Origin of the sequence: Paraburkholderia gardini, from assembly GCF_907164575.1 — a bacterium.
Classification (GTDB): domain Bacteria; phylum Pseudomonadota; class Gammaproteobacteria; order Burkholderiales; family Burkholderiaceae; genus Paraburkholderia; species Paraburkholderia gardini.
In genome coordinates, this window is sequence record NZ_CAJQYY010000010.1 from 57,672 (window position 1) to 114,725 (window position 57,054).

The 57,054-nt window shown below is 63.2% G+C and carries 50 protein-coding genes and 6 tRNA genes (1 of these 56 cut by a window edge); 22 read left to right on the forward strand and 34 right to left on the reverse strand.

Annotation, left to right across the window (positions count from 1 at the left end):
- Nucleotides 1-109 precede the first annotated feature (109 nt).
- Together LPA34_RS10235 and LPA34_RS10240 are read left to right on the forward strand one after the other, a co-directional pair.
- Nucleotides 110-2,050 (forward strand): ATP-binding cassette domain-containing protein, encoded by a 1,941-nt coding sequence (locus LPA34_RS10235; RefSeq protein WP_228977619.1) that lies wholly within the window; start codon nt 110-112, stop codon nt 2,048-2,050.
- Between the two features lie 45 nt (nt 2,051-2,095).
- Nucleotides 2,096-3,151, forward strand: coding sequence for a CaiB/BaiF CoA transferase family protein (locus LPA34_RS10240; RefSeq protein WP_228977621.1), 1,056 nt, complete (start codon nt 2,096-2,098; stop codon nt 3,149-3,151).
- Nucleotides 3,152-3,197: 46 nt separating this feature from the next.
- Here LPA34_RS10240 and LPA34_RS10245 read toward each other — a convergent pair whose 3' ends face one another.
- The 3 genes from LPA34_RS10245 to alr all read right to left on the reverse strand — a co-directional run bounded on the left by LPA34_RS10245 (nt 3,198) and on the right by alr (nt 6,109).
- On the reverse strand, nt 3,198-3,464 hold the full coding sequence (locus LPA34_RS10245) for a DUF2866 domain-containing protein (protein WP_228977623.1): 267 nt from the start codon (nt 3,462-3,464) through the stop codon (nt 3,198-3,200).
- Nucleotides 3,465-3,616: 152 nt separating this feature from the next.
- Nucleotides 3,617-4,993, reverse strand: a complete 1,377-nt coding sequence (radA, locus tag LPA34_RS10250; RefSeq protein WP_228977629.1) for a DNA repair protein RadA — start codon at nt 4,991-4,993, stop codon at nt 3,617-3,619.
- A 45-nt stretch (nt 4,994-5,038) separates the two neighbouring features.
- Nucleotides 5,039-6,109, reverse strand: coding sequence for an alanine racemase (gene alr / locus LPA34_RS10255; RefSeq protein ID WP_228977631.1), 1,071 nt, complete (start codon nt 6,107-6,109; stop codon nt 5,039-5,041).
- A 218-nt stretch (nt 6,110-6,327) separates the two neighbouring features.
- On the opposite strand from alr, the gene lplT (LPA34_RS10260) reads away from it, so the two are divergent.
- Both lplT (LPA34_RS10260) and thiD read left to right on the forward strand, forming a co-directional pair.
- Entirely contained in the window at nt 6,328-7,635 is a 1,308-nt protein-coding gene (gene lplT / locus LPA34_RS10260; protein WP_228977633.1) for a lysophospholipid transporter LplT, read from the forward strand.
- 70 nt (nt 7,636-7,705) lie between these two features.
- Nucleotides 7,706-8,512 (forward strand): bifunctional hydroxymethylpyrimidine kinase/phosphomethylpyrimidine kinase, encoded by an 807-nt coding sequence (gene thiD, locus LPA34_RS10265; RefSeq protein ID WP_228977635.1) that lies wholly within the window; start codon nt 7,706-7,708, stop codon nt 8,510-8,512.
- A 97-nt stretch (nt 8,513-8,609) separates the two neighbouring features.
- Here thiD and LPA34_RS10270 read toward each other — a convergent pair whose 3' ends face one another.
- The 4 genes from LPA34_RS10270 to tsaB are packed head-to-tail and all read right to left on the reverse strand — an operon-like array spanning nt 8,610 to nt 11,800.
- The gene (locus tag LPA34_RS10270) at nt 8,610-9,608 is read right to left on the reverse strand and encodes a DUF1853 family protein (protein ID WP_228977867.1); all 999 of its coding nucleotides are present in this window, start codon (nt 9,606-9,608) and stop codon (nt 8,610-8,612) included.
- Entirely contained in the window at nt 9,608-10,507 is a 900-nt protein-coding gene (locus tag LPA34_RS10275; protein WP_228977637.1) for a uracil-DNA glycosylase, read from the reverse strand. The genes LPA34_RS10270 and LPA34_RS10275 overlap by 1 nt, the downstream gene beginning before the upstream one ends.
- Nucleotides 10,494-10,988: a ribosomal protein S18-alanine N-acetyltransferase gene (rimI, locus tag LPA34_RS10280; RefSeq protein ID WP_228977639.1), complete on the reverse strand. Its 495-nt coding sequence runs from the start codon at nt 10,986-10,988 to the stop codon at nt 10,494-10,496. The genes LPA34_RS10275 and rimI overlap by 14 nt, the downstream gene beginning before the upstream one ends.
- Entirely contained in the window at nt 10,985-11,800 is an 816-nt protein-coding gene (gene tsaB / locus LPA34_RS10285; protein ID WP_228977640.1) for a tRNA (adenosine(37)-N6)-threonylcarbamoyltransferase complex dimerization subunit type 1 TsaB, read from the reverse strand. The genes rimI and tsaB overlap by 4 nt, the downstream gene beginning before the upstream one ends.
- A 197-nt stretch (nt 11,801-11,997) precedes the next feature.
- On the opposite strand from tsaB, the gene LPA34_RS10290 reads away from it, so the two are divergent.
- The 3 genes from LPA34_RS10290 to aceA all read left to right on the forward strand — a co-directional run bounded on the left by LPA34_RS10290 (nt 11,998) and on the right by aceA (nt 16,213).
- Nucleotides 11,998-12,267, forward strand: a complete 270-nt coding sequence (locus tag LPA34_RS10290) for an acyl-CoA-binding protein (RefSeq protein WP_228977869.1) — start codon at nt 11,998-12,000, stop codon at nt 12,265-12,267.
- Nucleotides 12,268-12,859: 592 nt separating this feature from the next.
- Nucleotides 12,860-14,461, forward strand: coding sequence for a DEAD/DEAH box helicase (locus LPA34_RS10295; protein WP_228977641.1), 1,602 nt, complete (start codon nt 12,860-12,862; stop codon nt 14,459-14,461).
- A 447-nt stretch (nt 14,462-14,908) separates the two neighbouring features.
- A complete protein-coding gene (gene aceA / locus LPA34_RS10300; RefSeq protein WP_228977642.1) occupies nt 14,909-16,213 on the forward strand; it encodes an isocitrate lyase in 1,305 nt (434 codons plus the stop codon).
- A 224-nt stretch (nt 16,214-16,437) separates the two neighbouring features.
- On the opposite strand, the gene LPA34_RS10305 is transcribed toward aceA, so the two are convergent.
- On the reverse strand, nt 16,438-16,872 hold the full coding sequence (locus LPA34_RS10305; RefSeq protein WP_228977643.1) for a universal stress protein: 435 nt from the start codon (nt 16,870-16,872) through the stop codon (nt 16,438-16,440).
- A gap of 184 nt (nt 16,873-17,056) precedes the next feature.
- Entirely contained in the window at nt 17,057-17,959 is a 903-nt protein-coding gene (locus tag LPA34_RS10310) for a LysR family transcriptional regulator (RefSeq protein WP_228977644.1), read from the reverse strand.
- 151 nt (nt 17,960-18,110) lie between these two features.
- Here LPA34_RS10310 and LPA34_RS10315 point away from each other — a divergent pair, with 151 nt between their 5' ends.
- Both LPA34_RS10315 and aceB read left to right on the forward strand, forming a co-directional pair.
- Nucleotides 18,111-18,908, forward strand: coding sequence for a haloacid dehalogenase type II (locus tag LPA34_RS10315; protein WP_228977646.1), 798 nt, complete (start codon nt 18,111-18,113; stop codon nt 18,906-18,908).
- A 70-nt stretch (nt 18,909-18,978) separates the two neighbouring features.
- Nucleotides 18,979-20,583: a malate synthase A gene (gene aceB / locus LPA34_RS10320; RefSeq protein ID WP_228977648.1), complete on the forward strand. Its 1,605-nt coding sequence runs from the start codon at nt 18,979-18,981 to the stop codon at nt 20,581-20,583.
- Nucleotides 20,584-20,848: 265 nt separating this feature from the next.
- Here the strand turns inward: aceB and LPA34_RS10325 are convergent, their stop codons facing one another.
- Together LPA34_RS10325 and rraA are read right to left on the reverse strand one after the other, a co-directional pair.
- On the reverse strand, nt 20,849-21,250 hold the full coding sequence (locus LPA34_RS10325) for a gamma-glutamylcyclotransferase family protein (protein WP_228977650.1): 402 nt from the start codon (nt 21,248-21,250) through the stop codon (nt 20,849-20,851).
- A 16-nt stretch (nt 21,251-21,266) separates the two neighbouring features.
- The gene (gene rraA / locus LPA34_RS10330) at nt 21,267-21,761 is read right to left on the reverse strand and encodes a ribonuclease E activity regulator RraA (RefSeq protein WP_228977652.1); all 495 of its coding nucleotides are present in this window, start codon (nt 21,759-21,761) and stop codon (nt 21,267-21,269) included.
- 163 nt (nt 21,762-21,924) lie between these two features.
- On the opposite strand from rraA, the gene LPA34_RS10335 reads away from it, so the two are divergent.
- Nucleotides 21,925-22,818, forward strand: a complete 894-nt coding sequence (locus LPA34_RS10335) for an AraC family transcriptional regulator (protein WP_228977653.1) — start codon at nt 21,925-21,927, stop codon at nt 22,816-22,818.
- A 27-nt stretch (nt 22,819-22,845) separates the two neighbouring features.
- On the opposite strand, the gene LPA34_RS10340 is transcribed toward LPA34_RS10335, so the two are convergent.
- From LPA34_RS10340 to gltX, 7 genes are all read right to left on the reverse strand, one after another.
- Nucleotides 22,846-23,313, reverse strand: coding sequence for a GNAT family N-acetyltransferase (locus LPA34_RS10340; RefSeq protein ID WP_228977655.1), 468 nt, complete (start codon nt 23,311-23,313; stop codon nt 22,846-22,848).
- A gap of 226 nt (nt 23,314-23,539) precedes the next feature.
- Nucleotides 23,540-23,616 (reverse strand) — tRNA-Asp (locus LPA34_RS10345).
- An 81-nt stretch (nt 23,617-23,697) separates the two neighbouring features.
- Nucleotides 23,698-23,773, reverse strand: a tRNA-Glu gene (locus LPA34_RS10350).
- Nucleotides 23,774-23,833: 60 nt separating this feature from the next.
- A tRNA-Asp gene (locus LPA34_RS10355) sits at nt 23,834-23,910 on the reverse strand.
- A 77-nt stretch (nt 23,911-23,987) separates the two neighbouring features.
- Nucleotides 23,988-24,063 (reverse strand) — tRNA-Glu (locus tag LPA34_RS10360).
- Between the two features lie 141 nt (nt 24,064-24,204).
- Nucleotides 24,205-24,280 (reverse strand) — tRNA-Ala (locus LPA34_RS10365).
- Nucleotides 24,281-24,408: 128 nt separating this feature from the next.
- The gene (gltX, locus tag LPA34_RS10370) at nt 24,409-25,818 is read right to left on the reverse strand and encodes a glutamate--tRNA ligase (protein WP_228977657.1); all 1,410 of its coding nucleotides are present in this window, start codon (nt 25,816-25,818) and stop codon (nt 24,409-24,411) included.
- A gap of 421 nt (nt 25,819-26,239) precedes the next feature.
- Here gltX and LPA34_RS10375 point away from each other — a divergent pair, with 421 nt between their 5' ends.
- Nucleotides 26,240-27,265, forward strand: a complete 1,026-nt coding sequence (locus LPA34_RS10375; protein WP_411178896.1) for a patatin-like phospholipase family protein — start codon at nt 26,240-26,242, stop codon at nt 27,263-27,265.
- Nucleotides 27,266-27,404: 139 nt separating this feature from the next.
- On the opposite strand, the gene LPA34_RS10380 is transcribed toward LPA34_RS10375, so the two are convergent.
- From LPA34_RS10380 to LPA34_RS10400, 5 genes are all read right to left on the reverse strand, one after another.
- Nucleotides 27,405-28,073, reverse strand: coding sequence for a C40 family peptidase (locus tag LPA34_RS10380; RefSeq protein WP_228977662.1), 669 nt, complete (start codon nt 28,071-28,073; stop codon nt 27,405-27,407).
- A gap of 125 nt (nt 28,074-28,198) precedes the next feature.
- Entirely contained in the window at nt 28,199-29,830 is a 1,632-nt protein-coding gene (locus LPA34_RS10385; protein WP_228977663.1) for an ABC transporter ATP-binding protein, read from the reverse strand.
- Nucleotides 29,827-30,921, reverse strand: coding sequence for an ABC transporter permease (locus LPA34_RS10390; protein ID WP_228977666.1), 1,095 nt, complete (start codon nt 30,919-30,921; stop codon nt 29,827-29,829). The genes LPA34_RS10385 and LPA34_RS10390 overlap by 4 nt, the downstream gene beginning before the upstream one ends.
- Before the next feature lies 1 nt (nt 30,922).
- Complete coding sequence (locus LPA34_RS10395; protein WP_228977667.1) at nt 30,923-31,960, reverse strand: microcin C ABC transporter permease YejB; 1,038 nt, start codon at nt 31,958-31,960, stop codon at nt 30,923-30,925.
- An 84-nt stretch (nt 31,961-32,044) separates the two neighbouring features.
- Nucleotides 32,045-33,838 carry an extracellular solute-binding protein gene (locus LPA34_RS10400; protein ID WP_228977871.1) on the reverse strand — a complete coding sequence of 598 codons (1,794 nt, stop codon included), beginning with the start codon at nt 33,836-33,838 and terminating at the stop codon, nt 32,045-32,047.
- 346 nt (nt 33,839-34,184) lie between these two features.
- On the opposite strand from LPA34_RS10400, the gene fabI reads away from it, so the two are divergent.
- Nucleotides 34,185-34,976 (forward strand): enoyl-ACP reductase FabI, encoded by a 792-nt coding sequence (fabI, locus tag LPA34_RS10405; RefSeq protein WP_228977669.1) that lies wholly within the window; start codon nt 34,185-34,187, stop codon nt 34,974-34,976.
- Between the two features lie 129 nt (nt 34,977-35,105).
- On the opposite strand, the gene LPA34_RS10410 is transcribed toward fabI, so the two are convergent.
- The 8 genes from LPA34_RS10410 to cysS form a co-directional block, all read right to left on the reverse strand.
- On the reverse strand, nt 35,106-35,459 hold the full coding sequence (locus tag LPA34_RS10410) for a hypothetical protein (protein WP_228977672.1): 354 nt from the start codon (nt 35,457-35,459) through the stop codon (nt 35,106-35,108).
- Between the two features lie 341 nt (nt 35,460-35,800).
- Complete coding sequence (locus LPA34_RS10415) at nt 35,801-35,980, reverse strand: DUF2934 domain-containing protein (RefSeq protein WP_228977673.1); 180 nt, start codon at nt 35,978-35,980, stop codon at nt 35,801-35,803.
- 206 nt (nt 35,981-36,186) lie between these two features.
- Nucleotides 36,187-36,280, reverse strand: a tRNA-Ser gene (locus LPA34_RS10420).
- 216 nt (nt 36,281-36,496) lie between these two features.
- A complete protein-coding gene (locus LPA34_RS10425; protein WP_228977676.1) occupies nt 36,497-37,747 on the reverse strand; it encodes an aspartate kinase in 1,251 nt (416 codons plus the stop codon).
- A 371-nt stretch (nt 37,748-38,118) separates the two neighbouring features.
- A complete protein-coding gene (gene tilS, locus LPA34_RS10430; protein ID WP_228977678.1) occupies nt 38,119-39,546 on the reverse strand; it encodes a tRNA lysidine(34) synthetase TilS in 1,428 nt (475 codons plus the stop codon).
- A gap of 40 nt (nt 39,547-39,586) precedes the next feature.
- Nucleotides 39,587-40,558: an acetyl-CoA carboxylase carboxyltransferase subunit alpha gene (locus LPA34_RS10435; protein ID WP_090530526.1), complete on the reverse strand. Its 972-nt coding sequence runs from the start codon at nt 40,556-40,558 to the stop codon at nt 39,587-39,589.
- 112 nt (nt 40,559-40,670) lie between these two features.
- Nucleotides 40,671-41,696, reverse strand: coding sequence for an endonuclease III domain-containing protein (locus tag LPA34_RS10440; protein WP_228977680.1), 1,026 nt, complete (start codon nt 41,694-41,696; stop codon nt 40,671-40,673).
- A 47-nt stretch (nt 41,697-41,743) separates the two neighbouring features.
- The gene (cysS, locus tag LPA34_RS10445) at nt 41,744-43,153 is read right to left on the reverse strand and encodes a cysteine--tRNA ligase (protein ID WP_228977682.1); all 1,410 of its coding nucleotides are present in this window, start codon (nt 43,151-43,153) and stop codon (nt 41,744-41,746) included.
- Nucleotides 43,154-43,400: 247 nt separating this feature from the next.
- Here cysS and LPA34_RS10450 point away from each other — a divergent pair, with 247 nt between their 5' ends.
- The 4 genes from LPA34_RS10450 (at nt 43,401) to LPA34_RS10465 (ending at nt 46,280) form a co-directional block, all read left to right on the forward strand.
- The gene (locus LPA34_RS10450; RefSeq protein WP_228977688.1) at nt 43,401-44,144 is read left to right on the forward strand and encodes a tetratricopeptide repeat protein; all 744 of its coding nucleotides are present in this window, start codon (nt 43,401-43,403) and stop codon (nt 44,142-44,144) included.
- A gap of 43 nt (nt 44,145-44,187) precedes the next feature.
- Nucleotides 44,188-44,775: a peptidylprolyl isomerase gene (locus LPA34_RS10455; RefSeq protein ID WP_228977689.1), complete on the forward strand. Its 588-nt coding sequence runs from the start codon at nt 44,188-44,190 to the stop codon at nt 44,773-44,775.
- A 117-nt stretch (nt 44,776-44,892) separates the two neighbouring features.
- On the forward strand, nt 44,893-45,387 hold the full coding sequence (locus LPA34_RS10460; protein ID WP_228977691.1) for a peptidylprolyl isomerase: 495 nt from the start codon (nt 44,893-44,895) through the stop codon (nt 45,385-45,387).
- A gap of 83 nt (nt 45,388-45,470) precedes the next feature.
- The gene (locus LPA34_RS10465; protein ID WP_228977693.1) at nt 45,471-46,280 is read left to right on the forward strand and encodes a UDP-2,3-diacylglucosamine diphosphatase; all 810 of its coding nucleotides are present in this window, start codon (nt 45,471-45,473) and stop codon (nt 46,278-46,280) included.
- Between the two features lie 63 nt (nt 46,281-46,343).
- Here LPA34_RS10465 and cysE read toward each other — a convergent pair whose 3' ends face one another.
- Together cysE and LPA34_RS10475 are read right to left on the reverse strand one after the other, a co-directional pair.
- On the reverse strand, nt 46,344-47,135 hold the full coding sequence (gene cysE / locus LPA34_RS10470; protein ID WP_228977694.1) for a serine O-acetyltransferase: 792 nt from the start codon (nt 47,133-47,135) through the stop codon (nt 46,344-46,346).
- A gap of 235 nt (nt 47,136-47,370) precedes the next feature.
- Nucleotides 47,371-48,165 carry an RNA methyltransferase gene (locus LPA34_RS10475; RefSeq protein WP_228977872.1) on the reverse strand — a complete coding sequence of 265 codons (795 nt, stop codon included), beginning with the start codon at nt 48,163-48,165 and terminating at the stop codon, nt 47,371-47,373.
- A 334-nt stretch (nt 48,166-48,499) separates the two neighbouring features.
- On the opposite strand from LPA34_RS10475, the gene LPA34_RS10480 reads away from it, so the two are divergent.
- The 4 genes from LPA34_RS10480 (at nt 48,500) to LPA34_RS10495 (ending at nt 54,797) form a co-directional block, all read left to right on the forward strand.
- A complete protein-coding gene (locus LPA34_RS10480; RefSeq protein ID WP_228977696.1) occupies nt 48,500-49,303 on the forward strand; it encodes an inositol monophosphatase family protein in 804 nt (267 codons plus the stop codon).
- 122 nt (nt 49,304-49,425) lie between these two features.
- Nucleotides 49,426-50,724 carry a lysophospholipid transporter LplT gene (gene lplT / locus LPA34_RS10485; RefSeq protein WP_228977698.1) on the forward strand — a complete coding sequence of 433 codons (1,299 nt, stop codon included), beginning with the start codon at nt 49,426-49,428 and terminating at the stop codon, nt 50,722-50,724.
- 133 nt (nt 50,725-50,857) lie between these two features.
- Nucleotides 50,858-53,527: a DNA mismatch repair protein MutS gene (gene mutS / locus LPA34_RS10490; protein WP_228977704.1), complete on the forward strand. Its 2,670-nt coding sequence runs from the start codon at nt 50,858-50,860 to the stop codon at nt 53,525-53,527.
- Nucleotides 53,514-54,797, forward strand: a complete 1,284-nt coding sequence (locus LPA34_RS10495; RefSeq protein WP_228977707.1) for a hypothetical protein — start codon at nt 53,514-53,516, stop codon at nt 54,795-54,797. The genes mutS and LPA34_RS10495 overlap by 14 nt, the downstream gene beginning before the upstream one ends.
- Here LPA34_RS10495 and LPA34_RS10500 read toward each other — a convergent pair.
- Nucleotides 54,777-55,319, reverse strand: coding sequence for an FKBP-type peptidyl-prolyl cis-trans isomerase (locus tag LPA34_RS10500; protein WP_228977708.1), 543 nt, complete (start codon nt 55,317-55,319; stop codon nt 54,777-54,779). The two genes, LPA34_RS10495 and LPA34_RS10500, sit on opposite strands and share 21 nt — an antisense overlap.
- Nucleotides 55,320-55,351: 32 nt before the next feature.
- Here LPA34_RS10500 and LPA34_RS10505 point away from each other — a divergent pair, with 32 nt between their 5' ends.
- Together LPA34_RS10505 and LPA34_RS27070 are read left to right on the forward strand one after the other, a co-directional pair.
- Nucleotides 55,352-56,581 (forward strand): cupin domain-containing protein, encoded by a 1,230-nt coding sequence (locus tag LPA34_RS10505; RefSeq protein WP_228977711.1) that lies wholly within the window; start codon nt 55,352-55,354, stop codon nt 56,579-56,581.
- A gap of 229 nt (nt 56,582-56,810) precedes the next feature.
- On the forward strand, nt 56,811-57,054 hold the 5' portion of the coding sequence (locus LPA34_RS27070) for a hypothetical protein (RefSeq protein WP_407672465.1). 32 nt of this gene lie beyond the right edge of the window; only the first 244 of its 276 coding nucleotides appear in the window; the start codon lies at nt 56,811-56,813; its stop codon lies beyond the right edge, outside the window.

A 57,054-nucleotide genomic window follows, 5' to 3' on the forward strand; every position in this document is an offset into this window, starting at 1 on the left:
AAAGCGCTCAGTCTAAGCTAAATGGCCTGACGCGACATCTGGCCAGACGGCCGATGCCTCCATTTTCCCGCGCAGTCTAGAATAGCGGTTTTTCCCCGCCGGCCATCCTGTGATTCGCTTCAACCAGTTCACCCTCGCGCGCGGCACCAAGCCGCTTTTCGAACAGACCTCGTTCACCCTCAACCCCGGCGAGAAAGCCGGGCTCGTGGGTGCGAACGGCGCGGGCAAATCCACGCTCTTTGCCGTGCTGCGCGGCGAACTGCATGCGGACGGCGGCGACTTTGCGATGCCGCCCTCGTGGCAGATCGCCCACGTCGCCCAGGAAACGCCCGCCGCGGACAAAACCGCCCTCGCCTGGACGCTCGACGGCGACGCGGCGCTGCGGGCCATCGAAGCGCGCATTGCGGCCGCTTCGGCCGCCCATGACGGCGCCGCCGAGGGCGAAGCACACGCGGCGTTCGCCGACGCCGACGGTTACACCGCGCCCGCCCGTGCGGAGGCACTGCTGCTGGGCCTCGGCTTCACGCTCGAACAGACGCGCGAGCAGGTCGGCAGCTTCTCAGGCGGCTGGCGCATGCGGCTGAACCTCGCGCAGGCATTGATGTGCCGCTCCGACCTGCTGCTCCTCGACGAACCCACGAATCACCTGGACCTCGACGCGATCGTCTGGCTCGAAGACTGGCTGCACCGTTACCCTGGCACACTGATCGTGATTTCGCACGATCGCGAGTTTCTGGATTCCGTGTGCAACGTCACGCTGCATCTGGAGCAACAGCAGATCAAACGCTACGGCGGCAATTACTCGCAGTTCGAAGTCCTGCGGGCACAGCAGCTCGCGCTGCAGCAAAGCGCGTACGAGAAGCAGCAGAAAACGGTCGAGCATCTGCAGAGCTACATCAACCGCTTCAAGGCGCAGGCCACGAAGGCACGTCAGGCGCAAAGCCGGGTCAAGGCGCTCGAACGCATGGAACTGATCGCGCCCGCGCATGCGTCGTCGCCGTTCACGTTCGAGTTTCGCACGCCCGATTCGGCGCCGAATCCGATGATGGTGATGGAAGACGTCCGTTGCGGTTACCGCACCGAAGAGCACGTCGAGATTCCGATCGTCCAGCACGTGACGCTGTCGATCCAGAACGGGCAGCGCATCGGCCTGCTGGGCGCGAACGGCCAGGGCAAGTCGACGCTGATCAAGACGCTCGCCGGCACGCTTGAAGCGCTCGGCGGCCATGTGCGCGAAGGCAAGGGACTGCGCATCGGCTACTTCGCGCAGCACCAGCTGGAAACGCTGCGACCCGACGATTCGCCGCTGCAACATCTGGCCCGGCTCGCGCCCGATACACGCGAACAGGAACTGCGCGATTTTCTTGGCGGCTTCAATTTTTCCGGCGACATGGCCACCGCCGCCATCACGCCGTTTTCGGGCGGCGAGAAGGCGCGGCTCGCGCTCGCGCTGATCATCTGGCGAAAGCCCAATCTGCTGCTGCTCGACGAACCGACCAACCACCTGGATCTCGAAACCCGTCACGCGCTCACCATGGCGCTCGCGCAGTTCGAGGGCACGCTGATCCTCGTCTCGCACGACCGGCACCTGTTACGCGCGACGACCGACCAGTTCATGCTCGTTGCGAAACACCGCCTGCAGCCGTTCGACGGCGATCTGGACGATTATCGCGACTGGCTCCTGCAGCACGCCGCCGACCAGCGCGCCGCCGCCAAAGCCAGTAACGGCACGGGCGGCACTGAATCCGGCGCGGATGCGGCCGTTAACCGGAAGGAACAGCGGCGGCTCGAAGCGGAAACGCGGCAGAAGCTTTCGCATCTGAAAAAGCCGCTGCAGTCGCGCATTACGAAGATCGAAAAGGAAATGGATATGCTGAATACGGAGAAAGCGACGCTCGACGCGTTCGTCGCCGATCCGTCCAGCTATGAGCCTGAGCGCAAAGCGCAACTGACGGATGCCATCCGTCGGCAGGCGGAAGTCTCTACACGCCTCGAAACACTCGAAGCCGAATGGCTCGAAAAGCACGAGGAACTTGAACAGATCGGCTAGCGGCGCTCGAACCGGGACCGCGCCGGCATCGATGAGAGGTTGGTCTTGTCGTCTCCCCCCGCATTGAAAGGCTTGCGCGTACTCGATCTGACGCGCCTGTTACCCGGCCCCGTGGCGACGTTGCGGCTTGCCGAACTGGGCGCCGACGTTCTCAAGATCGAAGCGCCCGGCGCGGGCGACTACACGCGCACGATGATGCAAAGCACCGCCGACCGGCTCGCGGGCCGGCCCGGTGCGTTCTATCGCATCATCAATCGCGGCAAGCGCGAGACGCGTCTCGATCTGAAATCGGAAGCCGGTCGCAACGTGCTGCGCGCGCTCGCGCATGAAGCGGACGTGCTCGTCGAGAGCTTCCGGCCCGGCGTCATGGACCGGCTCGGCGTCGGCTACGACCTGTTGCGCGTGGAAAATCCGAAGCTCGTTTACTGTGCGATCACAGGCTACGGCTCCGACGGCCCGTTCTCGACCTTCGCGGGACACGATCTGAATTACATCGCGTATGCGGGTGTACTCGACCAGCTTGCCGCCCGCGACGGCACGCCGATCGTGCCGAACTTCCAGATCGCCGACCTGCTGGGCGGCGCGCTGTCCGCCGTCACGCAAATGCTCGCGGCGCTCTGGCACGTCGCGCGCGGCGGCAACGGCCGGTTTATCGACATATCGATGACCCATGCGTCGCACGCCAATAACATCATCGCGCAGGTCGCGCTCGCCGACGAAGGCGAAGGGTCGCGCGCGGGCGGCGGACTGCTGAACGGCGGCGTGCCCTGCTATAACCTGTACCGCACGCACGACGGCCGCTGGCTCGCCATTGGCGCGCTCGAACTGAAATTCTGGGAAACGTTGTGTGTGGCGCTCGACCGCCGGGAGTGGGCGGAGCGGCACTGGAGCCTCGGCCAGGCGATCGGCGGTCCGGATGCGCTCGCGTTGACGCAGGAACTGGCCGCGATCATCGCCGGCCAGACGCTGGAAGACTGGATTGCCCTGCTGGAGCCGCTCGACTGCTGCATTTCGCCCGTGCTGACGCCCGCGGAAGCGGCGCGCCATCCGCTTTTCAATCCGGCTTTTGCGATGCAGCAGGACAGCGCCGACGATCTTTGATGCCCAGACCGGGAAACCACGCGGCTAACGCTGGCACGCTGGCGCCCTATCGACGCGGCAAGGTCTGCCGTGGCTCACGCTCGTCGTCGATCAGAACGTGTTTGCGGCCTTCCACGTGATGCTCGATGGTGGCGCGCACTTCGTCGACGGTAACGTCTTCCGCCACGACGCGCCGCGAAATCTGCCCGGTCGTATCGACCCATTCGACAATACGGCAGCCGCGGCCACCCCAGGGTTGCCGGATCGGCTCCGACACGCGGCAGCCGCGCAGGTTCACGAGAGGCTCGGCCGACGATTCATGAGACTGTTTCAAGACGCGTTCCTTTTCCGCCCATGACGGACTGCTAACCGGGGCAGGATAAGGAAAACCTGTGTCCTTCGGGTTACAGACGGTGTAGAGACCTTTACCGCTGATTACCCGGCAAAAGTGCCTGATCACAAGGCACGTCCTTGACAAAAAATGATTCAGTCAAGCTCACGAACCTGGTCGATCGCCTGCTCGATCCGTTCGACGGCGATCACGCGCAAGCCGTCGATGGGCTGTTTCGGCGCATTCGCTTTCGGAATCACGGCGATCGAAAACCCCAGTTTGGCGGCTTCCTTCAGCCGGTCCTGGCCGCGCGGCGACGGCCGGATTTCGCCTGCCAGACCGACTTCGCCGAATACGAACAGGCCCTTTGGCAACGGCTTGTTGCGCAGCGACGACTGGATCGCGAGCAGCACCGCGAGATCGGCCGCCGGCTCGGTGATCTTCACGCCGCCCACCGCGTTCAGAAACACGTCCTGGTCAAAACACGCGATGCCCGCGTGCTTGTGCAGCACGGCCAGCAGCAGCGCCAGACGGTTTTGCTCGAGTCCGACCGCCAGCCGGCGCGGATTCGGCACATGTGCGGTATCCACCAGCGCCTGGATTTCGACCAGCAACGGCCGCGAGCCTTCCTGCGTGACGAGCACACACGAACCCGGCACCGTCTGCTCATGCTGCGAGAGAAACAGCGCGGAAGGGTTCGACACGCCGCGCAAGCCGCGCTCGGTCATCGCGAACACGCCAAGCTCGTTGACCGCGCCGAAGCGGTTCTTGAACGCACGCACGAGGCGAAACGACGAATGCGTGTCGCCCTCGAAATACAGCACGGTATCGACGATGTGTTCGAGCACGCGCGGGCCGGCCAGATTGCCTTCCTTCGTCACGTGCCCGACCATGATGATCGCCGTGCCCGACTGCTTGGCGACACGCGTCAGTTGCGCCGCGCACTCGCGGACCTGCGCGACGGAGCCCGGCGCCGAAGTCAGTGCATCGGAATAGATCGTCTGGATCGAATCGATGACGGCCACGTCGGGCCGCTCGGCCTCGATCGTCGCCTGGATTTTCTCCAGCTGGATTTCGGCGAGAAGCTTGAGTTCGCCCGCCTTCGATTGCGGATCGAGCAGCGAAAGCCGCTGCGCGCGCAGTGCGATCTGCGCCGCGGATTCTTCGCCGCTCACATAGAGCGCGCGTCGTTCGCTGGCGATTTCGCCGAGCGACTGCAACAGCAGCGTCGATTTGCCGATGCCCGGATCGCCACCGATCAGCACCACGCCACCCGCGACGAGGCCGCCGCCCAGCACGCGATCGAATTCGCTGACGCCGGTCGAAAACCGCGGCACATCGGAGGCTTCGATATCGGCGAGACGCTGAACCGGCGCATTTTTCGCAATCGACTGGAAGCGGTTTGCCGAAGCCGATTCCGCGATGGTTTCCACCAGCGTGTTCCACGCGCCGCACGCCGGACACTGCCCCTGCCATTTAGGCGCCTGCCCGCCGCACTCGGTGCAGGTGTACAACGTTTTCTGTTTAGCCACGCGCCTTCCTGTTACTGCGTTTTCTGCCTGTCCATATCGGAAAAGTCATTCGGCGCGCACCGGCACGCGCGGCGCGACGGCGCACATCAGTTCATAACCGATCGTGCCGCAAGCCCGCGCGACATCGTCGATCGGGAGTGCCGCCCCCCACAGTTCGACGCGCGAGCCGACACTCGCTGTCGGGCATGGCGTGAGGTCGACGGTAATCATGTCCATCGACACACGTCCGACAAGCCGTGTCAGCACACCGTCGACGATCACCGGCGTGCCTTCGGGCGCCGTGCGTGAATAGCCGTCCGCGTAACCGCAGGCAACCACGCCGACACGCATCGGCCCACGCGCGGCGAACGTCGAACCATAGCCGATTGTCTGGCCTTCCGAGACCATCTGCGTGGCGATCAGCTCGGAGGCAAGCGTCATGGCGGGCTGCAGCCCCGTGCCCTCGATCGCGGCGGTAACGCCCGACGGCGACGCGCCGTACAGGATGATGCCGGGTCGCACCCAGTCGAAGTGCGCTTCCGGATGCCACAGGGTGGCCGCGGAGTTCGCGAGGCTGCGCGCGCCGGCAATGCCTTGCGCGCCGCGCTCGAACGCTTCCATCTGATACGTGATGCCACGCTCGCCGTCCGCATCCGAAAAATGGGTCATCAGCGTGATCTGGCCGACACCCTGACAGGCACGCGCCCGTTCCCACGCAGCCCGGTAGCGTTCCGGCGTGTACCCGAGCCGGTTCATGCCGCTGTTCATCTTGAGCTGGATATTGACCGGCTTCGACAGCCGCGCCATTTCCAGCATCCGCATCTGTTCATCGGAATGCACCGCCGTGGTCAGGCTGTAGCGATCGATAACGTCAATATCCGTTGGGCGGAAGAAGCCTTCGAGCAGGAGAATCGGACCGGCCCAACCCAGTTCACGCAACTTCACGGCCTCTTCGAGGTCGAGCAGGCCGAAACCATCGGTGGCGCGCAGGCCCGGAAACACGCGCGCGAGCCCGTGTCCATATGCGTTGGCCTTGACGACGGCCCAGATGCGGGACTTCGGCGCATAACGGCGGGCAACGGCAAGATTGTTGGCGAGAGCGGAGGTATGAATGGTGGCTGAGAGCGGACGCGGCATGGGATATTTTCGTAAAGACGCTTGCGAATCAGGAGCTTACACGGCGTTTTCAGCGCGCCGGAGGCCGCCGGACGGTGCGATCGAGGATTCTGCTAGTCTGAATGCGCCTATTTTCATGATATAAAGCCGTGCGCACAACCCATTTCGAACGGCATAAGCCCGGACACTTTGCACACGGCCGGGGCGGACGGACCGCAGCGAGGACAGCATCGCATCAGATGAAAAAAGGTTTTTACACCATCATGGCCGCGCAGTTTTTTTCGTCGCTGGCTGACAATGCGCTCCTGATTGCTGCTATTGCGCTGCTGAAAGACCTTCACGCCCCAAACTGGATGACGCCGCTGCTCAAGCTGTTCTTTGTGCTGTCGTACGTCGTTCTTGCTGCCTTCGTCGGCGCTTTCGCCGATTCGCGCCCCAAAGGTCGCGTGATGTTCGTCACGAACACCATCAAGGTGCTCGGCTGCTTCACGATGCTGACCGGCGCGCACCCACTGATTGCCTACGGCATCGTGGGCTTCGGCGCCGCAGCCTACTCGCCGGCCAAGTATGGCATCCTCACCGAACTGCTGCCGCCCGACCGGCTCGTCGCCGCGAACGGCTGGATCGAAGGCACGACCGTCGGGTCGATCATCCTCGGCACGGTGCTGGGCGGTGCGCTGATCAGTCCGCACATTGCCGCGCCGATCCTCAGGCACCACATTCCCACGATAAATACACCCGCCGAAGCCGCGATGCTCGTGATCATGGTGTTCTACGTGATCGCAGCGCTCTTCAATCTGCGCATTCCCGACACCGGCGCCCGCTATCCGAAACAGGAGCGCGGCCCGATCAAGCTCGTCACCGATTTCGCCGACTGCTTTCTGGTGCTGTGGCGCGACAAGCTCGGCCAGATTTCGCTCGCGGTCACGACGCTCTTCTGGGGCGCAGGCGCGACGCTGCAGTTCATCGTGCTGAAGTGGGCGGAGGTGTCGCTAGGCATGTCGCTGTCGGAAGGTGCGATCCTGCAGGCCGTCGTGGCCGTCGGCGTGGCGGCGGGCGCGATGATCGCGGCCGGGAAGGTGCCGCTCAAGAAATCGCTTTCGGTGCTGCCGGTCGGCATCATGATGGGTATCGCCGTGATGCTGATGGCGTTCTATACGAAGTCGATGTTCCCGGCGCACTGGGGCATCTATTTCGGCCGGATGCACGTGCCGGGCTATCTGCTGATTGCGTATCTCTTCCTGATGGTCGTGGGCGCGCTCTCGGGGTTTTTCGTCGTGCCGATGAACGCGCTCCTGCAGCATCGCGGACACGTGCTGCTTTCGGCCGGCCACTCGATCGCCGTGCAGAACTTCAACGAGAACCTGTCGGTGCTCGTGATGCTGTGCCTGTACGCTGTGCTGGTATGGCTCGACGTGCCGGTGTCGGCGGTGATCGTGCTGTTCGGCAGCTTCGTCTGCGTGATGATGTGGTTCGTGATGCGGCGTCATCAGGCGAACCAGCGCGCGTTCGACTCGGTTGCGCTGATCGGCGAAGTCAGGCACTGACGGCACGCGGCACGCCAGCCGCGCGCCTGCCCCGGCCACACGCGTCCTTCTTCTTTTCCGCACGCTTCCCATGACTCAAGCAATTCCTCACGTCCTGACGATCGCCGGCTCCGATTCGGGCGGCGGCGCGGGCATCCAGGCCGACCTCAAGGCGTTTTCCGCGCTCGGCGCATATGGCGCAAGCGTCATCACCGCGCTGACCGCGCAGAACACGCGCGGCGTGACGGCGATCCATACGCCGGACCCGGCGTTCATCACGGCGCAACTCGACGCCGTGTTCGACGACATCCGGATCGACGCGGTCAAGATCGGCATGCTCGCCAACGCCGGCATCGCGCATGCGGTCGCCGAAGCGTTGCGCCGTTATCGTCCGGAGCACATCGTGCTCGACACCGTGATGATCTCGAAGAGCAATCACGCGTTGCTGGCCCCGGACGCCGTCGCGGCGGTGCGCGACGAACTGTTGCCGCTCGCCACCCTGCTCACGCCGAACCTGCCGGAAGCAGCCGCGCTGCTGGGCGAAGCCGCCGCCACCGACGAAGCCGCGATGATCCGTCAGGGCGAAGCGCTGCGCGCGCTCGGCGCGCGCGCGGTGCTGATGAAAGGCGGCCACCTCGCCTCTGCGGACAGCCCCGACTGGCTGATTCAGGAGAGCGGCACGCTGCGTCTCGGCGGCCCACGCGTGCCGGTGAAAAATACCCACGGAACGGGCTGCACGCTGTCGTCGGCGATCGCGGCGTTGATTCCACAACGAAGCGATCTGGCAAGCGCGGTCGCGGACGCGAAACTGTACCTGACCGGCGCGCTCGAACAGAGCGACCGGCTGGACGTCGGTAGTGGCGTCGGGCCGGTGCATCATTTTTATCGCTGGTGGTAAGGGCGGCTGTTGATCGTACCCACGTGACCGGGCCGGTCAGACGCGATGTCGATCATCGCCAGTTCCGGGACGCCGGTGGCGCCGCCGGCGAACACGGTCACTGACGCGCGAACGCCTGGCCGCGCCGCGGCCACTCATCAGGCACGACGAAGCCGCGCGACTGTTCGATCCACCGGCCAGCTTCATCGCGTACGAACGAAGCCACCATCGTCGGACCGGTCTGCCGTTCGATCTGATTGAGTAGCGGGGCGGCATCCACGAATATCGTTTCCGGCGATGGCTCACTTGCATCGCCCACCTCGTAACGCCGGGGTGCCAGCCATGCGAGACGCGGCAGCACCTTCCACACCGCAGCAGCCTGAGTCGCCGCCAATGCCGGCCAGTCCGCGCGGGTCGCCCACCAGCCGCGCGCGTGGGCCGGATCGATCTGCGGCGCTTCCTGCCCCGCCCCCGTTTCGTTCCCGGTCGCGCCGTAGAACAGCCAGCCCTTGATCAGCATCGCCGGCTCCCATGGGCCGCGATGCCCGAGCGTCGCGAATTCTTCGCGCGCGCTGAGCGGCAATTGATGATCAAGAAGATGCGACAGTTTCAGATCGAAGCGGTCCTGCAGATTCGGGCCGATGTAGTCCGCGAGTTGCGCGCGACCGTCGCCGGCATGCAGGTAGCACTTCACGGCCAGTTCCCAATGCAGACGCCGGCCACTGGCCGTCTCCACCAGAAAATCGCACTCGCCGAGCGTCACACCTGCACGCCGTAACGCGACGTTCGCGGCGACGAGCCGCGCGGCCGGCCCATGTTGAAGAAACCAGCTGAGCAGACACTCGGCGTAACGGCCTAACCGCGTGATCCGCGACGCGGCGATATACCGGTGCAGACTATCTGGATCGGCATCGAGCGCGTGCAGCCAGGCGACGGTTGCCGCTTCTTCGGCCGGCGTTTCAAAGAGGCGCGCGAGCATGCCAGCGGGTGGTTGCGCGCGCAACAGATCCGGGCTGAACAGCAGCCACGCGAGATCACGTACGACAGCATCGCGCAACAGGTCGAACCGCGCGCCCGGCGCTGCGGCATCCGCCACCGGCCCGGGCGCGGCGTTCATCAGCGGGGCGGCGCGCCGGCCGTCTTCTGCCACGTATCGCGAGCGAGACACAGGTCGGCCCAGGCTTTCGCCTTGTCCGGCAGACTGCGCAACAGATACGCGGGGTGATACGTGACGATGACGGGCACGCCTTCGTATTCGTGCACGCGACCGCGCAGCGACGAGATGCTGGCCTGGGTCTTCAAGAGGCTCTGCGCGGCAAAGCGGCCGAGCGCGACGATGACCTTCGGCTTCACGAGCGATACCTGGCGCTGAAGATACGGCTCGCAGCGCGCGACTTCGTCGGGCTCGGGATTGCGGTTGCCGGGCGGCCGGCACTTGATCACGTTCGCGATGTACACGTTCGTGTCGCGCGCGAGCGTCAGCGAACGCAGCATGTTGTCGAGCAGCTTGCCCGCCTGGCCGACAAACGGTTCACCGAGACGGTCCTCGTTTTCACCGGGCGCTTCGCCGATCAGCATCCAGTCGGCATTGCGATCGCCGACGCCAAAGACCGTGTTCGTCCGCTTCTCACACAGACGGCAACGCTCGCAGGCAGCGACGCGCGCACTGAGCGTATCCCAGTCGAGCGTGGCGACGCTGGTGCTGGTGTCTGCCTGCGCATCGACGACGATGCGGTTTGTCCGGGTGAGGACCGGGGGTTCGGCGGATACATCGTCGAGCCATGCCGATTCGTCCGCGCCTGCTGGCGGTTGCTGAATGCGGGTGCTCATGCCCGCTTCGCGCGGCGACGTGTCCTGTAGCGAAAGCGTCGTTCCGGCCGAACCGGAGGCTTCGGTTGTGCTGGCTGTACTGACTGCCTCGACCGATGCGGTCGTTTCGACGGACGGCCGCATGCCGCGGCGCACCCACATCGGCGCGAGGCCGAGTTCTTCCAGCGCGGATTCAGAGAACGTCATCTGCGCCCTCTCCTGCAAACGAAAAACGCATCACGATGGCGTCCTCCCGGCTGCGATGTCGCGCCGGATAATAGTTCTTGCGCCGTCCAATCGACGAAAATCCGAATTGTTCATATAGACGGATCGCGCGGTGATTTGAAGGCCGGACTTCCAGCAGCAGGCCATCGAGTTTCCCGGCGCGCGTGATGCGCACCGCTTCTCGCAGCAGCGTGAGACCCGCACCCGCGCCTTGCGAAGCAGGTGCGACGCACAGATTCAGCAGATGCATTTCGTCGACCACCGGCATCAGCACGCAATAGCCGATCAGCGCGCCCGTGACGTGACGCAGGCAGATCCCGAAATAGCCGTTGCGCAGCGAGTCCGCGAAATTGCCGCGGCTCCACGGAAACTCATACGCGAGTTTCTCGATCGCGGCGACCTCGTCCAGATCGCCTTCTGTCATCGGCGATACGTAGCGGTCGGCGAGCAGCACGCCGCTCATTGGTGGCCCTCACGCAGAACGGTCCGCGCGGCCGGTGCGGTTCCGGCCTCTTGCGCGGCCTTTGCGGCCATGCGCTCGGCAGTGGTCTGCGCAACCTTGTCGCGGATGTACTCGGGCGCGGCCTGATCCGCCGGCACCGTACGGCCCGCGCGGAACGCGCGCAGCGCGACCATCGCGACCGGCATCGCGTGCGGCACGGCTTCACGATCGATCGTGCGCGCGCGCGATGCCGCCACGAGCCGCTCGCCGAACGCCGCGGCCGCGTTGCCTGCCAGCGTAAACGGCGCGCCGGGAACCGTCATGTTGCCGGGCGCATCGAGCGACGCCGGATGGACCGTGCGCCACTCATGCTGCACGTCGTCCCATGCGTAATCCGCCCAGTAGACTTCGTCCATGCGCGCGTCGAGCGCGGCCAGCACGCGGTTCGCCGACGGATCGCGCAGCCGCGCGCTTTCAGCGCACGCGAGCAACGTGCCGACCGGCACGACCGGAATATCGAGGCCGAACGCGAGCCCCTGGGCGACGCCCGTCGCGGTACGCAGACCCGTGAACGAACCGGGGCCCGCGCCGAATGCGATGGCGTCGCAGTCGGCGAGCGCGAGACCGGCTTCGCCGAAGAGTTCGCGAATCGCCGGCAACAGGCGCGTGCTGGAGACGGGACCCGTCGCTTCATGTCGCACCCAGACGCGCAAGGAAACGGCGGCCGGATCGACGGGCAAAGCACCGGTGTCCACCTCGGGACCGGCGGACAAAAGCGCGACCGAGCAGAATTCGGTCGACGTATCAAGGGCAAGCAGGACGATTCGGGTCATGACCGCTATTGTAATGCGACGCCTCGCGTTGCCGGAGGCGAACCGCACCGGACATCTCTGGGCGTTGCCAGCGGCGACGCCATCGCCGCCCGGGCCGGGCCGCGCTGTCTGGAGGAATCGCTCCAGCCGGATGCGCGGCTGAGCTTGTTATGATCACCGGCCGACCTCGACACGCATGGAGAACAAGGATGAGCGACATGAGCAACGTTAGCGCGCTGTTCGCGCAAGCCCAGGAAGATGTGAAGCAACTGCCGGAGCGTCCGGGCAATCTGACGCTGCTGCGTCTGTACGCGCTGTTCAAGCAGGCCACCGAAGGCGACGTCCACGGCGACAAACCCGGCTTCACCGACATCGTCGGCAAATACAAGTACGACGCATGGACCGCTCTCAAGGGCACACCGCAGGACGCGGCGAAGCAGCAATATGTCGAACTGGTCGAATCGCTGAAGAGCGGCGCTTCGGCCTGACCTGACGCAAACCGTCAACGCCAGAAAAGCTGCTGGCAGTAATAAGGCATTAAAAACCCATCGGGGCGGACATGAATATGCGAGCGCCGTCGCCGGTGGTTTTCTTCTCACCGCCGCCCGCTCAGGTCAGATCCCGGCCGCGGCTTCACTGACCCGTTCGGCCGGACAGCTTCGCCACTTCGAGCCAGCCAGCCTTCCAGGGCCCCAAACGCACCCCGCTTCACCGGCCATTTATGGGATGGTGGCGCAGTGCAGCAAAACCCTATACAATACGGCTGCGCTTCACTGCTTTGCCCGGCTTTCTTTCCGGCGCGTGGCTGCGCAGCGCCTCGTAGCGTTTTGCTCCAATCCAGTTTAGAACCTGTCCCCTCCTGCCAGCAGGCCCTCTTTTCGGGCCGTCAAGTACCAGGCTGGCGACAATGCCAATATCGGCTTGTCGCATCCGATACAGCTTCTAACGAAAAGCTCGCCTTTATTGTTGCGAGCTGCCCCCGTTTTTCGATTTGCTCGCTGCTTCTTTGCTCGCTGAATCCGACGACCTGGGTATGCCGATTGGCGCCGACGTTTCATTTCCCGTGTTTCAAGGATTCTCATGACTTCGAGCAATACCCCCAGCCCGTTGAACGCCATCGCCGATCAAGCCCTCGGTCTCGACACCCCCGCCGCCGTCGCCTCGCAAGATGTCGCGACCGCCGCCGTGGTGGCCGACGCCGCAGCGCCGACCGGCCCGACGTTCGCGTCGCTCGGCCTTTCGGCGGATGTCGTCTCCGCCCTGACGGCCGCCGGCTATTCGGCGCCGACGCCGGTTCAGCAGCGCGCGATTCCCGCCGGCCTCGCCGGCCGCGACCTGATGGTGTCGAGCCCGACCGGTTCCGGCAAGACCGCAGCGTTCATGCTGCCCGCCATCGAGCGTTTCTCGCAGCTGCAAAAGGCGCAGGCCGCCCAGCCGCGCGAACCGCGCCCGGCCGACGGCGCACGCACGCGCCGCCCGCAACCCGTCGCCCGTCCGACGATGCTGGTTCTGACGCCGACGCGTGAACTCGCGATGCAGGTCACGACCGCCGCCTCCACGTACGGCAAGCATCTGAAGCGCCTGCGCACCGTCAGCATCCTCGGCGGCGTCGCCTATGGTCAACAGCTGATGCTGCTGGCCAAAAACCCTGAAATTCTCGTCGCCACGCCGGGTCGTCTGATCGATCACCTGGAACGCGGCCGTATCGACCTGTCGCAACTGCAGATCCTCGTCCTCGACGAAGCGGACCGCATGCTCGACATGGGCTTCATCGAAGACATCGAAACGATCGTTGCGTCCACCCCGGCCACGCGTCAGACGATGCTGTTCTCGGCCACGCTCGACGGCAAGATCGGCGCGCTGACGGGCCGTCTGCTGAAGAACCCTGAACGCATCGAAATCGTCCAGCGCATGGAACAGCGCACGAACATCGCGCAGACCGTGCATTACGTCGACGACCGCGATCACAAGGATCGTCTGCTCGACCATCTGCTGCGTGACTCCGGTCTCGACCAGGCCATCGTGTTCACGGCAACGAAAAACGAAGCCGACCAGCTCGCTGGCCGTCTCGCCGACGCTGGTTTCGAATCGGCCGCCCTGCACGGCGATCTGCCGCAAGGCGCGCGTAACCGCACGATCAAGGCACTGCGTGAGCGCCGTGTGCGCGTGCTCGTGGCAACCGACGTCGCGGCTCGCGGCATCGACATCCCGGGCGTCACGCACGTGTTCAACTACGATCTGCCGAAGTTCGCGGAAGACTACGTGCACCGTATCGGCCGTACCGGCCGTGCTGGCCGCTCGGGTATCGCCGTGAGCCTCGTGCATCACGCCGAACAGGGCGCACTCAAGCGCATCGAACGTTTCGTGCGTACGCCGCTCGCGGTCAACGTCGTCGAAGGCTTCGAGCCGCGCAAGTCGGCACCGTCCGGCAATGGTGGTCGTCCGGGCTTTGGCGGCCGTGGTCGTCCGGGTGGCGGCAACGGCGGCGGTCGTCGCTTCGGTAGCGGCGGTGGCACGGGTAGCGGCAAGCCGGCTGGCAACGGCGGCGGCGCCCGCACGGGCGGCGGCGGCTGGGCAGGCAAGTCGGCCGGCGGTTCGCGCGAAGGCTACGGCGGCTCGCGTGACGGTGGCTACGGCGCCCGTCGCAGCGACGGTCCGCGTACCGCACGTCGCGGCGACTAAGCCCTCTGGCATGCGGTCGGGTCAGCGTTGAAAGCTGACCCGACAGTGACGCTATATGACGTTGAACGGCTACACGCCGTGCGAAGTTTCAGAAAAACCGGTGCTCAGGCACCGGTTTTTTTTCGTCCATCTAACGTCATCCGCGAAATTTCACGATGTGGAAAAATTTTTTGCGTCGTAAAAAATCATGCTGCGTGGCACAACCATCGCTGTTGCAACATGGGAAATTACGTTTCTCATCGTGAGATGAATGTTATAAATATTTGATTTTTATAAATAAAAAATATCAAACAAAGCCTCGTAGACGTCTGTTGCACCTGCCTCGATTTGCCTAGACTCTTATATAAGACTTCACGAAACGAAGCACCCGGAAAAAGCAGCAAAGCCCGCTTCGCTGGAGACACAAATCAACCGATCCACCTGTTTGGGCAATTAGAGGAGCACACCATGTCACGTCAACAACAGAGTCAGCAACTTCAACAGCAATGGGAAACCGACCCGCGCTGGAAAGGCATCAAGCGGTCATATTCCGCTGAAGACGTGGTGCGTCTGCGCGGCTCGGTGCCGGTCGAGCACACGCTCGCGAAGCGCGGTGCTGAAAAGCTGTGGGAATCGATCCATAACGAGCCGTTTGTCAACGCGCTCGGCGCGCTGACCGGCAATCAGGCCATGCAACAGGTCAAGGCCGGTCTGAAGGCGATCTATCTGTCGGGCTGGCAGGTGGCTGGCGATGCGAACGTCGCGGGCGAAATGTATCCCGACCAGTCGCTGTATCCGGCGAATTCGGTGCCGCTCGTCGTGAAGCGCATCAACAACACGCTCACGCGCGCCGACCAGATCCAGTGGTCCGAAGGCAGGAATCCGGGCGATGAAGGCTATATCGACTACTTCGCGCCGATCGTGGCGGACGCTGAAGCGGGTTTCGGCGGCGTGCTGAACGCGTTCGAACTGATGAAGTCGATGATCGAGGCCGGCGCCGCGGGCGTCCACTTCGAAGACCAGCTGGCTTCGGTGAAAAAGTGCGGTCACATGGGCGGCAAGGTGCTCGTGCCGACGCGCGAAAACATCGCGAAACTGACGGCGGCGCGTCTCGCCGCCGACGTCTCGGGTACGCCGACGATCCTGCTGGCGCGCACCGACGCAGAAGCGGCCGACCTCGTGACGTCGGACATCGACGACAACGACAAGCCGTTCCTGACTGGCGAGCGCACCGTCGAAGGCTTCTACCGTACGAAGCCGGGTATCGAACAGGCGATCTCGCGTGGCCTCGCCTACGCGCCGTACGCCGACATGATCTGGTGCGAAACCGGCAAGCCGGATCTCGAATTCGCGAAGAAATTCGCCGAGGCGATCCACAAGCAGTTCCCGGGCAAGCTGCTGTCGTACAACTGCTCGCCGTCGTTCAACTGGAAAAAGAACCTCGACGATGCGACGATCGCCAAGTTCCAGAAGGAACTCGGTGCGATGGGCTACAAGTTCCAGTTCATCACGCTGGCCGGCTTCCACGCGCTGAACTACTCGATGTTCAACCTCGCGCACGGCTATGCCCGCACTCAGATGAGCGCGTTCGTCGAAATGCAGCAGGCCGAATTCGCAGCAGCCGAAAAGGGCTTCACCGCAGTGAAGCACCAGCGTGAAGTCGGCACCGGCTACTTCGATGCAGTGACGCAGACGGTCGAACGCGACGCATCGACGACCGCCCTGCATGGCTCGACGGAAGACGAGCAGTTCTTCGACAAGAAGGTCGCCTGAGCGGCACGACAGGCAACGCAGGGAGAAGTGGCCCCGCAGAGGGCCACTGCTGAAGAAGACATGGTCACCGGTCAGAAGCCGGCATCTGGAAGGTGTTTCGACGCGGCATCACCGTGCGAAGAACGGACAGGACGCGCGCTGGCTATCCGCCAGCGCGTTTTTTCCTCAGGTGTATCCATGGTGCGCCACGCCTCGACGCCGGGTGGGAACGTCGACGACGACGCTTATCGGTAGACGATCACCGGAATTCTGGTGTGCGTCAGGACCCGCTGGGTCTCGCTGCCGATCAGCAGACTGCCGAGCCCGCGCCGCCCGTGCGACGCCATGAAGATGACGTCGCAACCACCCCGCTCCGCCGCCTCGATGATCCCGAGATACGGCGACGGATGAACACTCGTCTCGCTCGAGAACGCAACGCCCGCATCGCGCGCTGCCTGCTCGACCTCCTGCAGATGCAGGCGCGCTTCGCGTTCGCTGCGCTCCTGAAAATCGACCGGCGGCTCGATCACCACCTCGGAAAACGGCGAGTACGGATATTGCGGCAGACACGCGTAGGCCGTCACACGCGCACCGACGGATTTCGCGAGATCGATTGCGCCGTCGATGGCCATTCTGGACAGCTCTGAACCATCAGTCGGAACCAGGATGTGCTTGAACATCGTGCCCTCCATCGTCAGCCGCGGCGCTCCGTCAGGTCCGCTGGATGCAGGCGCGTATGCGAACAGCAGGCAATGCGCGGCGCCTCGAATCGATTGTAGTGCGCCGAAATCCGCCGCACGGCCCGTGTGCGGGTCTGTCCGCATATCGGAAACCCGGGCGGGCCACGCGAGCCGTGGCTTTGCGCTAACCCCAGTAGCCTGGATGACTGTACGTATGTTTCAGGAAATCGAGAAAAAGCCGTACCCGCAACGGCAAATGGCGACGCTGTGGAAACACCGCGTGGATGCCGATGGGCGGGGTCGCGAATTCGTCGAGCACCGTAACGAGACGCCCGGCCGCGATATCCGTGCCGACTTCCCACCACGAGCGCCACGCGAGGCCGTAGCCTTCGAGACACCATTCGTGCAGCACCGCGCCGTCGGAGCACTCCATGGTGCCGGAGACCTTGATCGTCACGGCTTTTTCGCCCTGCTGGAACGACCAGCCGCGCTGCTGGTTCGCGCTCGCGCCGAGCGCGAGGCAGTTATGGCCGGCGAGCGCGGCGAGCGTTTCCGGCGCGCCGCGCCGCGCGAGATAGGCGGGCGAAGCCACCACCACGCGCCGGTTGTCGCCGAGGCGCAGCGAGACCAGCGACGAATCGGGCAGTTCACCGAGCCGCACCGCGCAGTCGAACCCCTCGTTGACCAGATCGACCATCCGGTCCGACAGATCGAGCGTGATCGACACATCGGGATGTGCGACCGTGAACGCCGGCACGAGCGGCGCGACATGACGCCGCCCGAAACCGGCCGGCGCCGACACGCGCAGATGCCCGCTCGCCTTCACCCCGCCCGCCGACACGCTCGATTCGGCGTTCTGCATGTCGTGGATGATGCGCTGACAGTCCTCGAGAAACGCGGAGCCTTCGAACGTCAGCGTGATTTTCCGCGTCGTGCGCACGAGCAGTTTCACGCCGAGCCGTTCTTCGAGCGCATCGATCCGGCGCCCGATGATGGCAGGCGCGACGCCCTCGGCCTGGGCGGCCGCGGACAGGCTGCCGCGTGCCGCGACGGCGGCGAACGTTTCGATCTGCTTGAAGCGGTCCATGGCAAATGGATGCGTCGTGTGGACGCGGATGATGGCGTTGAGCGCCAGATTAGGTATATGAAAGTAAAAGATCAAGTGATGTTTACGGTCTTTCTAGCTACCGGGCATCACTAATAGAATCTGTCTTGACCTCTGACTGGAGCGCACGGCAATGTCGGCCACAACGACACTCTTCCCCAAGGCAGTGATTTTCGACGCGTACGGCACGCTTTTCGACGTGCATTCGGTCGTCGCTGCCGCGGAGCAGATGTTTCCCGGCCACGGCGATACCCTTTCGCTCCTGTGGCGTCAGAAGCAGATCGAATACACGCAGTTGCGCACGCTGTCGGATGTGGGCGGCGCACGCTATGAACCGTTCTGGACCGTCACACTCGACGCGCTGCGTTTTTCCGCCCGCAAACTCGGTCTCACGCTGAATACGGTCGCGGAAAAGCGCCTGATGGACGAGTACGCGTGCCTCTCCGCATTCCCCGACGCCGTCCCCATGCTGCGCCAGCTACGCGAGCCTCGGGCAGGCGTGGGCGCTGCCGCCGACGTCGCGGCCGGCGGGCGCATCGGGCTTGCGATCCTGTCCAACGGCAACCCGCAGATGCTCGATATCGCCGTCAAGAGCGCCGGGATGGCCGGCCTTTTCGATCACGTGCTGTCAGTCGACACTGTGCGCGCCTACAAGCCGGCACCGGCCGCTTACGCGCTCGGCACGGCCGCTTTCGGCGCAACGCCGCGCGAGATCGTGTTCGTGTCGTCGAACGGCTGGGACGTCGCCGGCGCGACGTGGTTCGGCTACACCACGTTCTGGATCAACCGCACACGCAGTCCCGCCGAGGAACTCGGCGTGAGCCCGTCCGGCACCGGCACAAGCCTTGCCGATCTGCCCGCGTTTCTGGGCACCCGCCTGCCGCCCGAGAAAAGCTCAGGCCGCGTGCGCCACAGTCCTGGCGCCACGTGAACTGAACAGTTTGAACGGGCATGAAGCACCTCATCGTATTTCCGTAATCTGACCGACCAAGGGAGAAACCATGACGAATCAATCGTCGTTATCGTTGCAACTGCCGCAGGGCATGCGTATCACCGCTGAGATCAAGCCGGGCTTCGAATCGATTCTCACGCCCGCCGCACTCGAACTCGTCGCAAACCTGCATCGCGTGTTCGAGCCGCGCCGCCAGCAACTGCTGAAGGCACGCGCCGAGCGCACCAGGCGTCTCGACGCCGGCGAGCGCCCTGACTTCCTTGCTGAAACGAAGCACATCCGCGATAGCGACTGGAAGGTCGCACCGCTGCCGAAGGATCTCGAATGCCGTCGCGTCGAGATCACCGGGCCGGTGGAACGCAAGATGATCATCAACGCGCTGAATTCGGGCGCGGATTCGTACATGACGGATTTCGAGGATTCGAACGCGCCGAGCTGGGACAACCTGATCACCGGGCACCTGAACCTGAAGGACGCCGTGCGCCGTGAGATTTCGCTCGAACAGAACGGCAAGTCGTATCGCCTCAACGACAAAATCGCGACGCTGATCGTGCGTCCGCGTGGCTGGCATCTCGATGAAAAGCATGTGACGGTCGATGGCCAGCGCGTGTCGGGCGGCATCTTCGATTTCGCGCTCTTCCTGTTCCACAACGCGAAGGAACTCGTGAAGCGCGGCTCGGGCCCGTACTTCTACCTGCCGAAGCTCGAAAGCCATCTCGAAGCCCGCCTGTGGAACGACATTTTCGTCGCGGCACAGGAAGCAGTGGGCATCGCGCGCGGCACGATTCGCGCGACCGTTTTGATCGAGACGATTCTCGCCGCCTTCGAAATGGACGAAATCCTGTACGAGCTTCGCGAGCACAGCTCGGGCCTCAACGCAGGCCGTTGGGACTACATTTTCTCGGCGATCAAGAAGTTCAGGAATGACAAGGACTTCTGCCTTGCCGACCGCTCGCAGATCACAATGACCGTGCCGTTCATGCGCGCCTATGCGCTGCAGCTGCTCAAGACATGTCATCGCCGTAACGCGCCGGCGATCGGCGGCATGAGCGCACTGATTCCGATCAAGAACGACCCGGCAGCCAACGACAAGGCGATGGGCGGCGTGCGCTCCGACAAGGCGCGTGACGCCGGCGACGGCTACGACGGCGGCTGGGTCGCGCACCCGGGCCTCGTGCCGATCGCGATGGAAGAGTTCGTCCGTGTGCTCGGCGACAAACCCAACCAGATCGGCAAGCAGCGCGATGACGTGCTGGTCACCGCGAAAGACCTGACCGACTTCCGCCCGGAAGCCCCCATCACGGAAGCGGGCCTGCGCAATAACATCAACGTCGGCATCCATTACCTGGGGTCGTGGCTTGGGGGCAATGGCTGCGTGCCGATCCACAACCTGATGGAAGATGCGGCGACCGCCGAGATCTCCCGCTCACAGGTGTGGCAGTGGATCCGTTCGCCGAAGGGCAAGCTCGACGACGATCGCAAGGTCACCGCTGCGATGGTGCGCGATCTGACGAAGCAGGAACTCGACAAGGTGAAGGTTGCCGTCGGCGGCGATACAAAGCCCTATGAGCGTGCCGCGGAAATCTTCGAAGAAATGTCGACATCGGAAAACTTCACCGAGTTTCTGACCTTGCCACTGTACGAAGAGATCTGATAGCGCGTTTGCGTCAATCCGGGCCGGTTTGAACGGCTTGCTGGAGTGTCGACGTGGCTCGGGTATGGAGCGCGTGCATCATCGTGACATGACGGCTCAATGGGTCCCGGCCCGTTGAGCCGTTTCGTTTCGGGCAGTGGGTACGTTGGTCACGCCGATCGCAGTGACCGTTCACAGCGGCGGGTGGCGCATCAACACCCACCTCGGTTTTAGCGGAAGAATGCGCGTACATGGCGCATGCATACCGTGAAGCCCGTGCGCGCCGCTATCTCCCGCGACGATGCGCAACCCAGTCGCCTGAGGCGATCTCCTTCAACCCGGGCACGGCCTCTTTCGCGACGGGATAAAAACGGCACGCAACCGCAGTGCCGTCGACGTCGACCGTGACATCACGCCCCTGAAATAAACCCTCGACGCCGGGATACACCTCCTCGATCTCGTCGAGCACCGCGACAAGTGCATCGTCGATTGCATAGACATCGCCTGTGACGGACACACCCTGCTCATCCACGACGAGCCCGGGATAGGTGCCGAAGTCGTATAGCCGGCCCTTCACTGCCGCAGTGCCAAGCAGCGTTGGCGCCGCGATATCGTGGCGCGCGGCCGCGGAGCTGATGTCGTTGACTTCCCCCGCCCGAAGCGTGCCGTAGACAAACACGTTCTGCATTACCTTCCCCTCCCGCTCAGTTCAACGGCGCGGACGCGACCAGTACGCCATCGACATCGACATAAACCCATTCACCCGGACGCACGACCGACCCCGGCATACGTACCGGAATATCGCGCTCGCCGCCTCCGCGTTTCTGGCTGCGCTGTGGATGGGTCGCCAGCGCGGCGATACCGATATTGCATTCGTTCAACTCGAGCGTATCGCGCACGCAACCGTTCACCACAATACCGGCCCAGCCGTTCTTCTCCGCGATCTGGCCAAGATTGCCGCCGACAAGCGCGCAACGCCGGCTGCCGCCACCGTCGACGACCAGCACACGGCCATTCCCATTTTCCTCGAGCGTGGCGCGTACCAGCGTGTTGTCTTCGAAGAGCTTCAGCGTCACGGCCTCGCCGCCAAACGAACCCGCACGGCCCCACAAACGGAACACGGGATCGAGCACCCGAAGCGTGCCTGCGGCCAGCTTGTCCTCATTGGCATCGCACAGGTCCGCGGTCGCAAAAGTCATCGCTTCCTCCAGATAAATAAATGGGATGACATGCATTATGCCTTGCGCGAATTTTCCGCCACCCTCTGCCGGATGGCTAACGTCGCGCGACTCGCCGCCCGACTGCCTGCAACGCCCCTACAATGACGTCATCCTTCGCATCAGGTTGCGGCCCTGCCTTGTCATGAATCAGCCCATTGCCATGCCGGAATCGACGCGCGTCGATTTCGCCGACATTCCGCCGGAATTCGCGCCGACGCCGACGCACCCCATCCGCGTCCGGTCGCGGCCGATGCCGGCCGGCGTGCGCATCGCGCGTCACACACACGCATGGGCGCAGGTCGCGTATGCGTCGAGAGGTGTATTGCGGATGGCGACGTCGGGCACGACATGGATGGTTCCGCCATCGCGAGCAATCTGGGTGCCGCCGCATGTCACGCACGAAGTCATCATCGTCGAGGATGCGTTTTTGAGGACACTGTATGTGAACGAATCGATCGTGCCCGCGGGGCTTGACGCATGTCGCGTCGTCGAAGTCTCCGGATTGCTGCGCGAAGTGATTGCCGCGCTCGATACGCCCGGTCTTTCGGCGGCACGCGAGCAATTGCTTGGCGCACTGGCGCTCGACGAACTGACGCGCTCGGAGCCGTTACCGCTTTCCGTGCCCATGCCTACCGAGAAGCGCCTGCGCGCACTGTGCGAAGCCGTTATCGCCGATCCGGCCAACACGGATTCGCTCGAGAGCTGGGCATCATGCGTGGGTGCCAGTACGCGGACCATCGCGCGTCTGTTTCGCCAGGAACTGGGGGTCAGTTTTTCGCAGTGGCGTCAGCAGGCGATTCTCGCTCGGGCGATCCCGCTGCTGAGTCAGGGCCGGCCGCTTTCGCTCGTCGCTCAGGAGCTGGGCTATCAAAGCCAGAGTGCGTTTTCGGCGATGTTCCGGCGCGCATTCGGCGAAAGCCCGCGCGCGTTCATCGAACGCGGCGTCGAGCATCGCGACGGCCGGCATGAAGAAAATGAAGATGAAAGCAACCTGTTCGTGGATGAGCTGGATGCCCATCGCGGCCAGCTGAAATAGCCGCAATGCGTGAAAGCCAGAACGGTGTCAGACGCGCCGCGCCATGTGACGGATCGCCCCGAGTTGCGCGAGGCGAGGCCCCGCGAGACGATATCCCATGCGGTGGTAGAGACGGGCTGCGGGGTTATCGACGAAAACACACAGTTGCAATTCCCGCAACCCACGCGCGCGCGCCCACCGGTGCGACATGTTCAGCATGTAGGTTCCGGCGCCTTGCCGGCGATGTCCTTCGGCGATCTGCACATCGCGGATATGCAGCGAGTCGCCTTCTTCGGTGACACGCAGCACGCCGATTCCATTTCCGTCCATTTCGAGGATGAAGTTTTCCGACTCCCGCCAGCTGGCAAGAAACAGATCGCCGCGCCACACCAGATGATGGCGCTTGTAATAACCGCCCATGTTGCGGCGCGTAAGTGCCTCGGCGAACTCGAAGTCATCCATGCTGGCTTTGCGCAACAGGAAGGCGGGCGACAGGACTTCGGTCGGGTCGAGCATGGCGCAACGGACGGAATGATGACGGCACAAAGGTAAGACAGGCGGCGGGCGCTGGCAAGGGCGGTTTGCCCGAGGCAGCGGGCAAGACCGGGTACGGGCGACGCGGACGTGAAGGTCGCGAAAGGAACGGCTCAGGCCACGGCAATAGTGACGGCCGAAGCACATCAGGATTCGACGACGGGAAAGAAAAAAGCCCGCTGAAACCCAGCAGGCTTTTTTCTTGATCTGGCGGAGCGGACGGGACTCGAACCCGCGACCCCCGGCGTGACAGGCCGGTATTCTAACCAACTGAACTACCGCTCCAGCTTGTTTGCACCATGGCTTGCGAGCGTTGGTTATCTCTCTCAAGCTGCATCGCCGGCTTGCTGTGGCGCTGCTGATGTCTGGCGTCCCCTAGGGGATTCGAACCCCTGTACTCACCGTGAAAGGGTGATGTCCTGGGCCTCTAGACGAAGGGGACAATGTACGCTTACACCTTTAATGAAAAAGCCCGCTCAAGCGCTCCTGAACGGGCTTTATCTGGCGGAGTGGACGGGACTCGAACCCGCGACCCCCGGCGTGACAGGCCGGTATTCTAACCAACTGAACTACCACTCCATTTACTGCATGCCCGCGAGCGATAGTTAAATCTCTGCAAGCGACATCGCTTTCGATAACCAAGCGACGCTGATGTCTGGCGTCCCCTAGGGGATTCGAACCCCTGTACTCACCGTGAAAGGGTGATGTCCTAGGCCTCTAGACGAAGGGGACATAATCTTTTCAGATTCTGTCTTGTTCTTGCTGTTAATTACCGCCAACAGCAAAGAACGATATTCTAACTGCCGTACTACCGTTTGTGAAGTCTTTTTTGCTACAACGACTGCACTCGCGGAAGACTTCATTCTGCTCTGATGGTGGAGGTAAGCGGGATCGAACCGCTGACCTCTTGCATGCCATGCAAGCGCTCTCCCAGCTGAGCTATACCCCCTTGCAGAACAGAAGCGAGATTGTAGATAGCGAATCTCGTTTTGTAAATACCCTTTGAGTCGCCGCATGCGACTTTTTTCAAAGCCGCATGCGTACGCATTCACGCGCTCGCCTGATCGCACCGATCGCTCAGGCGAGCGCCTGTTCGATGCGACTCACGACGACCTCACGGCCGAACAGCATCAGCACACTGTCGATCGATGGCGTATGCGTCGTGCCCGCCACGAGCAGCCGCACCGGCATCGCGAGTTGCGGCATCTTCAGCTTGTGCGTGCCGAGCGTCGCCTTCAACGTGGCAGCGATGCTTTCCTTCGTCCACTCGGCATCCTTCAGTGCAGCAGCCAGATCCGCCAGTGCGGGACGCACGACATCGGTGACATGCTGCGCCACCGCCTCGGGTTCCGGAGCCGGCGTGCGGTAGAACATCGCGGCGTTCTCCGCGATCTCCTTCACGGTTGAGGCACGGTCCTTCAGCAAGCCCACGACGGCCGTCAGATCGGCACCTGCAGCAAGCGCTGCGTCGTCGATACCGAGTTCGCCGAAGAACGGCTTCGCTAGGCCCGCGAGACGCGCGTTGTCGGCTTCCTTGATGTAATGCGCGTTCAGCCAGCTGAGCTTGCCGTGGTCGTATTGCGCCGGCGACTTGCCGAGATGCTCGAGGTCAAACCATTCGACGAACTGGTCCCGCGAAAAAATTTCCGCATCGCCGTGCGACCAGCCAAGACGCGCGAGATAGTTGAGCACGGCCTCGGGCAAATACCCGGCGTCGCGATAGCCCATCACGCTCATCGCGCCATGCCGCTTGCTCATTTTTTCGCCCTGCTCGTTGAGCACGGTCGGCAGGTGGGCGTAGACCGGCGGCTCCGCGCCGAGCGCGCGCAGGATGTTGATCTGGCGCGGCGTGTTGTTCACGTGATCGTCGCCGCGAATCACGTGCGTGATGCGCATGTCGATATCGTCGACGACCACGCAGAAGTTGTAGGTCGGCGTGCCATCAGGACGCGCGATCACGAGATCGTCCAGTTCTTCGTTCGAGATTTCAATACGCCCCTTCACGGCGTCGTCCCAGGCAACGATGCCCGTCAACGGATTGCGAAAGCGCAGCACCGGTTCGACGCCGGCTGGCGGCGTCGGCAGTACCTTGCCGCGCTCAGGGCGCCACGTGCCGTCATAACGCGGCTTTTCGCCCGCGACACGCTGACGCTCGCGCAGCGCGTCGAGCTCTTCCGTCGACATGTAGCACGGGTACACGAGATCCTTCCCGGCCATCTGCTTCAGGACCTCGCGATAACGGTCCATGCGCTGCATCTGGTAGAACGGACCTTCGTCGTAATCGAGGCCGAGCCAGTTCATCCCTTCGAGGATCGCGTCGACGGATGCCGACGTCGACCGTTCGAGATCGGTGTCCTCGATCCGCAGTACGAACGCGCCCTTCATGTTGCGGGCGAACGCCCACGGATACAGCGCTGAGCGGATGTTCCCCAGATGGATGAAACCAGTGGGACTCGGTGCGAAACGGGTACGAACGGGTGTGGTCATGTGCGGTTACTCGAAGGCAGGCGCCGGCGCGCGGACATCATCGCGATGACGCGCGAAAGCGGAACGCGTCCATGCGACGCATGCGGCGTGCGACGCGGCGCGTGGACTCGAATGACAGATGCAAGACCGCGATTATACCCGCCGGTTGCAGTCGCCCGTGCCGCGCCAGGCGCTTCTGGAAGACCCCTGCCGGAAGCCGACATGGGACGTTTCGACTTGCCCATTTCACAAGACACTTCACGGTGACGTTCACGACGCGCTTCAGGACAGGCCTGACGACGCCTGTCGCGGGGCATTCGCAAAACGGTTCGCGCCGCGCCTTGCGACATCTTCCGCGCTGGCGGTCTTCCCATGCCGTTACCGCGCGGCGACGGTGCTTTGCTTTATGATGTGCGCGCGCCGCCGTCCTGATTGCGGCGCGGTGCGATCGCCGCGGGCGATCGCGTGGGAACGAATGCCGCGTCCTGTCGCGCGATACACCCGGAACCGGGTCGCACGGACGCCGCCGCTGGAGAAATCGTTGAAGCCGTCATCCCCCCGTCTGAGCCGCCGCAATTTTTCGCTTGCCGCGGCGTCCGCCGTCCTTACCGCGTGCACGACCACATCGACGGATAACCCCGTCGCGATCACGCCGCCGCCCGTCAGCAAACCGCCCCGGCCGCTGCGTGTCGCCCTTGCGCTCGGCGGCGGCGCGGCGCGCGGCTTCGCCCACATCGGCGTAATCAAGGCGCTCGAGGCACGCAGCGTCCAGATCGACCTCGTGTGCGGCACGAGCGCGGGCTCGGTGGTCAGCGCACTGTACGCCTCGGGCATGACCGGCATCGACATGAACCGGCTCGCCCTGAAGATGGACGAAGCGTCGATCAGCGACTGGGCGATGCCCTTTCGTACACGCGGTTTCCTGCAGGGCGTGGCGCTCCAGAACTACCTGAACACGACGCTCAACAATCGCCCGATCGAAAAGATGGTGAAGCCGCTCGGCATCGTCGCGACCGATCTGAAGACCGGTCAACCGATCCTGTTTCAGCGCGGCAATACCGGCATCGCGGTGCGCGCGTCGTGCAGCGTGCCGTCGGTGTTCGAGCCGGTGAAGATCGCTGGACACGAATACGTGGATGGCGGCCTCGTAAGCCCGGTGCCGGCCTCGTTCGCGCGCCGGATGGGTGCGGATTTCGTGATCGCGGTCGACATCTCCGCGCGCCCGGAAACAGGGCTCACGGCAAGCTCGTTCGACGTGCTGATGCAGACGTTCACGATCATGAGCCAGACGATCAAGGGCTACGAGCTCGACAAGTACGCCGACTTCGTGATCCGCCCGGATCTCGCCGCGATGAACAGCAGCGACTTCAGCCAGCGCAACGCCGCGATCCTTGCCGGCGAGGAAGCCGTCGCGAAGATCATGCCGGAACTCCAGCGCAAACTCGCAGCCGGACGGCCCGTTGTCTGACGGTTATCCGGCTGGTTGCACCTCCGGGTGCGCCCTCACCCTGCTCGCCGGACAGCGCCAGACGTAAAAAAAGCCCGCATCTTCAACGAAGCGGGCTTTTTCATGCGTGCAACGCGCGAAACCGGCAATGCCGGTCAGTTCAGTTGCCGCCGATGGTCGCGTTCACACGCGTACGCAGATCCTGCTGTTCCGTAAACGACGTCTCGATACGACGTGCGCCAGTGAAACGTTTTTCCCAATAACCGTCGTCCAGATCGTCGACGCGGATCGTGCTGCCCGTGGACGGCGAATGCACGAACTTGTTGTCACCGATATAGATGCCGACGTGGGAAGCCGCACGGCGCATCGTGTTGAAGAACACGAGATCGCCCGGCTTCAATTCGCTCATGCGAACCTTTTCACCGACGTGACTCATTTCCTCGGCGCGGCGCGGAAGCGCCATGCCCAGCGTGTCCTGGAACACGTAGCGCACGAACCCGCTGCAATCGAGACCGGAATCCGGTGTGTTGCCACCCCAGCGGTAGCGCACGCCAATCATGTTAAGTGCGCCCACCACGACATCGCCAGCCTTCCCGGCCATGCCGGAAAGAAACGACCGCGCACCCCTATCGCCCGGCAATGAGGCGCTCTGGTTTTGCGAACTGGGGGGGGACAGCATATCCGATCCATTCTGGATCGAAAGTGTGGCGTTCTGGTTAATACTGCTTACTTCGTCGGCGAACGCGCCGGGAGCTGCAGCCATCATGACGCCGATAAACATCCCGGCGACGACGCGCGTGCAAGCCTGGGTTAAAGATCGGTGCTGCATCGGTCGGTATTTTTTGCCTAAAAATCAGTGGGATACGGAAAGTTTTGTCGATACTAGCCAGTAAGTATTTATCTGTCAAAACAAATAGAAAAATACAATCGAGCGACGCACCCAATTGGCGAATGTCAGGTAGCGAACGAAGCTTTCAGCAGCTTTCGTGTGTAAGGATGACCTGGAGCAGCAAAAATCTTCTCCACATCCCCCGACTCGACGATAGAACCGTTCTGCATCACCGCAACCCGATGCGCCATCGCACCGATCACCGCGAGGTCGTGACTGATAAAGACGAAACCGAGGTTGTATTTTTGCTGCAAACCGGTCAGGAGTTTGAGCACCTGCTGCTGGATCGAGACGTCGAGCGCGCTGGTCGGCTCGTCGAGCACGAGGAGCCGTGGTTCCAGCACCAGCGCCCGTGCGATAGCGATCCGCTGCCGCTGGCCGCCGGAGAATTCATGGGGATAGCGCTGCAAGACGGTCCGGTCGAGGCCGACTTCGCGCAGCACCGAGATCACTTTCTCGCGTCGCCCCTGCGCCCCCAGTTGAGGACGATGCAGCGCAAGTCCCTCGCCGACGATCCGCTCGATCGTCTGCCGCGGCGAAAGTGAACTGAACGGATCTTGAAAGACCACCTGCATATTCGAGCGCAACACGGTCTGTTCACGCCCCCGCCAGGTCTTGAGCGCCCTGCCCTGGAAATCGATTTCGCCCGAGGCCGTGCGTTGCAGGCCGAGTAGCGCCATCGCAAGGGTAGATTTTCCCGATCCCGATTCGCCGACGATACCGAGCGTCTCTCCTTGCCTCACCGACACATCCGCGCCCGCCACCGCGCGAACGCGCCCCGAGCGGAACCACCCGCTCATGCCAGGCAGCTTCGTGCGGAAATCGACCGAGACATTGCGTGCCTCGAGGATGACCGGCGCAATCGGCATCACCGGCATCACGGTCCGCTCCGGACGACTCCGCAGCAGACGTTGCGTGTACGGATGCTGCGGCGATGCGAAGAGTTGCTCGACCGGCCCGCTTTCGACGAGCACGCCCTTCTCCATCACGGCCACGCGTTGCGCGAAATGCCGCACGAGATTCAGGTCGTGCGTGATCAGCAGCACGGCCATGCCGCGCTTCTGCGCTTCGTCGCGCTGGAGTTCGAGCAGCAATTCGACGATCTGCGCACGGATCGTGACGTCGAGCGCCGTCGTCGGCTCGTCGGCAAGCAGCAGACGCGGCCGGCATGACAACGCCATCGCGATCATCGCGCGCTGGCGCTGACCACCCGACAGCTGATGCGGATAGCTGTTGACGCGCTTCTGCGGCTCGGCGATACCCGTACGCGCGAGCAGCGCGACAGTACGCTTGCGCGCTTCAAGGGACGACACGCCGTCGTGGATCACGATCGTCTCGGCAATCTGGTCGCCGATCGTGTAGAGCGGATTGAGCGCCGTCATCGGCTCCTGGAAGATCATCGCGATGTCGGAGCCGCGCAGGCCGCGCATTTCGCGCTCGCTCTTTGTCAGAAGTTCTTCGCCGTTGAAGCGGATCGAGCCGCTCACCTGCGCGTCGCTCAACAGCCGCAGGATCGACAGTGCGGTCACGCTCTTGCCCGAACCCGATTCGCCGACGAGCGCCACCCGCTCGCCGCGCTCGATGGCCAGCGTCACGTCGTTGACCGCGACCGTATCGCCGAACGTCACATGCAGACGATCGAGCGCGAGCAGCGGCCCCGCGAACGGCGGTTTGGTGGATGCGTTCGCGCCGCTCACTGGTTGCCTCCCGCACGCATCGCGTCGGAGATGCGGGTGTCGAGCGCGTTGCGCAGCGCATCGCCCATGAATGTCAGCAGCAACAGCGTGGCGACGAGCACGCTGAACGTCGACAGCGAGATCCACCACGCGTCGAGATTGGCCTTGCCCTGCGCGAGCAGTTCGCCAAGACTCGGCGTCGGCGACGGCACACCGAGGCCGAGAAAATCGAGGCTGGTGAGCGCGAGAATCGAGCCGCTCATCCGGAACGGCAGGAACGTGATGACCGGCGTAAGACTGTTCGGCAGCACGTGATGCCAGATGATCTGCCAGTTCGAAAGACCCATCGCCCGCGCCGCACGCACATAGTCCTGCTGGCGATTGCGCAGAAACTCCGCACGCACGTAGTCCGACAAACCGATCCAGCCGAACAGCGACAGCAGCACGATCAGCAGGATGAAGCCCGGCTCGAAAATCGACGCGAAAATGATCAGCAGATAGAGCTCGGGCATCGCACTCCAGATCTCGATGAGCCGCTGCCCGACGATATCCGTCCTGCCGCCGAAATATCCCTGTATCGCGCCCGTGAAGATGCCGATCACGGTGCCGATGAACGTCAACACCAGCGCGAATTCCACCGACACGCGAAACCCGTACAGCAATCGCGCGAACAGGTCGCGGCCGCGGTCGTCGGTGCCGAGCCAGTTGTCGCGTGAAGGCGGCGCGGGATTGGGCACCTTCGAGAAATAGTTGAGCGTGTCGTAGTAGTACGGGTTCGGCGGATAGATCGCGAAATTACCGGGTGCGTCGAAGCGATGCCGGATGTACGGATCGAGATAGTCCGCAGGTGTCGGGAAGTCGCCGCCGAACGTGGTTTCCGGATAGGTTTCGAAGAGCGGAAAGTACAGGTGGCCCTCGTAACGTGCGACGAGCGGCTTGTCGTTCGACCACAGCGGCCCGGCGAGACTCGCCGCGAACGCCACGACGAAGATGATCAGACTCCAGTAGCCGGAGCGCTGCTGCCTGAAACGTGTCCAGACGCGTCGCGCCGGCGATGGCGATACCAGCGTGCGAACCGTCTCGTTGCGGGTATTTGGAACGGCCTGGCTCAAGTCAGCGCTCCAGTTGTTCGAATTGAATGCGGGGATCGACCCAGACGTAGCACAGGTCGGAAATCAGCTTGGTCGCAAGACCGATCAGCGTGAACAGATAGAGCGTGCCGAGCACGACCGGATAGTCGCGGCGCACCACCGATTCGTACGACAACAGGCCGAGACCGTCGAGTGAGAACAGCGTCTCGATCAGCAGGCTACCCGTGAAGAACGCGCCGATGAACGCGCCAGGAAAGCCGACGATCAACGGCAGCAGTGCATTGCGAAACACGTGCTTCCACAACACGCGCCGCTCGGAGAGACCCTTCGCGCGCGCCGTCAGCACGTATTGCTTGCGGATTTCGTCGAGAAAGGCGTTCTTCGTCAACATCGTGACGACGGCAAAGCTGCCGATCACGGAAGCGAAAATCGGCAACGTGATGTGCCACAGGTAATCGAGAATCTTGCCGCCGATACTCAGTTGGTCCCAGTTATCGGACGTGAGGTTGCGCAGCGGAAAGAGCTGCAGGAACGAGCCGCCGCCAAACAGCACGAGGAGCAGCACACCGAGCACGAATCCTGGAATCGCGTAGCCGACCAGCACCAGCAGGCTCGTCGCGACGTCGAAGCGCGAACCGTTTCGCACCGCTTTCGCGATACCGAGCGGCACGGAGATGAGATAGGTCAGGAAGAACGTCCACAGACCGATGCTGATCGACACCGGCAGCTTCGACACGATCAGCGACCACACGCTTTGATGGTGAAAATAGCTTTGCCCGAGATCAAAGCGTGCAAAGCGTTTGAGCATCAGCACGTAGCGCTCGAGCGGGGGCTTGTCGAAACCGTAGAGCGCCTTGAGTTGCGCGATCTGCTGCGCGTCGACGCCCGAATGTGCGCGCAGACCGAACGACGGGCCCTGCTCCGCGCCCTTGCGCAGATCGTGAACCGCCTGCTCGACCGGGCCGCCCGGTACGAACTGGATCACGACGAACGTCAGCGTCAACACGCCGAGCAGCGTCGGGATCATCAACAGCAGGCGTTTGAGGATGTAGCTCCACATGGGCGAATGTCCAGGGCGTGGTCGAGAGCAATGGAAGGCGTACGGCGACACCGGAAGAAAGCTGCGAACGTGCGATGGGCAACCTCAAGGCTTCGGCTCGAACCACCACATCGACGTAATCCAGTCGTTTGCCGAATAGTACAGCGGCAACGTCTTCGGCCATGCCATGCCGCGACGGAAAGCTACGCGGTGTGTCGCGCTGTACCAGTGCGGCACCACATAGTAACCATGCATCAGCACGCGGTCGAGCGCATGGGTTGCGTCGACGAGCTGCTCGCGCGTCTGCGCCTGGATCAGCGCGCTCAGGATCGAATCGACGACTGGCGACTTCAGGCCGATATAGTTGCCCGAACCCGGGTCATCCGCGGCCTTGCTGCCGAAGCGGTCGATCTCCTCGGAGCCCGGCACCTGCACGTCGGGATAGCGGATCGTGGTGGCGTCGAAATCGAATGCGTCCAGGCGTTTCTGGTACAGCGCGAAATCGACGACCCGAAAACGCACGACGATGCCAAGCTTGCCGAGATTGCGCACGAACGTCGCTATGATCGGCTCCATCGCCGCGGCCGAGCCCGAATCGTCGAGAATCTCGAACTCGAATGGCTCGCCCTTTGCGTTACGCAACGCGCCATCGCGATAGGTCCAGCCCGCCTCGGTCAACAGCGCGCGCGCCTGCAACAGGTTGGCACGCAGCGAGCCGGGCGGATCGGTATCGGGCTGCTTCGGCGGCGGCCCGAAAACCGCAGGATCGAGTTTCGTTCGCCACGGGTTCAGCAACGCGAGTTCGCCAGCGGAAGGAAGCCCCGTCGCCTGCAGATCGGTGTTCACGAAAAAGCTGTCGATCCGCTTGTACTGATTGTAAAAAAGCTGCCGGTTGAGCCATTGAAAGTCGAGCGCGAGATCGAGCGCCTTGCGCACGCGGACATCCTGAAAGAGCGGCCTGCGCTGATTGAGGATAAAACCCTGCATACCCGTGCCGTTGTGCTGCACGAATTCGCGCTTGATCAACTCGCCACTGTCGAACTTCTTGCCGACGTCGCGGCGCACCCAGCTACGCGCGACGTATTCGACGAACGCGTCGTATTCGCCGGCCTTGAACGCTTCGCGTCGCGCGGTTTCGTCGGAGTACAGCTTGTACGTGATGCGTTCGAAGTTGAACATGCCGACGCGCACCGGCAACGTCGCGCCCCAGTAGTTCGGATCGCGGCGATAGGTGATATCGCGGCCGTTGTCGTAGTGCTCGATCACATACGGACCGCTGCCGACGGGCTTCTCGAACGCAATCTGATCGAACGCAACGTGGCTGCCGTCCGGCTTCGTCCCCCACTTGCGCGAGAAGACCGGCACGCCGCCCGCGATCAGCGGCAACTCGCGATTGCGTTGACGGAACTCGAAGCGGATCGTCCCCGGATCGACCACCACCGCGCGCGTGATCTCCGCGAAATACGCAGCGAACTGCGGCGCGGCCTTCGGGCTTTTCAACGTGTCGAACGAGTATTTGACGTCGTCGGCCGTGACCGGATCGCCGTTCGAAAAGTGCGCGCGCGGGTTGATGTGGAATGTTGTCGACAGGCCGTCGGGCGCAATGCGGATGTCGTCGGCGAGCAGGCCATACGCGGACGCGACTTCGTCGGAGCTGCCCGTCGTCAGGCTTTCGAACATCACGCCGAGACCAGGCGCCGCGTTGCCCCGCAACGTGAACGGATTGAATTTGTCGAAGCTCGTGAGCCGGTCCGGATTCGCGAGCACCAGCGTACCGCCGCGCGGCGCCGACGGATTCACATAATCGAAGTGTTTGAAATCCGCTGGATATTTCGGCTCGCCGTACTGCGCGATCGCATAGACCGCCTGCGCGGGCTGCGCGGTCAGCAACGCGACCATGCCGACCGCCACGGCCACCGAACAGGCGAGCGCCGAACGCGAAATCGCCATGACGCCAACGCGCGACAACGCGTAAAACACGGCATGCCATCCAGCACGAAACGGATGTGGCCATTGCGAGCCAGTTGGCAAGCCAGTCGTCATAGGGGCCTTATTGGTCAGGGGGCAGTTGCAATGTGAGAGAATTCTACCCAATAAACCCGCGCGACCCGAACGTCTGGCCACATCATGGCCATCCGGCCAGGGCGGGGCCCGGTTCGATTCAGCTTCAACGCACATCAAGCCCGGCCCAACCTCGCCGATCAGGGCCGAACGCCACGGCGCGCAGACTTCATCTGGAGATTTCATGGGCTTTCTCGCTGGTAAACGAATCCTGCTAACCGGCCTGCTGTCGAACCGTTCCATTGCATACGGTATCGCGCAGGCGTGCAAACGCGAAGGCGCCGAACTCGCCTTCACGTATGTCGGCGAGCGCTTCAAGGACCGCATCACCGAATTCGCCGCCGAATTCGGCAGCAATCTGATCTTCCCGTGCGACGTCGCGGACGACGCACAGATCGATGCCCTCTTCGTCTCGCTGAAGGAACACTGGGACAGTCTCGACGGCCTCGTCCACTCGATCGGATTCGCACCACGCGAAGCGATCGCTGGCGACTTCCTCGACGGCATGACGCGCGAGAACTTCCGCATCGCGCACGACATCTCCGCGTACAGCTTCCCCGCGCTCGCGAAGGCCGCGCTGCCGATGCTGTCGGACGACGCAGCGCTGCTGACGCTCAGCTATCTCGGCGCTGAAAAGGCAATTCCGAACTACAACACGATGGGTCTGGCGAAGGCGTCGCTTGAAGCGAGCGTGCGCTATCTGGCGGTCTCGCTCGGCGGCAAGGGCATTCGCGTGAACGGCATTTCGGCCGGCCCGATCAAGACACTTGCGGCAAGCGGCATCAAGGGCTTCGGCAAGATTCTCGAATTCGTCGAAAACAACGCACCGCTCAAGCGCAATGTGACGATCGAACAGGTCGGCAACACCGCGGCGTTCCTGCTCTCCGATCTCGCAGGCGGCGTGACCGCTGAGATCGTCCACGTCGACTGCGGCTTTAGCGAAGTCGTCGGCGGCATGGCAGGTGTAGCTGAATAACGCGACGTGCGCTCACCGGTCGCCTCGCAAGGCGAAGCGCATCCGATGTCATCGCGTTGATCGAAGAAGCAAAGATAAAAGCCGCCCGTCAGGGCGGCTTTTTGTTCCACATCCGGCATCACGACACGCTTAGTGCCAGCCGTTGTGGTGACCGTTGTCGTGGTGACCATGGTTATAGTCACGGCCCGGAGGATGATGACGATACCAGTCATCGCGCGCCCAATAGCGGCGACCATCGTAATAACGGTCACCGTGCCAGCCGATCACGATCGCCGGAGCGCCGTACACCGGAGCCCCATATACCGGCGCAGGCTGGTAGACGACAGGCGGAGGCGGCGGCGGTGCGTAGACCGGCGCCGGCGCAATGTAGACAGGAGCCGGAATGCCGATATTGACACCCACGCTCACGCCTGCCATCGCAACGCCTGACGCCCCAACCGCCAGTGCCCCGATCAACAACGAAACAACACGAGCCGACTTCATGTATTCACCTTTGGCGAGTTGATTTTGTTGGCCGGAATATAACTGAAGGTGACGATCCGTGTATTTCAACTTTGTAATAACTGATGCACAACCTCGCATCCTGGGCGGCTCCGTAACGAGTGGTTACACGGCTGGCAGATTTGAAAAGGTTTCGCGCACCCGAAGAATGGGGGTCATGATTCATGCAGCCACGTCGCCTGGCGGAGACACCGCATGAGATAGCGCGGATACGAAGGGATATCGTCGATGGTCAGACAGACAATGCAGACCATCGATGCAGTCGTCGTCTCGACACGCGCGATTCCGCCTGCCCAGGCTGCACGAAACCAGCGACGGCGGATTCATGCCTTGTCATCCGGATCAGCGCCGCTTTCCAGCGACTTGCCACCGCTTTCCTCTCTCAGAATTTCAATGCGGGCCTGCTCCCAGTATTCGTCAGGCACGCCTTTGGGATCGGGTGCATTCTCCCAGAGATGATAGGCGCGGGTCCGAATCCGCTCCTCAATTGAAGTGCTGTCCATGACGTGACCTCCGTGAGTTCGCGCGAGCCGCATGCCAGCATGGGTATGCGTTCAGTGTGCGTCAAACATTTCGTTTCGATGAGGGCAATGGAGCAATCGGCGTGCCGCGTTATACGCGACGTATCGATGCGGGTGGAAGAACAACGGCACGGCACAAAAACAAAACCCCGTAAGTCCGGGAACTTACGGGGTTTCGCCGCCATCACTGGCGGAGACGGAGGGATTCGAACCCTCGATCCAGGTTTTGGCCCAGATGCTCCCTTAGCAGGGGAGTGCCTTCGACCTCTCGGCCACGTCTCCCAAACTTTCGCTCGCGCAGGGAGTCAGCGCGACGAAGCCAAGATAATAGCGGGTTCACGCAACGTGGTCAATTTCCACGACACATTTTTTGTGCCAGTTCGTCGTTGAAGCGTGAATTCAATTCGAACTCGTTCACGCTCGGCACCCGCCATGCAATCGAAGGCGATGCAGCGCGCCCTGAACCGGTCCACCGCAGATCGTTACACCGGCACCCCGTTACGCCTGATCGAGTTCGAATGCCTTATGTAGCGCGCGCACGGCGAGCTCCATGTACTTCTCGTCGATGAGCACCGATATCTTGATTTCCGACGTCGAGATCATCTGGATGTTGATGCCCTCTTCCGACAGCGTGCGGAACATCGTGCTCGCGATACCAACGTGCGAACGCATGCCGACACCGACCACCGAGATCTTCGATACCTTCGGATCGCCCAGCACCTGCCCGGCGTTCACGTGGCCCTGCACCTGGCCCGTGAGAATGTCCATCGCGTGCTGATAGTCGCCACGGCCGACCGTGAACGTGAACGCCGTCTTGCCATCGACGCTCTGGTTCTGGATGATCATGTCGACGTCGATATTCGCGTCCGCCACCGGGCCGAGGATCTGATATGCGATGCCCGGCTTGTCGGGCACACCCATCACGGCGATACGGGCCTCGTCGCGCTGGAACGCGATTCCCGAGATGACTGCTTTTTCCATGGTGTCGTCTTCTTCAAAAGTAATCAGGGTGCCCGAGCTCATTTCCGTTTCGAGGGGGATCATCGGATCCGTCAGGCTCGACAGCACACGCGTCTTCACCTGATATTTGCCGGCGAATTCAACCGAGCGGATCTGCAGCACCTTCGAGCCGAGGCTAGCCATTTCCAGCATCTCCTCGAACGTCACGCGATCGAGGCGTCGCGCCTCTTCGACCACGCGCGGGTCTGTCGTGTAGACGCCGTCGACGTCGGTGTAGATCAGGCACTCGTCCGCTTTCAGCGCCGCGGCCACCGCGACCGCCGACGTATCCGAGCCACCGCGGCCAAGCGTCGTGATGTGGCCGTCCGGATCGATACCCTGGAAGCCCGTGATCACGACGACCTTGCCGGCGTCGAGATCGCGTAGCACGCGTTCGCCGTCGATATCGCTGATGCGCGCTTTCGTGAACGCGCTATCGGTTTTCACCGGCACTTGCCAGCCGGCGTAGCTGACCGCGTCGACGCCTGCTTCGTGCAGGGCGATCGACAGCAGGCCGACACTGACCTGCTCGCCAGTGGACGCGATCATGTCGAGTTCACGCGGGTTCGGCTGGGCGGAAATTTCTTTCGCGAGACCGATCAGACGGTTCGTTTCGCCAGACATCGCCGACGGCACGACGACCATCTTGTGGCCGGCCTTTTGCCATTTGGCGACGCGCTTCGCGACATTCTTGATGCGCTCGACCGAGCCCATCGAAGTGCCGCCGTATTTATGTACGATGAGTGCCATTGTCGTTCTGAACTGGAGTGGTGACCGCGCTGGGCACGCTGGAGACGACCGCACAACAGACAACGACAGGAATGACGATGGAGTGTGGCGGCGTAAATGCAGCGCGCGTGCAGCATGCGCGGGGTTTGCCCTTTATTTGCGCTTCATTTGCCCGTAACAGGAAGGTTGCGAGCGGGATGCGCCTGGCAACCGGTCCGGACATGACCGGGATTACGATAAAAACACGGCAAAATCTCGCCGGGCAAACAGGTTAACGTACCTGATCGGGAGAAAAAAGACAAGCCGGAATGCCGTAAAAACGGCTGTCAAACGCTTGTGTACAAAGGACTTACGCGTTTTTTCGGAACATTTCGCGGCTGCTGCGCGAGCTGTCAGGCGATCAGCACGTCCGGACGCCAGTCGAGGCGGAAATAACGTGACGCATCGGCCTCGGCTTCGTCCGCGGCGATGGCGGCCGTCTCGCGGTTGACGCCGATGAGCGGCACGAAAAGCAGCGCGTCGCCGCTGAAAACGAGCGGCACATCGCGCTTCCACGACGGCACGCCTCGCTCCTGGAACAGGTTTTTCAGCGTCCTGCCCGGTCCGTTCGCGTCCACCCGCATGCGCTCGCCGCCCGCGCGCGCGCGCGCCGACAGCGGCGTGCGGGTGAGCAGCGGCTCGGCGATCGCGTCGGGATCGTCCGCTTCGACTTCAGCGAACACGAACGTGCCGCGCCACTGCGGCAAACGCCAGATCGACTCGCCGCGCCACGTCAGCTCGCTCACAGGTCGTGTGTCGATCGCGGTTTCGTCGGCGGGTTCGGTGCTATCGCCCGTTTCCCAGAAAATTTCGTCGCGATAATTGCGCAGACTCTGGCCCGCGTGGTCGACACGCATGCCGTGATCGCGCGTGACATCCCGAAGCTGGCGCAGTGCGTCGGCGAGGCGCGCCGTCGACGCCGCCGGCAGACCGAGCGTGCGCATCCAGTAACGCAGGAGATTGATGGCCCGCTCATCGTCGAGCGCGAGCAATGCGTCACGCGACAATGCGCGCGCATCGTGACGGGCAGCCTCCTGCATATCGATGCGCGCAAGCTCGTCGAGCAGACGCTGGGCGGCGGCGGCGTGCGTCGCGGTCCGCGAAAGCGCATCGCGAAAACCCGGAAAATGGACTGCCAGTTCCGGCAACACTTCATGGCGCAGCGCGTTGCGGGCGTAACGCGTGTCCGCGTTCGATTCGTCGTCGATCCAGCTCAGGTCGCGCGCATGCGCATATTGTTCCAGTTGCGCGCGCAGCACATGCAGCAAAGGCCTTACCCGCACGATCCACGCGCCCGGCGCGAGCCGCTCGGGCGCCATCGCGGCGAGGCCGGCAAGCCCTGCCCCGCGCAGCAATTGCAGCAGCACCGTTTCGGCCTGATCGTCCGCATGCTGCGCGAGCCACAGCGCCGATACGTCGTGCCCGGCGCACATCGCGTCGAGCGCGCGGTAGCGCGCATCGCGCGCCGCGGCCTCGATGCTCACGCCGGTTTCGCGCGATACGTCGACATGCCGCGCCTCGAACGTGACGCCCCGTGCGTGCGCGAACGCATCGCAATGCGCGAGCCATTCGTCGGCGTGCGGGCTCAGCCCATGATGGATATGCAACGCCACACAACGCGATGCGCCGCCAACGCGCACTGCGGCGTCGAGCAGCGATGTCGAGTCGAGGCCGCCGCTAAACGCGACGGCAACACGCGCACCGGCAGGCAGCGCGGCAAACGCCGCGCCGACCGCATCGATAACGAGGCGGTCGGCGGGATTTTCAGTGGGGAGAGTCACGGCGGAAAGGCGCAATGCGCCCTTGAGAACGGACGCCGGCTTAGGCGCCCGGCGTCGTTTCCTTGAACTTGCCGTACGCCATCAGGCGTTCGAAACGGCGCTGCTTCAGGTCCTGAATGCTCATGCCCTGGAACTGACGCAGCGAATCGGCCAGCGCGCGGCGCAGCATGGCTGCCATGCCCTTCGGATCGCGATGCGCGCCACCGAGCGGCTCGTTGACGATCTTGTCGATCAGGCCCAGTGCCTTCAGACGGTGCGCGGTCAGGCCCAGCGCCTCGGCGGCTTCCGGAGCCTTCGCGGCGCTCTTCCACAGGATCGACGCGCAGCCTTCGGGCGAGATCACCGAATAGGTCGAGAACTGCAGCATCAGCACGCTGTCGCCGACGGCGATCGCGAGCGCGCCGCCCGAACCGCCTTCGCCGATGATCGTCGCAATGATCGGCGTCTTCAGCTCGGCCATCACGTACAGATTGCGGCCAATCGCTTCCGACTGGCCGCGCTCTTCCGCGCCGATGCCCGGATAGGCGCCCGGCGTATCGATGAACGTGAAAATGGGCAGGCCGAATTTCTCGGCGAGGCGCATGAAGCGCTCGGCCTTGCGATAGCCTTCCGGGCGCGGCATGCCGAAGTTGCGCAGTGCGCGCTCTTTCGTGTCGCGGCCCTTCTGGTGACCGATCACCATGCACGGCTGGCCGTTGAAACGCGCGAGACCGCCGACGATCGACAGATCGTCCGCATAGTTGCGGTCGCCGTGAAGCTCGTGGAAATCGGTGAACAGTTCGCTCACGTAGTCGAACGTGTACGGACGCTGCGGATGACGCGCGATCTGCGAAACCTGCCATGGGCTCAGGTTCGCGTAGAGGTCTTTGGTGAGCTGCTGGCTCTTCTTCGACAGCCGCTCGATCTCTTCCGAAATATCGACGGCCGAATCGTCCTGCACGAAGCGCAATTCTTCGATCTTCGCTTCGAGTTCAGCGATCGGCTGTTCGAAATCCAGAAACGTGGTCTTCATTGGTTGTAATCCTTGGACTTACCGGCAGCGCGTATTCTAACCGCGCCCAGCCATGTCAAAACCGCGTCTAAACTATCGATTTTTAGATATTGATAGCTACGCGTTGAGCCGCTTAATAGTCGACCGGCAACGGGTCGAGACTACGCCACATATACCAGGTTGCAACGGTGCGCCACGGCTCCCAGTTCGCCGCGACCTCGCGCGCCTCGCTGCGCGTGACGGGCTCGCCGCTGAAGTAGTTCACGCTGATCGCGCGGATCAGGCCAAGATCGTCGAGCGGCAGGACGTCCGGACGCGACAGGTTGAAGATGAGGAACATCTCCGCCGTCCACCGGCCGATGCCGCGAATCTGCGTGAGCTCGGCGATCACCGCCTCGTCTTCCATCGACTCCCACTTGCCGACGTGCAGCGCGCCCGACACAAAGTGTTGCGCCAGATCGAGCACGTATTCCGACTTGCGCTTCGAGAGTCCGCATGCCATCAGCTTCTCCTGCCCCAGCCTGATGAACTGCTGCGGCACGAGCTTCGGGCACGCTGTTTCGACGCGCTGCCACACGGCCTGCGCGGCCGCGACGGAAATCTGCTGGCCGACGACCGAGCGCGCGAGCGTCACGAACGGGTCGCCGCGGCTCAGCAGATGCACGGGGCCGAACTTCGGGATCAGCTTCTTGAGAATACGGTCGCGTTTGACGAGATCGGCACATGCGCGGTCCCAGTATGGCGGACGCGTCACCTCGGGCGTGAGCCCGACGATCTGCACCGGCACGGCGACTTCGGCCGACGTCGATGCACGGGTTTTGCGCACGACTTCGCCATCATGCAGCGTGTCGCGTGCGAGTTCCTGCACGTCGCCCGCGTGTTCCGCCGGCAACGCGCCATTGCCTTTCACGTGCGGCTTGTGCACGGACTTCGCCAGCTTGCGCGGTGTATGCGATGCGCCGTTGAGCGCGCGTTTGCCCGCCACTTTCGTCGCGAGTCCAGCGGACACTTTCGCCGCTGCCGTTGCGCCGTTGCCCGCTGTCGAAGCCGCCTTCAGCGAGGGGCTTGCCTTACTGCGTGCGCGCGCCGTTTTCACCGCGGCGCTCGCGCCTGTTTGAGACGCGGCGCGTTTAGCCGGCGTCTTCGTGGCCGTTGCCATCCTGCCTCCTGCCTGGCGAGTCGATCAGAGGGATGTTCGGGGCGCGCTCACACGCGGCGCCACTCGGTCAACCCGCCCGGTTTGTCTTCAAGTGCGATACCGGCTTCGAGCAACTCCGCCCGGATCCGGTCTGCTTCAGCGTAATCTTTCGCCTGCTTGGCGGCGACGCGTGCCGCGATTCTTGCTTCGATCGCGGCGGCATCGAGTGCGCCCTCGTTCGCGCTACCCGCGGCCTGCTGCAAAAAGACACGTGGCTCGCGACCGAGGAGACCCAGCAGACGTCCGAGCGCACGCAATCGCCGTGCGAGCGCTGCGTCGCGCGTACGGTTGACTTCGCTCGCCAGTTCGAACAGCACCGACACCGCAACCGGCGTATTGAAGTCGTCGTTCATCGCGGCCTGGAAACGTTGCGCGTGCGCTTCGTTCCAGTCGGGCGCGGCATCGTCCGCTGCTTCGTCGAGTTCGACATCCTTCAGCGCAGTGTAAAGACGTGTGAGCGCACTGCGCGCGTCGTCGATGTGCGTGTCGCTGTAGTTCAGCGGCGAACGGTAATGCGCGCGCGCGATGAAAAAGCGTACGACTTCGGCATCGTATCGCGCAAGCACTTCGCGAATCGTAAAGAAGTTGCCAAGCGACTTCGACATCTTTTCATTGTCGATCTGCACGTAGCCGTTGTGCATCCAGTAGTTCACAAACGTTTGCCCGGACGCGCCTTCGCTCTGTGCCAGTTCGTTCTCATGGTGCGGAAACTGCAGGTCCTGACCGCCGCCGTGAATGTCGAAGTGCTCGCCGAGCAGACTGCAGCTCATCGCCGAGCATTCAATGTGCCAGCCGGGACGGCCACGGCCGTACTTCGAATCCCAGCCCGTGTCGGCGGGCTCTTCCGGCTTCGACCTCTTCCACAATACGAAGTCGAGCGGGTCCTGTTTCGCGTCGTTCGCCGCGACGCGCTCGCCCGCGCGCAGATCCTCGATCGACTTGCCAGAAAGCTTTCCGTAGTTCGCGAATTTGCGCACGGCATAGTTCACGTCGCCATCCGTCGCCCGGTACGCGTAGCCATTTGCCTCGAGCGTCTCGATCATGCCGAGCATCTGTGGAATGAAGTCGGTGGCACGCGGCTCGATATCGGGCCGCGCGATGCCGAGCGCGTCCGCGTCTTCATGCAGCGCGGCGATAAAGCGGTCGGTCAGCGACTTGATTGTCTCGCCGTTTTCGACGGCGCGTCGAATGATCTTGTCATCGATATCGGTGATGTTGCGTACATACGTGACCTGATAGCCCAGTGTACGCAGCCAGCGCTGGACGATATCGAACACCACCATCACGCGCGCATGACCGACGTGGCAGTAGTCGTACACGGTCATCCCGCAGACATACATCCGCACGACGCCCGCTTCGCGCGGCACGAAAGATTGCTTGTCACGCGCGAGCGTGTTGTAGATGCGCAGAGATTCCATAGAGACGATGCGTGGGCCGAAAGAAATCCGCATTGTGTTACGTGCATGCTGCACCCGGCGCTTCACAACCCGATTTCACAACCCGGTTTCACAACCTGGACGGGTACGACAGGGACAGCAGGCAAACGAAGCTGACAGCAAACCGGGGCATTTCGTGCTGCGGTCAGGCTGCATTCAAGGCGGAGACGACCACGAGTGGCGAAAAGACAGTCTGTGGTTCGACGGAACGCGCAGACCTTTTGTTAGAATGGGTCGGAGTATAACACCCAGACCTGAGCCTATGAAACCTTCCAGCGGCCGCGCGCGACGCGCTGCGACCCTCGCCGCGACTGCGTTTTGCGGCGTTGCCCTCATGGTATTGGCGGGTCCCGCCGCGCACGCGCAGTCGAAAGCTGTCGTGGACGGCACACCGCAAATCGATGCGTCGATCGCACAGAAAGACTGGACCGGCGCACTGAAGCAGCTCGACGCGCGCATCGCATCGAATCCGCGTGACGCACAGGCGAAGTTCAAGCGCGCCACGGTGCTCGCGCGCCTGAACCGCGACGACGACGCCATCGCTGCCTTCACCGAACTCACGCAGATGTATCCGGAACTGCCCGAGCCCTATAACAACCTCGCCGCGCTGTATGCGAAGGAAGGCCGCTATCCGGAAGCCCGCGCCGCACTCGAAACCGCGACCCGCGTCAATCCGGATTACGGCCTCGCGTACGAGAACCTCGGCGACCTGTATCTGCGTCTTGCCGCTGAATCGTACAAACGCGCGGAGGGCATCGGCCACGCGAGCGGCACGACACAGCAGCGTCTCGCCGACATCCAGAAGATCGTCTCGTCGCCGCCCGGCGGCAAGAAGACCCCGCGCAGGAACGCCGCGTCAGTCGACGACTACACCGCGCGCGCCGTGAACAATGTGACTGAAAGCCCGTCCTTCCAGTTCGGCGGCCCGACCGGCTCGCTCGCGGTGCCGCCTTACGTCGCGCCGTCGCAATAGGCCCGCTTTTCGTCATCCCGATTTCTTCACCCCGAGGATTTACATGAAATGGTTGATGTTGGCGCTCGGTAGCGCCGCCCTGATCACGAACGCGCCCGTCTTTGCACAAACGGGTTCACCGGCGCAGGCCGCGCATCCGTCCGTCCTCCTCAAGACATCGGAAGGCGACATTCGCGTCGAGCTGTTCCCTGAGAAGGCGCCGAAGACCGTCGCGAATTTCCTCGATTACGTGAAGTCCGGCCAGTACAGCGGCACGATTTTCCATCGTGTGATTCCGGGCTTCATGATCCAGGGCGGCGGCTACACGACGAGCTTCGCCGAAAAGCCCACGCGCGCGCCGATTCCGCTCGAAAGCCGCAACGGTCTGAAAAATGCAGCGGGTACGCTCGCGATGGCGCGCACGAGCGATCCGGATTCGGCGACGGCGCAGTTCTTCATCAATACGGTGGATAACGCCGGCCTCGATTACCCGAATCCGGACGGCAACGGCTACGCCGTGTTCGGCAAGGTCACGTCGGGCATGGACGTCGTGAAGAAGATCGAAAGTGAACCGACCACCACGCGCGGCCCGATGTCAGACGTGCCGCAAAAGCAGGTCGTGATCCAGTCGGCAACCATCATCAGCAAGTAAGCAGGTAACAACGCGCTTCGAACGCATCCGGAGCGCACCTGCGGAAACACCTCCGCGCGGACTGGCGACAGGCGCCGTCCGCGCCCTTCACTCACCTGTCAGTCAAAGGATCCCATCATGGTCGAACTGCACACGAACCACGGCATCATCAAACTCGAACTGGACGCCGAAAAAGCGCCGAAGTCGGTTGAAAACTTTCTCAACTACGTGAAGGCTGGTCATTACGACAACACGGTGTTCCACCGCGTGATCGACGGCTTCATGATCCAGGGTGGCGGTTTCGAGCCGGGCATGAAGCAAAAGCCGACCGAAGCGCCGGTCACGAACGAAGCGAACAATGGCCTGAAGAACGTCAAGGGCTCGGTGGCGATGGCGCGCACGAACGATCCGCACTCGGCAACGGCCCAGTTCTTCATCAACGTGAACGACAACGACTTCCTGAACCACTCGTCGCCGACGCCGCAGGGCTGGGGCTACGCCGTGTTCGGCAAGGTTGTCGAAGGCCTGGATGTGCTCGACGCCATCCGCAAGGTAAAGACCGGTTCGAAGGGCTTTCACCAGGACGTGCCGGTCGACGACGTGATCATCGAAAAAGCCGTGATCGCCGAATAATCGCGGCATCGCGCACGAGACAGGAGAGGCGGCGTTTCATGCCGCCTCTTCCGGTTTAACGCAGGACATCACGAGCACCTTCAATGCTGCAAGAAAGGCCGCTGCGAAGCGTCGCCGCGGGCGTGCCTGGCGAGGACAAACGCCCGCACGCCGCACGCCCGTTTTTTCTCATCTCCGATCTTCATCTGAGTGAGGCGATTCCGTGCACGGTCGCCGCGTTCGAGCATTTCATCCGCGTGACGGCCGGTCAGGCGGATTCGGTCTTCATTCTCGGCGATCTGTTCGAGTACTGGATTGGCGACGACATGCTCGTCGCGCCCGATGGCGATCCGTTCGTCGCCCGCATGGCGGCGCTGATGCATACGCTGACCGAGCGCGGCATCGCGCTCTACATCATGCATGGCAACCGGGATTTCCTGCTCGGCAAGCGCTTCATGAAAGCGGCCGGCGCGATCTGGCTCCCGGACCCGTTTGTCATCACCGCGTTCGGCACGCGCATCGCGCTCGCGCACGGAGACGGGCTCTGTACAGCCGATCGCGGCTATCAGGTGTTTCGCCGCTTCGCGCGCAATCGGGCGGTGCAGGCGCTGTTTCTGGCGTGGCCGTTCAGGTGGCGCAGGAAGCTCGCGGAACGGATGCGCTCAGCGAGCGAAGAAGGCCGCTCGCGACCCGTCTCGCCGAAATACGACGTGACGTCGAAAGCGATCGCGGCGCTGTTTCGCAAATCCAGGACGAAAACGATCATTCACGGCCACACGCACCGCCCCGCGACGCACGTCGAACCCGGCGGCACGCGCTGGGTTCTGCCCGACTGGGAACTCGATCACGGCACACGGCGCGGCGGCTATCTGCGTATCGATGCCGAGGGCTTCAAGGTCCTGCCGCTGGACTGACGGCCCGACGCGACCGGACCCGGACGCCACGCACGCACGATCGCGCACGCAATGCGAGCGAGATCAACCCTGCTCGACTTTTCCTTCGATGGCCGCCGACAGCCGACGCAGATCCAGCAACGCCGCATCCGCGCCGTTCAACGCTTCGAGGGTCGTGCCGAGCCGCTCCAGCGCGGCGACGATTTCGTCGATGCGCTGCGTCTGCGTCGCCGCGTGATCGATCAGGCCGTGAATCGCGAGCGACACGGGATCGTCCGCATTCGGCGTGATGCCGTACGCGCAAAAGCCGCTTCGGAGCGGCACCGGTTTCGCTTCGCCTGCTTTCGCGGCCGTGCCTGCGGCGGGCACGATCACGCGCGCCGGATTGCCGACCGCCGTGCCGCCCGCGGGCACCGGTTTCACGACGACCGCGTTCGAGCCGATCTTCGCATCCGCGCCGACCGTAAAGCCGCCGAGCACCTTCGCACCCGCGCCAACAATCACACCGCGTCCGAGCGTCGGATGCCGCTTCGCGCCGCGCTCGAGCGACGTGCCGCCGAGCGTCACGCCCTGATAGATCGTGCAGTCGTCACCGATTTCGGCGGTCTCGCCGATCACGACGCCCATGCCGTGATCGATGAATACGCGCCGGCCAACAGTCGCCCCCGGATGGATTTCGATACCGGTCAGAAAGCGTGCGAGCTGCGAGACAAAGCGCGCGAGCCAGCGGCGTTTCGCACGCCAGCACGCATGCGCGAGGCGGTGCAGCACGAGCGCGTGGAGGCCCGGATAACACGTGAGAACTTCCCAGGCGCCGCGGGCGGCGGGATCGCGCTCGCGGATCGTGGCGATGTCTTCGCGAAGTCTTTTCAACATGGCAATCAGGCTGACGTGGGGTGAGGCTTCGTTGCCGCTGGCGGCTTCGCCGGACAACGGATAACGGCGTGGCGGCAACGGGCACCGGACGGACGGCTGCAAATCCAGCCGCGCCGCTTTGCTTATGACGTTTTCAGCGATTGTAGGGGGATTGCGCAAACGCTGCTGGAAGCCCGCGCTGGCGACAAGGTCGTCGCCGCGGCCGGTCACGTGGCACGCCACGGCCACGCCCGGACTATTTTCCGGACGGCTTGACCTTCAGCAGAATGTGTTTGGCGATGCCGCGCACGATGTTGACCTCTTCGCGCTCGAGGCCTGAACGGGCGAAGAGCCGTCGCAGGCGCGACATCAGCTTCTTCGGATTGACGGGATCGAGAAAGTCCAGCGCGATCAGCGCGTTTTCCAGATGCACGTACATGCGCTCGATTTCGTCGCTGGCCGCGCGCGGCGACACGTCCGGATCGACGCTGCCCGTGGCGCTGCTATCGGCGGCTTCCAGATAGGCCATGCGCAATTCGTACGACAGCACCTGGATTGCCTGCGCCAGATTAAGCGAGCTGTATGCGGGATTGGCAGGAATATGCGCGAGCACGCTGCAACGCTCGACGTCCTCGTTCGAGAGGCCCGTGCGTTCGTTGCCGAACACCAGCGCGATCTCGCCCTGCGCCGCGTGGCCGCGCGCCTGCGCCGCGGCGGCGCGCGGCGAGAGCTGCGGCGGACCGTATTCGCGCGCGCGCGCCGTCAGCGCGATCGACCACTGGACGCCGTTCAGCGCGTCGGTCAGCGACGGTACGACATGAGCGCACGCCAGTACGTCGTCGGCGCCGCTCGCCATCGCGATCGCTTCCGGGTCGTTCTGCACGTTCGCGACGCGCGGCGTGACGAGCACCAGCCGCGAAAAACCCATCGTCTTGACCGCGCGCGCGGCCGCACCGACGTTGCCGGGATGACTCGGCTCGACGAGCACGAAGCGCGTCGACGTAAAGCCGCCGCGTACGGGCCCGGCGCTGTCGGCCGGCGCGCCCGGCAGAGCGGATGGTTCACGGGAAGGGGACGACGGGTGCTGGATTTCGGTCACGGATGACTTTCGACTGACTGGAGAACTCCTATGGTAGCGCCATCCACCCTCGTGCGAGCCGGCTTTCGGGCGCTTCGGGCGTGCGGCGCTGCCGGAAGCACCCAGACTCGGGTAAAATCACGGAATTCGCGTCGCCGCTGAACGCTTCAGAGGCGTACGCCCCGCTCTTCTTCAATTCGTCTCCGTCGACGGAACGTGTGTTCGATCACCTCAACGCGAACGTTCCAGTTGTTTACCGTTATTACCGGACTGCCGCCGCGGCCGTCCGGCACAAGGATCCCGGCTCATGCATCCCATGCTGAACATCGCTGTCAAGGCCGCCCGTCGCGGCGGGCAGATCATCAACCGCGCGTCGCTCGATCTGGATCTTGTCCAGGTCAGCAAGAAGCAGCACAACGATTTCGTCACGGAGGTCGACAAGGCGTCGGAAGCCGCGATCATCGATACGCTGAAGACCGCCTACCCCGATCACGCGATCCTCGCCGAAGAATCCGGCAAGTCCGACAACGAGTCGGAATTCCAGTGGATCATCGATCCGCTCGACGGCACCACGAATTTCATCCACGGTTTCCAGTATTACTGCGTGTCGATTGCGCTGGCGCACAAGGGTATCGTGACGCAGGCCGTCGTCTATGACCCGACCCGCAACGACCTCTTCACCGCCTCGCGCGGCCGTGGCGCGTTCCTGAACGACCGCCGCATCCGCGTCGGCCGTCGCGACCGTCTGGCCGACGGCCTGATCGGCACCGGCTTCCCGTTCCGCGAAAAGGAAGGCCTCGAAGCGTACAACCGTCTGTTCACCGAGATGACGAATTCGTGCGCGGGCCTGCGCCGGCCGGGCGCGGCCGCGCTCGATCTGGCGAACGTCGCCGCGGGCCGCCTCGACGGCTTCTTCGAGCAGGGCATCAACGCGTGGGACGTGGCAGCGGGCAGCCTGCTGATCACGGAAGCGGGCGGTCTGGTGGGCAACTACACGGGCGACTCGGAATTCCTGCACGTTGGCGAAATCGTCGCGGGCAACCCGAAGATGTATGCGCAGATGGTGCCGATTCTCAGCAAGTACAGCCGCACGAAGCAGCAAGCGGCTTGATGCACGAACGAAAAAGCGGCTTCGGCCGCTTTTTCGTTATGGCGTCGGCGCGGGTTGGACGGCCGCTTCGGATCCCGCCCGATGCACCTTGATGTACTCTGTCGCGCGCTCCGGTCCGCTTCATGAAAAAAGGTTTCTATACGATCATTGCGGCACAGTTTGTGTCGTCGCTGGCGGACAACGCGTTGCTCATCGCGGCGATCGCGCTTCTGACCGTGATCCAGTCGCCGGCGTGGATCACGCCGCTGCTGCAGATCTTCTTCACGATTTCCTACGTGCTGCTCGCGCCTTTCGTCGGCGCGTTCGCCGATGCGCTGCAAAAACGCCACGTGATGTTCGTCTCGAACGCGCTGAAGGCGGCCGGCTGCCTGATGATGATCGCCGGCGTGCATCCGATGATCGCGTATGGCGTGGTCGGCTTTGGCGCCGCGGCGTATTCGCCGGCCAAATACGGCATCCTGACGGAACTGCTCCCCGCCGAAAAACTCGTCGCCGCGAACGCGTGGCTGGAATCGGCGACAGTGCTCTCGACGATCGTCGGCACGATGGTGGGCGGTGCACTCATCAGCACGCTCGCGACGAAATTCGTCGCGCGGGCGCATCTGCCGATGATCCATACGGCCGCCGGTCTCGCGATGCTCGCCGTGATGCTCACCTATGCGGCGGCCGCGGCGATCAACATCGCCATACCTGACACCGGCGCGCGTTATCCGAACCGCCTCGTCGAACCAGGGAAACTGGTCGGCGACTTCGCGAACAGCTTCAACGTGCTATGGGCCGACAAGCTTGCGCAGATCGCGCTGTGGGTCACGACGCTGATGTGGGGCGGCGCCGTCACGCTGCAGCTGCTCGTGCTCAAGTGGGCTGACGTGAACCTTGGCCTGTCGCTGTCGAAAGCGGCGGTCATGCAGGGCGTCACTGGTCTCGGGATCGCGCTGGGCGCCGCGGCCGCGGCCGCGTGGGTCCCGTTGCGCGGCTCGCTGCGCGTGCTGCCGGTCGGCATCGTGACGGGAGCGGTGGCGATCGCGATGGCGTTCTACAGCAAGGGGCTCTTCCCGGCCGGCACGGGCATCAAGATTGGCCCACTGGTCGCGCCGGCGTATATCGTGCTCGCCTATCCGCTGATGATTCTGCTCGGCACACTGTCAGGGTTTTTCATCGTGCCGATGAACGCTATCCTGCAGCATCGTGGTGCGACGCTGCTGAGCGCGGGACACTCCATCGCCGTGCAGAACTTCAACCAGAACCTGGCCGTTCTTCTGATGCTCGGCGCGTACGCATTGATGCTGACGGCGAAGGTGCCGGTACAGTGGATCATCGTCGTGTTCGGCACGTTCATCACGTTCATGATGTGGCTTGCCAGACGGCGCAGCCTGATGAACGCACGCAAGGCCGACATGCGGGCGCTGGTCGAAGAGTAAAAAACGTGACAACCGGCGCACGGATAGCGAACCCCGGGCGAATCCCGCCTGGACGCGCTGCCCATCCGGCCAGGTTCACAGGCGACGCAGGCGGGTTAAACTCACGCCCTGAACACCAATGCACGACATCAGGATGGGCACTCCAATCGCAACACCCAACGAAACCGTCGCACAGCACACGCCGATGATGCAGCAGTATCTGCGCATCAAGAGCGAACATCCGGGCACGCTCGTGTTCTACCGGATGGGTGACTTCTACGAGCTCTTTTTCGAAGATGCGGAGAAAGCCGCTCGCCTGCTCGATCTGACGCTGACGCAGCGCGGCGCATCCGCGGGCAACCCGATCAGGATGGCGGGCGTGCCGCATCATGCCGTCGAACAGTATCTGGCGAAGCTGGTGAAACTCGGCGAATCGGTGGCGATCTGCGAACAGACCGGCGATCCGGCTACGTCGAAGGGGCCGGTCGAGCGCAAGGTGATGCGCGTCGTCACGCCCGGCACACTGACCGATGCGGCGTTGCTGTCGGACAAGAGCGACGTGTACCTGCTGGCGATGTGCGTCGGCCACAACCGGCGCGGTGTAGCAACCACGGTCGGCCTCGCGTGGCTGAATCTGGCGAGCGGCGCGTTGCGTCTCGCCGAAGTGGCACCCGGTCAGGTCGCCACTGCGCTGGAGCGGATTCGCCCTGCTGAGATTCTGGTCGCCGATACGGCATCCGATACGGGCAGCGATTCGCCCGCAACGGGCGCCGGCGCTGTCACGCGCGTGCCGGCGTGGCACTTCGATGTGGCGTCGGGCACGCAGCGTCTATGCGACCAGCTGAACGTGGCGAGTCTCGACGGCTTCAGCGCACATTCGCTCGCGAGCGCCTGCGGCGCGGCTGGCGCGCTGCTGCTTTACGCGGCGGCAACGCAAGGGCAGCAACTGCGTCACGTCCGCAGCCTGAAAGTCGAATCCGAGTCGGAATATATCGGTCTCGATCCGGCAACCCGGCGCAATCTGGAGTTGACCGAGACACTGCGCGGTACCGAATCGCCCACGCTGTGTTCGCTGCTCGACACGTGCTGCACGACGATGGGCAGCCGGCTGCTGCGTCACTGGCTGCATCATCCGCCGCGCGACGCCGCGATTGCTGAAGCACGTCAGCAGGCCATCGGTGCGCTGCTCGACGCGCCTGTCGCCGCGAGTCTCGACGCGCTGCGTACGGCACTGCGGCAGATTTCCGATATCGAACGGATTACAGGCCGCCTCGCGCTGCTGTCGGCGCGTCCGCGCGATCTGTCGAGCCTGCGCGATACGTTCATCGCCCTGCCCGCGCTACGCACGCAGATTGCGCCGCTCGCAGGCGCATCGGATTCGCTCGCGCACATCGACCTGTCGCTCGCGCCGCCCATGGATTGCGTCGAGCTGCTGACGCGCGCGATCGCGCCCGAACCGGCCGCGATGGTGCGCGACGGCGGCGTGATTGCCCGCGGCTACGATGCCGGTCTGGACGAACTGCGCGACATCTCGGAGAACTGCGGCCAGTTCCTGATCGATCTCGAAACGCGCGAACGCGCGCGCACCGGCATCCCGAATCTGCGCGTCGAGTACAACAAGGTTCACGGCTTCTATATCGAGGTCACGCGTGGCCAGACGGACAAGGTACCCGACGACTACCGCCGCCGCCAGACGCTGAAAAACGCCGAACGCTACATCACGCCGGAACTGAAAACGTTCGAAGACAAGGCGCTGTCCGCGCAGGAACGCGCGCTCGCCCGCGAGAAGTCGCTCTATGACGCGCTACTGCAATCGCTGCTGCCGTTCATCGCGGATTGCCAGCGCGTGGCCTCAGCGCTCGCGGAACTCGATCTGCTCGCGGCGTTCGCGGAACGCGCGCGCGCGCTCGACTGGGTCGCGCCAACGTTTTCCGGCAACGCCGGCATCGAAATCGAGCAAGGCCGCCATCCGGTTGTGGAAGCGCAGGTCGAGCAGTTCATCGCGAACGACTGCACGCTGTCGCACGAACGCAAGCTGCTGTTGATCACCGGCCCGAATATGGGCGGTAAATCGACGTTCATGCGTCAAACAGCCTTGATCGCGCTGATGGCGTACACCGGCAGTTATGTGCCGGCACGAAGCGCGCGGTTCGGCCCGATCGACCGCATCTTCACGCGCATCGGCGCGGCCGACGACCTTGCAGGCGGCCGTTCGACGTTCATGGTCGAAATGACCGAAGCCGCGGCGATCCTCAACGACGCGACGCCACAAAGCCTCGTGCTGATGGATGAAATCGGCCGCGGCACGTCGACCTTCGACGGCCTTGCGCTCGCATGGGCGATCGCAAGGCATCTGCTCGCTCACAATGGCTGCCATACGCTGTTCGCGACGCACTACTTCGAGCTCACGCAACTGCCCGCCGAATTCCCGCAGGCGGCGAACGTCCATCTTTCGGCGGTCGAACACGGGCACGGCATCGTGTTCCTGCATGCCGTCGAGGAAGGCCCCGCGAACCAGAGTTACGGCTTGCAGGTCGCGCAACTGGCTGGCGTACCGTCGGCCGTGATTCGCGCGGCTCGCCGGCACCTTGCGCATCTCGAGCAGCAATCGGTGACACAGGACACGCCGCAACTCGACCTCTTCGCGGCACCGCTGCAACTCGATGACGCGGACGATGAACCAGAGGCCGGACAAGCGCCCCAACATTACCCGGTCATCGAAAAGCTGCGTGCGATCGACGTGGACGACCTGAGTGCGCGCGACGCGCTGCAGTTGCTCTACGAACTGCAAGACCTGGCCGGCGCGCCAGATGCGGACCATTGACCGTACGCGGTCTCTGTCGTGCCCGTGCGATTTCCGCGCGGCACTTGCCATTGCGCTGGCATGCAGCGTGATCTGCGCGCAACCGGCGGCGGCACGCGCGGCCGGTTCGCGTTACACGTTCGCGGTCGTCAGCGGCACGCTCGAAAGCCCCGCTGACGAGGCGCCGACACAGCGTCTGCTCGATACCATCGGCCGCGATAACGACGTCTCGTTCATTGTCTACGACGGCAATCTGAAAGGCGCAAAAGAAACCTGCAACGACGCGCTGTACGCGCGACGCCAGACGCTGCTCGAAGCGGCGCGCCCGGCGCTCATTTTCGTGCCCGGCCAGCACGACTGGGTCGACTGCGGCGCCGCGCAGGCGGGCGGCTACGATCCGGTCGAACGGCTGGATCTGCTGCGGCAGACGATATTTGCCGATGCGTCGTCGCTGGGCCAGAACCCGATTCCGCTCACGCGTGAAAGCGAAGTGTCGCGATTTCATCCCTATCGGGAAAACGTGCGCTGGCAGGTGAAAGATACGGTGTTTCTCGCGTTGAACGTGCCGTCGCCGAACAATCACTATCTGAATGCAGGCGGCCGGAACGGCGAATTCGAAGATCGTGTGGTGGCGAACGCGTTCTGGCTCGAACACGCGGCCGAATTCGCGAAGCGCCGCAACGCGCGCGCGATCGTCGTGTTCATTCAAGGTGACCCGGATCCGGAACGTTATGAGCGCCCTGAGCGCTTCGCGTGGCTGCGCTTCGCGCGCAACCGGCGTCGCGACGGTTACCTGGAACTCAAACGCAGCCTTGTCAAACTGGCGCAGACTTTTCGCGGCCCGATTCTCGTCGTTCATCACGATGACCAGAACGTGCCTGCCGGATTCCAGATCGATCAGCCATTACGCAATGACAAGGGCGCGCTGGTGACGAATCTCACCCGCATCGCCTTTGCGCCGCGAGACCGGCTGAATCAGTGGATCGAGATCGATGCGGATACGGCGCGAAGACCACCGTTCCGGGTAAGCGTGCGGGACGTGCCGAAGAACGTGCCGATGACACCCACGCCGCCGCCGGGCAACGTGCATGAGGAACCTGTGCCGTCGATGCCGGAGATTCCGTCGCTGCCGCCCGCATCCGACCTGCCGCCCGACATCCCCATACCGGCTCCCGGCAGTGGTGGAAACACGGGCAATGGCGGGGGCAACCCGACGGGCATTCCGCTTACCCCGGACATGCCGCCCATCTTCCCCAGCACGCCTGCCAGTTCAGTGCAGCGTGGGCCCTGATTTGTTGTCGTCTTCTTCGTCGTCGTCATCGTCGAGGACTTCGAGACCGTCGGCGCCGTGTGCGTGCTCGTGCTGGATTTCGTCTTCGGTCGCTTCGCGCACTTCCTTGACCGTCAGCGCAAAGCGCAGCGCCATGCCGGCCAGCGGATGGTTGCCGTCGAGCACGACCTTGTCTCCCGCGACATCCGTCACGGTGTAGATCAGCGAATCGAGGTCTTCGTCGCCTTCATCCGGCGTGCCTTCGAACTGCATGCCGACTTCGAGCGGCTCGGGGAAACGCTCGCGCGGTTCGATTTTCACGAGATCGGGATCGTACTCGCCGAACGCGTCTGCCGGCTCCAGTTGAACCTGGGTTTCATAGCCCGCTTCCTGGCTATCGAGCGCTTCCTCGATCTTGGGGAACGTGCCATCATAGCCGCCATGCAGATAGACCATCGGCTCGTCGCTTTCTTCAATCAGATTGCCCTGCGCATCCGACAGCTTGTAAGCGACCGACACGACGGTGTTCTTTGCGATTTTCATTCAATTCTCCAGAATACAACTCACATTATACGATGCCCAAGCGGCCCCTTGAACACCCGCCAGGCACGGCTTCGGCCCGAAATCTTTCGCCCATTCGACCGCCCCTGCCCGATACGCCGATAGCGCTCCTCGGCAATCTCACGCCAGCGCAATTCATGCGCCGTTACTGGCAGAAAAAGCCGCTGCTGATCCGCAAGGCCATTCCGGATATCGTGCCGCCGCTCTCGCGCGATGCGCTCTTCGAGCTCGCCGGCGGCGACGATGTCGAATCCCGCCTGATCACGCATTTTCGCAACAGGTGGCAACTCGAGCACGGCCCGTTCGCACCCGATGAACTGCCGCCCGTCAAACAGCGCGCATGGACGCTGCTGGTTCAGGGCGTCGACCTGCACGACGACCGCGCCCGGGCATTGCTCGACCGGTTTCGCTTCGTGCCGGACGCGCGTCTGGACGATCTGATGATCTCGTACGCAACCGATGGCGGCGGCGTCGGCGCGCATTTCGATTCCTACGACGTCTTTCTGCTGCAGGTGCACGGCAAGCGTCGCTGGCGATTCGGCGCGCAGCGTGACCTGTCGCTTCGCGAAGACTTGCCGCTGAAAGTGTTACAGCATTTCGAACCTGAAGAGGAATGGGTGCTGGAGCCAGGCGACATGCTGTATCTGCCGCCGCACATCGCGCACGACGGCGTCGCGGAAGGCGAATGCATGACCTGCTCGATCGGCTTTCGCGCGCCGTCCACACAGGAACTGACGGGCCAGTTTCTCTACCATCTGGCCGAACGCAGCGACACGGGCGGCGACGTCCGCGAACTTTATCGCGACCCGAAACAACCCGCGGTGAATCATCCGGCGCAATTACCCGTGGCGCTCGTCGAACGGGTTGGCTCGATACTTGCGAAGGTGTCCTGGGATGCGCGTGCCGTCTCGACGTTTCTGGGCACTTATCTGAGTGAGCCGAAACCGAGCGTCGTATTCGATCCACCCGTACGGCCATTGACAGAGACGCGTTTTATCGAGCGCGCATCGAAAAATGGCGTCCGGCTCGATCGCAAGTCGATCCTGTTGTATGACGCCCGCTTTTACTTCCTGAATGGAGAAGAAAACAGACTTGCAGGTGTAAAAAAGTGGCTGATTGAACTCGCCGATAGCCGTTTCATGAGTGCGAAACGCTTTGTAACACTCTCTGACGATTCCTCGGTGACAGCACTGCTACACGAGTGGTATTGTGCGGGCTGGATACAGGTAGGCGAGCTTGCCTAGGTCCGTCTACGTGTAATACCGTACCGATAAAATTTGTATGAGAAAGACAACGTATTGACCCCGGATTTATCGACGGTCGATACGAAAGTGCATATAATTTCCGCCCAAGCCGTAGGGAAGATTCACGCTCATGAAGTGCGTCTCCACCAGCGGCCCAGGTTGGTGTTGGAGCACATTACCGGTAATATTTTGCGCTGTTGCTTACCTTTAACCATAAAAGGACGTGATCATGAAGAAATCCCTCCTCGTAGCATCCCTGTTGGCAGCTATGGCACTGGCTGCATGCAACAAGAGCAGCGATCAGGCAGCAGCCCCGGCTAGCGACGCTGCTGCTGCATCGGCTCCGGCTGCTGCAGCTTCGGACGCTACTGCTGCTGCTTCGGACGCTACTGCTGCTGCGAGCGACGCTGCTGCTTCGGCTTCGACGGCTGCATCGGATGCAGGCGCCGCCGCTTCGGACGCTGCTGCTTCGG

What these genes read in the sequence shown, in the direction of transcription:
- alr (WP_228977631.1), bottom strand. Translation starts at nt 6,109, where the DNA reads ATGCCGCGTCCGCTCTCAGCCACCATTCATACCTCCGCTCTCGCCAAC.
- lplT (WP_228977633.1), top strand. Translation starts at nt 6,328, where the DNA reads ATGAAAAAAGGTTTTTACACCATCATGGCCGCGCAGTTTTTTTCGTCG.
- thiD (WP_228977635.1), top strand. Translation starts at nt 7,706, where the DNA reads ATGACTCAAGCAATTCCTCACGTCCTGACGATCGCCGGCTCCGATTCG.
- LPA34_RS10270 (WP_228977867.1), bottom strand. Translation starts at nt 9,608, where the DNA reads ATGAACGCCGCGCCCGGGCCGGTGGCGGATGCCGCAGCGCCGGGCGCG.
- LPA34_RS10275 (WP_228977637.1), bottom strand. Translation starts at nt 10,507, where the DNA reads ATGACGTTCTCTGAATCCGCGCTGGAAGAACTCGGCCTCGCGCCGATG.
- rimI (WP_228977639.1), bottom strand. Translation starts at nt 10,988, where the DNA reads ATGAGCGGCGTGCTGCTCGCCGACCGCTACGTATCGCCGATGACAGAA.
- tsaB (WP_228977640.1), bottom strand. Translation starts at nt 11,800, where the DNA reads ATGACCCGAATCGTCCTGCTTGCCCTTGATACGTCGACCGAATTCTGC.
- LPA34_RS10290 (WP_228977869.1), top strand. Translation starts at nt 11,998, where the DNA reads ATGAGCAACGTTAGCGCGCTGTTCGCGCAAGCCCAGGAAGATGTGAAG.
- LPA34_RS10295 (WP_228977641.1), top strand. Translation starts at nt 12,860, where the DNA reads ATGACTTCGAGCAATACCCCCAGCCCGTTGAACGCCATCGCCGATCAA.
- aceA (WP_228977642.1), top strand. Translation starts at nt 14,909, where the DNA reads ATGTCACGTCAACAACAGAGTCAGCAACTTCAACAGCAATGGGAAACC.
- LPA34_RS10305 (WP_228977643.1), bottom strand. Translation starts at nt 16,872, where the DNA reads ATGTTCAAGCACATCCTGGTTCCGACTGATGGTTCAGAGCTGTCCAGA.
- LPA34_RS10310 (WP_228977644.1), bottom strand. Translation starts at nt 17,959, where the DNA reads ATGGACCGCTTCAAGCAGATCGAAACGTTCGCCGCCGTCGCGGCACGC.
- LPA34_RS10315 (WP_228977646.1), top strand. Translation starts at nt 18,111, where the DNA reads ATGTCGGCCACAACGACACTCTTCCCCAAGGCAGTGATTTTCGACGCG.
- aceB (WP_228977648.1), top strand. Translation starts at nt 18,979, where the DNA reads ATGACGAATCAATCGTCGTTATCGTTGCAACTGCCGCAGGGCATGCGT.
- LPA34_RS10325 (WP_228977650.1), bottom strand. Translation starts at nt 21,250, where the DNA reads ATGCAGAACGTGTTTGTCTACGGCACGCTTCGGGCGGGGGAAGTCAAC.
- rraA (WP_228977652.1), bottom strand. Translation starts at nt 21,761, where the DNA reads ATGACTTTTGCGACCGCGGACCTGTGCGATGCCAATGAGGACAAGCTG.
- LPA34_RS10335 (WP_228977653.1), top strand. Translation starts at nt 21,925, where the DNA reads ATGAATCAGCCCATTGCCATGCCGGAATCGACGCGCGTCGATTTCGCC.
- LPA34_RS10340 (WP_228977655.1), bottom strand. Translation starts at nt 23,313, where the DNA reads ATGCTCGACCCGACCGAAGTCCTGTCGCCCGCCTTCCTGTTGCGCAAA.
- gltX (WP_228977657.1), bottom strand. Translation starts at nt 25,818, where the DNA reads ATGACCACACCCGTTCGTACCCGTTTCGCACCGAGTCCCACTGGTTTC.
- LPA34_RS10380 (WP_228977662.1), bottom strand. Translation starts at nt 28,073, where the DNA reads ATGCAGCACCGATCTTTAACCCAGGCTTGCACGCGCGTCGTCGCCGGG.
- LPA34_RS10395 (WP_228977667.1), bottom strand. Translation starts at nt 31,960, where the DNA reads ATGTGGAGCTACATCCTCAAACGCCTGCTGTTGATGATCCCGACGCTG.
- LPA34_RS10400 (WP_228977871.1), bottom strand. Translation starts at nt 33,838, where the DNA reads ATGGTCGCGTTGCTGACCGCGCAGCCCGCGCAGGCGGTCTATGCGATC.
- fabI (WP_228977669.1), top strand. Translation starts at nt 34,185, where the DNA reads ATGGGCTTTCTCGCTGGTAAACGAATCCTGCTAACCGGCCTGCTGTCG.
- LPA34_RS10410 (WP_228977672.1), bottom strand. Translation starts at nt 35,459, where the DNA reads ATGAAGTCGGCTCGTGTTGTTTCGTTGTTGATCGGGGCACTGGCGGTT.
- LPA34_RS10415 (WP_228977673.1), bottom strand. Translation starts at nt 35,980, where the DNA reads ATGGACAGCACTTCAATTGAGGAGCGGATTCGGACCCGCGCCTATCAT.
- LPA34_RS10425 (WP_228977676.1), bottom strand. Translation starts at nt 37,747, where the DNA reads ATGGCACTCATCGTACATAAATACGGCGGCACTTCGATGGGCTCGGTC.
- LPA34_RS10435 (WP_090530526.1), bottom strand. Translation starts at nt 40,558, where the DNA reads ATGAAGACCACGTTTCTGGATTTCGAACAGCCGATCGCTGAACTCGAA.
- LPA34_RS10440 (WP_228977680.1), bottom strand. Translation starts at nt 41,696, where the DNA reads ATGGCAACGGCCACGAAGACGCCGGCTAAACGCGCCGCGTCTCAAACA.
- cysS (WP_228977682.1), bottom strand. Translation starts at nt 43,153, where the DNA reads ATGGAATCTCTGCGCATCTACAACACGCTCGCGCGTGACAAGCAATCT.
- LPA34_RS10450 (WP_228977688.1), top strand. Translation starts at nt 43,401, where the DNA reads ATGGGTCGGAGTATAACACCCAGACCTGAGCCTATGAAACCTTCCAGC.
- LPA34_RS10455 (WP_228977689.1), top strand. Translation starts at nt 44,188, where the DNA reads ATGAAATGGTTGATGTTGGCGCTCGGTAGCGCCGCCCTGATCACGAAC.
- LPA34_RS10460 (WP_228977691.1), top strand. Translation starts at nt 44,893, where the DNA reads ATGGTCGAACTGCACACGAACCACGGCATCATCAAACTCGAACTGGAC.
- LPA34_RS10465 (WP_228977693.1), top strand. Translation starts at nt 45,471, where the DNA reads ATGCTGCAAGAAAGGCCGCTGCGAAGCGTCGCCGCGGGCGTGCCTGGC.
- cysE (WP_228977694.1), bottom strand. Translation starts at nt 47,135, where the DNA reads ATGTTGAAAAGACTTCGCGAAGACATCGCCACGATCCGCGAGCGCGAT.
- LPA34_RS10480 (WP_228977696.1), top strand. Translation starts at nt 48,500, where the DNA reads ATGCATCCCATGCTGAACATCGCTGTCAAGGCCGCCCGTCGCGGCGGG.
- lplT (WP_228977698.1), top strand. Translation starts at nt 49,426, where the DNA reads ATGAAAAAAGGTTTCTATACGATCATTGCGGCACAGTTTGTGTCGTCG.
- mutS (WP_228977704.1), top strand. Translation starts at nt 50,858, where the DNA reads ATGGGCACTCCAATCGCAACACCCAACGAAACCGTCGCACAGCACACG.
- LPA34_RS10495 (WP_228977707.1), top strand. Translation starts at nt 53,514, where the DNA reads ATGCGGACCATTGACCGTACGCGGTCTCTGTCGTGCCCGTGCGATTTC.
- LPA34_RS10500 (WP_228977708.1), bottom strand. Translation starts at nt 55,319, where the DNA reads ATGAAAATCGCAAAGAACACCGTCGTGTCGGTCGCTTACAAGCTGTCG.
- LPA34_RS10505 (WP_228977711.1), top strand. Translation starts at nt 55,352, where the DNA reads ATGCCCAAGCGGCCCCTTGAACACCCGCCAGGCACGGCTTCGGCCCGA.